Origin of the sequence: Acidaminococcus sp. HCP3S3_H5, from assembly GCF_052122235.1 — a bacterium.
GTDB lineage: Bacteria > Bacillota > Negativicutes > Acidaminococcales > Acidaminococcaceae > Acidaminococcus.
Genome location: NZ_JBQKCS010000008.1, coordinates 1 through 57,671, shown reverse-complemented (window position 1 = coordinate 57,671; position 57,671 = coordinate 1). Strand labels below are relative to the sequence as shown.

At 56.7% G+C, this 57,671-nt stretch carries 48 protein-coding genes, 1 tRNA gene, 3 pseudogenes and 1 riboswitch (1 of these 53 running past the window's edge); of the genes and pseudogenes, 9 read left to right on the top strand and 43 right to left on the bottom strand.

The features are described 5' to 3' along the window. On the bottom strand, positions 1 to 125 hold the 5' portion of the coding sequence (gene cas3, locus ACTQY5_RS10245) for a CRISPR-associated helicase Cas3' (protein WP_441369166.1). Its footprint begins 2,614 nt before the window's first position; only the first 125 of its 2,739 coding nucleotides appear in the window; it begins with the start codon at positions 123 to 125; its stop codon lies beyond the left edge, outside the window. 1,027 nt (positions 126 to 1,152) lie between these two features. On the opposite strand from cas3, the gene ACTQY5_RS10240 reads away from it, so the two are divergent. After that, positions 1,153 to 2,100 (top strand): Abi family protein, encoded by a 948-nt coding sequence (locus ACTQY5_RS10240; RefSeq protein WP_022486610.1) that lies wholly within the window; start codon positions 1,153 to 1,155, stop codon positions 2,098 to 2,100. Between the two features lie 617 nt (positions 2,101 to 2,717). On the opposite strand, the gene ACTQY5_RS10235 is transcribed toward ACTQY5_RS10240, so the two are convergent. From ACTQY5_RS10235 to ACTQY5_RS10225, 3 genes and pseudogenes are all read right to left on the bottom strand, one after another. Continuing rightward, positions 2,718 to 2,915: a hypothetical protein gene (locus ACTQY5_RS10235; protein ID WP_154487304.1), complete on the bottom strand. Its 198-nt coding sequence runs from the start codon at positions 2,913 to 2,915 to the stop codon at positions 2,718 to 2,720. Positions 2,916 to 3,725: 810 nt separating this feature from the next. Then, positions 3,726 to 4,028 (bottom strand): annotated as a pseudogene (locus ACTQY5_RS10230) (sugar phosphate nucleotidyltransferase); the annotation flags it as partial. A 52-nt stretch (positions 4,029 to 4,080) separates the two neighbouring features. Next, positions 4,081 to 4,152 (bottom strand): annotated as a pseudogene (locus ACTQY5_RS10225) (hypothetical protein); the annotation flags it as partial. A 513-nt stretch (positions 4,153 to 4,665) separates the two neighbouring features. Between ACTQY5_RS10225 and ACTQY5_RS10220 the strand changes: the two are divergent. Next, complete coding sequence (locus tag ACTQY5_RS10220) at positions 4,666 to 6,720, top strand: transglycosylase domain-containing protein (protein WP_022488164.1); 2,055 nt, start codon at positions 4,666 to 4,668, stop codon at positions 6,718 to 6,720. A gap of 132 nt (positions 6,721 to 6,852) precedes the next feature. On the opposite strand, the gene ACTQY5_RS10215 is transcribed toward ACTQY5_RS10220, so the two are convergent. The 21 genes from ACTQY5_RS10215 to ACTQY5_RS10115 form a co-directional block, all read right to left on the bottom strand. Continuing rightward, positions 6,853 to 8,229 (bottom strand): pyruvate carboxylase subunit B, encoded by a 1,377-nt coding sequence (locus ACTQY5_RS10215; protein ID WP_022488163.1) that lies wholly within the window; start codon positions 8,227 to 8,229, stop codon positions 6,853 to 6,855. A 120-nt stretch (positions 8,230 to 8,349) separates the two neighbouring features. Beyond that, a complete protein-coding gene (locus ACTQY5_RS10210) occupies positions 8,350 to 9,525 on the bottom strand; it encodes a M20 family metallopeptidase (RefSeq protein WP_022488162.1) in 1,176 nt (391 codons plus the stop codon). Between the two features lie 13 nt (positions 9,526 to 9,538). Next, on the bottom strand, positions 9,539 to 10,081 hold the full coding sequence (locus ACTQY5_RS10205) for a hypothetical protein (protein WP_441369165.1): 543 nt from the start codon (positions 10,079 to 10,081) through the stop codon (positions 9,539 to 9,541). A gap of 31 nt (positions 10,082 to 10,112) precedes the next feature. Further along, positions 10,113 to 11,063, bottom strand: coding sequence for a homocysteine S-methyltransferase (gene mmuM, locus ACTQY5_RS10200; protein ID WP_441369164.1), 951 nt, complete (start codon positions 11,061 to 11,063; stop codon positions 10,113 to 10,115). A gap of 43 nt (positions 11,064 to 11,106) precedes the next feature. Next, a complete protein-coding gene (locus tag ACTQY5_RS10195) occupies positions 11,107 to 12,498 on the bottom strand; it encodes an alanine/glycine:cation symporter family protein (protein ID WP_399508478.1) in 1,392 nt (463 codons plus the stop codon). A 110-nt stretch (positions 12,499 to 12,608) separates the two neighbouring features. Further along, positions 12,609 to 13,799 carry a Zn-dependent hydrolase gene (locus ACTQY5_RS10190; RefSeq protein ID WP_154487306.1) on the bottom strand — a complete coding sequence of 397 codons (1,191 nt, stop codon included), beginning with the start codon at positions 13,797 to 13,799 and terminating at the stop codon, positions 12,609 to 12,611. A 447-nt stretch (positions 13,800 to 14,246) separates the two neighbouring features. Then, positions 14,247 to 17,819: a PolC-type DNA polymerase III gene (locus tag ACTQY5_RS10185; protein WP_441369163.1), complete on the bottom strand. Its 3,573-nt coding sequence runs from the start codon at positions 17,817 to 17,819 to the stop codon at positions 14,247 to 14,249. A gap of 21 nt (positions 17,820 to 17,840) precedes the next feature. Continuing rightward, entirely contained in the window at positions 17,841 to 18,518 is a 678-nt protein-coding gene (locus ACTQY5_RS10180; protein WP_022487003.1) for an MgtC/SapB family protein, read from the bottom strand. Between the two features lie 82 nt (positions 18,519 to 18,600). Then, positions 18,601 to 20,316 (bottom strand): proline--tRNA ligase, encoded by a 1,716-nt coding sequence (locus tag ACTQY5_RS10175; RefSeq protein WP_154487308.1) that lies wholly within the window; start codon positions 20,314 to 20,316, stop codon positions 18,601 to 18,603. Positions 20,317 to 20,318: 2 nt separating this feature from the next. After that, entirely contained in the window at positions 20,319 to 21,386 is a 1,068-nt protein-coding gene (gene ispG, locus ACTQY5_RS10170; protein WP_022487001.1) for a flavodoxin-dependent (E)-4-hydroxy-3-methylbut-2-enyl-diphosphate synthase, read from the bottom strand. A gap of 8 nt (positions 21,387 to 21,394) precedes the next feature. Beyond that, positions 21,395 to 22,411: an RIP metalloprotease RseP gene (rseP, locus tag ACTQY5_RS10165; protein ID WP_022487000.1), complete on the bottom strand. Its 1,017-nt coding sequence runs from the start codon at positions 22,409 to 22,411 to the stop codon at positions 21,395 to 21,397. Positions 22,412 to 22,423: 12 nt separating this feature from the next. Next, a complete protein-coding gene (locus ACTQY5_RS10160) occupies positions 22,424 to 23,578 on the bottom strand; it encodes a 1-deoxy-D-xylulose-5-phosphate reductoisomerase (RefSeq protein WP_022486999.1) in 1,155 nt (384 codons plus the stop codon). 11 nt (positions 23,579 to 23,589) lie between these two features. After that, positions 23,590 to 24,420, bottom strand: a complete 831-nt coding sequence (locus tag ACTQY5_RS10155) for a phosphatidate cytidylyltransferase (protein ID WP_441369162.1) — start codon at positions 24,418 to 24,420, stop codon at positions 23,590 to 23,592. A 12-nt stretch (positions 24,421 to 24,432) separates the two neighbouring features. After that, a complete protein-coding gene (locus ACTQY5_RS10150) occupies positions 24,433 to 25,224 on the bottom strand; it encodes an isoprenyl transferase (RefSeq protein ID WP_012938722.1) in 792 nt (263 codons plus the stop codon). A 66-nt stretch (positions 25,225 to 25,290) separates the two neighbouring features. Then, positions 25,291 to 25,464, bottom strand: a complete 174-nt coding sequence (locus ACTQY5_RS10145) for an indolepyruvate ferredoxin oxidoreductase subunit alpha (protein WP_012938723.1) — start codon at positions 25,462 to 25,464, stop codon at positions 25,291 to 25,293. Between the two features lie 232 nt (positions 25,465 to 25,696). Further along, on the bottom strand, positions 25,697 to 26,260 hold the full coding sequence (frr, locus tag ACTQY5_RS10140) for a ribosome recycling factor (protein ID WP_012938724.1): 564 nt from the start codon (positions 26,258 to 26,260) through the stop codon (positions 25,697 to 25,699). Beyond that, positions 26,261 to 26,986: a UMP kinase gene (pyrH, locus tag ACTQY5_RS10135; protein ID WP_012938725.1), complete on the bottom strand. Its 726-nt coding sequence runs from the start codon at positions 26,984 to 26,986 to the stop codon at positions 26,261 to 26,263. Between the two features lie 201 nt (positions 26,987 to 27,187). Beyond that, a complete protein-coding gene (gene tsf / locus ACTQY5_RS10130; RefSeq protein ID WP_012938726.1) occupies positions 27,188 to 28,069 on the bottom strand; it encodes a translation elongation factor Ts in 882 nt (293 codons plus the stop codon). A gap of 42 nt (positions 28,070 to 28,111) precedes the next feature. Further along, the gene (rpsB, locus tag ACTQY5_RS10125; RefSeq protein ID WP_022486993.1) at positions 28,112 to 28,861 is read right to left on the bottom strand and encodes a 30S ribosomal protein S2; all 750 of its coding nucleotides are present in this window, start codon (positions 28,859 to 28,861) and stop codon (positions 28,112 to 28,114) included. Positions 28,862 to 29,532: 671 nt separating this feature from the next. Further along, positions 29,533 to 30,726 (bottom strand): alanyl-tRNA editing protein, encoded by a 1,194-nt coding sequence (locus tag ACTQY5_RS10120; RefSeq protein ID WP_441369161.1) that lies wholly within the window; start codon positions 30,724 to 30,726, stop codon positions 29,533 to 29,535. Further along, positions 30,707 to 31,705 carry an elongator complex protein 3 gene (locus ACTQY5_RS10115; RefSeq protein ID WP_441369160.1) on the bottom strand — a complete coding sequence of 333 codons (999 nt, stop codon included), beginning with the start codon at positions 31,703 to 31,705 and terminating at the stop codon, positions 30,707 to 30,709. Before ACTQY5_RS10115 ends, ACTQY5_RS10120 begins: the two co-directional genes overlap by 20 nt. A gap of 204 nt (positions 31,706 to 31,909) precedes the next feature. Here ACTQY5_RS10115 and ACTQY5_RS10110 point away from each other — a divergent pair, with 204 nt between their 5' ends. The 3 genes from ACTQY5_RS10110 to ACTQY5_RS10100 all read left to right on the top strand — a co-directional run bounded on the left by ACTQY5_RS10110 (position 31,910) and on the right by ACTQY5_RS10100 (position 36,880). After that, positions 31,910 to 32,935 (top strand): branched-chain amino acid aminotransferase, encoded by a 1,026-nt coding sequence (locus ACTQY5_RS10110; RefSeq protein ID WP_288310628.1) that lies wholly within the window; start codon positions 31,910 to 31,912, stop codon positions 32,933 to 32,935. A gap of 356 nt (positions 32,936 to 33,291) precedes the next feature. After that, positions 33,292 to 34,965: a sensor domain-containing diguanylate cyclase gene (locus ACTQY5_RS10105; protein ID WP_441369159.1), complete on the top strand. Its 1,674-nt coding sequence runs from the start codon at positions 33,292 to 33,294 to the stop codon at positions 34,963 to 34,965. Between the two features lie 70 nt (positions 34,966 to 35,035). Continuing rightward, a riboswitch (cyclic di-GMP riboswitch) is annotated at positions 35,036 to 35,112 on the top strand. Between the two features lie 94 nt (positions 35,113 to 35,206). Next, a complete protein-coding gene (locus tag ACTQY5_RS10100; RefSeq protein ID WP_441369158.1) occupies positions 35,207 to 36,880 on the top strand; it encodes a sensor domain-containing diguanylate cyclase in 1,674 nt (557 codons plus the stop codon). Between the two features lie 35 nt (positions 36,881 to 36,915). Here the strand turns inward: ACTQY5_RS10100 and rnc are convergent, their stop codons facing one another. From rnc to ACTQY5_RS10035, 13 genes are all read right to left on the bottom strand, one after another. Continuing rightward, complete coding sequence (rnc, locus tag ACTQY5_RS10095; RefSeq protein WP_154487314.1) at positions 36,916 to 37,620, bottom strand: ribonuclease III; 705 nt, start codon at positions 37,618 to 37,620, stop codon at positions 36,916 to 36,918. A gap of 15 nt (positions 37,621 to 37,635) precedes the next feature. Then, the gene (gene fabF, locus ACTQY5_RS10090) at positions 37,636 to 38,883 is read right to left on the bottom strand and encodes a beta-ketoacyl-ACP synthase II (RefSeq protein ID WP_317423070.1); all 1,248 of its coding nucleotides are present in this window, start codon (positions 38,881 to 38,883) and stop codon (positions 37,636 to 37,638) included. 11 nt (positions 38,884 to 38,894) lie between these two features. Continuing rightward, complete coding sequence (locus ACTQY5_RS10085; RefSeq protein WP_022487571.1) at positions 38,895 to 39,848, bottom strand: NAD(P)H-dependent flavin oxidoreductase; 954 nt, start codon at positions 39,846 to 39,848, stop codon at positions 38,895 to 38,897. An 87-nt stretch (positions 39,849 to 39,935) separates the two neighbouring features. Next, positions 39,936 to 40,178, bottom strand: a complete 243-nt coding sequence (locus tag ACTQY5_RS10080; RefSeq protein WP_012938736.1) for an acyl carrier protein — start codon at positions 40,176 to 40,178, stop codon at positions 39,936 to 39,938. Between the two features lie 40 nt (positions 40,179 to 40,218). Continuing rightward, the gene (gene fabG, locus ACTQY5_RS10075) at positions 40,219 to 40,962 is read right to left on the bottom strand and encodes a 3-oxoacyl-[acyl-carrier-protein] reductase (protein WP_022487572.1); all 744 of its coding nucleotides are present in this window, start codon (positions 40,960 to 40,962) and stop codon (positions 40,219 to 40,221) included. 1 nt (position 40,963) lies between these two features. After that, entirely contained in the window at positions 40,964 to 41,911 is a 948-nt protein-coding gene (gene fabD, locus ACTQY5_RS10070; RefSeq protein ID WP_302574851.1) for an ACP S-malonyltransferase, read from the bottom strand. Then, positions 41,908 to 42,918, bottom strand: a complete 1,011-nt coding sequence (locus ACTQY5_RS10065; RefSeq protein ID WP_022487574.1) for a beta-ketoacyl-ACP synthase III — start codon at positions 42,916 to 42,918, stop codon at positions 41,908 to 41,910. Before ACTQY5_RS10065 ends, fabD begins: the two co-directional genes overlap by 4 nt. After that, on the bottom strand, positions 42,919 to 43,935 hold the full coding sequence (gene plsX, locus ACTQY5_RS10060) for a phosphate acyltransferase PlsX (protein ID WP_308664206.1): 1,017 nt from the start codon (positions 43,933 to 43,935) through the stop codon (positions 42,919 to 42,921). It abuts the gene before it with no gap. Further along, positions 43,919 to 44,509 (bottom strand): transcription factor FapR, encoded by a 591-nt coding sequence (fapR, locus tag ACTQY5_RS10055; RefSeq protein ID WP_022487576.1) that lies wholly within the window; start codon positions 44,507 to 44,509, stop codon positions 43,919 to 43,921. The genes plsX and fapR overlap by 17 nt, the downstream gene beginning before the upstream one ends. Positions 44,510 to 44,625: 116 nt before the next feature. Next, a complete protein-coding gene (gene fsa, locus ACTQY5_RS10050; RefSeq protein ID WP_022487577.1) occupies positions 44,626 to 45,282 on the bottom strand; it encodes a fructose-6-phosphate aldolase in 657 nt (218 codons plus the stop codon). 142 nt (positions 45,283 to 45,424) lie between these two features. Continuing rightward, a complete protein-coding gene (gene rpmF, locus ACTQY5_RS10045) occupies positions 45,425 to 45,607 on the bottom strand; it encodes a 50S ribosomal protein L32 (RefSeq protein WP_012938743.1) in 183 nt (60 codons plus the stop codon). A 24-nt stretch (positions 45,608 to 45,631) separates the two neighbouring features. Next, entirely contained in the window at positions 45,632 to 46,135 is a 504-nt protein-coding gene (locus tag ACTQY5_RS10040) for a YceD family protein (protein WP_022487578.1), read from the bottom strand. Between the two features lie 62 nt (positions 46,136 to 46,197). Next, positions 46,198 to 47,394, bottom strand: a complete 1,197-nt coding sequence (locus ACTQY5_RS10035; RefSeq protein ID WP_022487579.1) for an acetate/propionate family kinase — start codon at positions 47,392 to 47,394, stop codon at positions 46,198 to 46,200. 115 nt (positions 47,395 to 47,509) lie between these two features. Between ACTQY5_RS10035 and ACTQY5_RS10030 the strand changes: the two genes are divergently transcribed. Then, the gene (locus ACTQY5_RS10030) at positions 47,510 to 48,730 is read left to right on the top strand and encodes a tRNA(Met) cytidine acetate ligase (protein ID WP_308664205.1); all 1,221 of its coding nucleotides are present in this window, start codon (positions 47,510 to 47,512) and stop codon (positions 48,728 to 48,730) included. Between the two features lie 31 nt (positions 48,731 to 48,761). On the opposite strand, the gene ACTQY5_RS10025 is transcribed toward ACTQY5_RS10030, so the two are convergent. From ACTQY5_RS10025 to rsmD, 3 genes are read right to left on the bottom strand one after another with little or no spacing between them, the layout of a single operon-like run. Then, positions 48,762 to 49,322: a hypothetical protein gene (locus ACTQY5_RS10025; RefSeq protein ID WP_022487440.1), complete on the bottom strand. Its 561-nt coding sequence runs from the start codon at positions 49,320 to 49,322 to the stop codon at positions 48,762 to 48,764. 31 nt (positions 49,323 to 49,353) lie between these two features. After that, positions 49,354 to 49,848, bottom strand: coding sequence for a pantetheine-phosphate adenylyltransferase (gene coaD / locus ACTQY5_RS10020; protein ID WP_022487439.1), 495 nt, complete (start codon positions 49,846 to 49,848; stop codon positions 49,354 to 49,356). Positions 49,849 to 49,901: 53 nt separating this feature from the next. Further along, positions 49,902 to 50,456 (bottom strand): 16S rRNA (guanine(966)-N(2))-methyltransferase RsmD, encoded by a 555-nt coding sequence (gene rsmD / locus ACTQY5_RS10015; protein ID WP_022487438.1) that lies wholly within the window; start codon positions 50,454 to 50,456, stop codon positions 49,902 to 49,904. Between the two features lie 60 nt (positions 50,457 to 50,516). Here rsmD and ACTQY5_RS10010 point away from each other — a divergent pair, with 60 nt between their 5' ends. Together ACTQY5_RS10010 and ACTQY5_RS10005 are read left to right on the top strand one after the other, a co-directional pair. After that, complete coding sequence (locus tag ACTQY5_RS10010) at positions 50,517 to 52,172, top strand: DUF4127 family protein (protein ID WP_441369157.1); 1,656 nt, start codon at positions 50,517 to 50,519, stop codon at positions 52,170 to 52,172. Between the two features lie 24 nt (positions 52,173 to 52,196). Then, a tRNA-Pro gene (locus tag ACTQY5_RS10005) sits at positions 52,197 to 52,273 on the top strand. Positions 52,274 to 53,215: 942 nt separating this feature from the next. Here ACTQY5_RS10005 and ACTQY5_RS10000 read toward each other — a convergent pair. Together ACTQY5_RS10000 and ACTQY5_RS09995 are read right to left on the bottom strand one after the other, a co-directional pair. Beyond that, positions 53,216 to 56,974: a zinc-ribbon domain-containing protein gene (locus ACTQY5_RS10000; protein ID WP_441369187.1), complete on the bottom strand. Its 3,759-nt coding sequence runs from the start codon at positions 56,972 to 56,974 to the stop codon at positions 53,216 to 53,218. Positions 56,975 to 56,989: 15 nt separating this feature from the next. Next, a pseudogene (locus ACTQY5_RS09995) lies at positions 56,990 to 57,052 on the bottom strand (zinc-ribbon domain-containing protein); the annotation flags it as partial. A gap of 183 nt (positions 57,053 to 57,235) precedes the next feature. Between ACTQY5_RS09995 and ACTQY5_RS09990 the strand changes: the two are divergent. Then, positions 57,236 to 57,424, top strand: a complete 189-nt coding sequence (locus ACTQY5_RS09990) for a hypothetical protein (RefSeq protein WP_441369156.1) — start codon at positions 57,236 to 57,238, stop codon at positions 57,422 to 57,424. The last annotated feature ends 247 nt before the right edge of the window (positions 57,425 to 57,671 follow it).

Here is a 57,671-nt window from a genome sequence, read left to right as displayed (position 1 = left end):
CATACGGAAATCAGATAATCCATCACAGCAGCTGTATCCCGTAAATGCATCCATAAAGGGAGCCATTCGTCCGGATTTTTCCGATTTGCTTTTGCCGGTAAATCCCATACAGCCCGGATTGTCATGTCATTACCCCTTTCAGTTTATTCATCACTCTTTTATATTATCATATTTATTGTATTTTTATGATAATTTTTTTGCTACTTTTATCAGTCTACTTCCATCCCCTCCTTTTCTCCCTCTACTATACCATAGTACCTATGTAAAAAAACTCCCAGTAAAGAAATTCTTCCAACACAAAAAAACGGAGGCCGGGAAGGGCTCCCCTCCGGGAAGCCCCTACGCCGTCTCCGTCAGACTGATGTTAACAACGCTATTCTCCGCCTGGTGAATGTCACTGCAGGGGCGCGGTCCACACGGGCCGCCCGCCTTTGCCGGTTCAACGACACCCCCGTCCACTCGATCGAACAAACAACATCCGACCCCAACGCTGTAGGGGTGCGCCGCAGGCACGCCCTTCCCGGCCTCCTGGTCAAGCAGACCCAATTATCCTTAAAGTGAAGAACGTTGCAGTCTATCACATCCGTATTCATTCCTGATTCTCCATTCTAATCCATGCCCCCGTATGGGGGCGACAAGGGATGTGTGTCGATTTCTCCATCCATGACGTATTTTCAATCTATGCCCCCTTGCGGGGACGACAGGCCCGGCCGCCCGCATCCGCAAACGCCGTCTCACGCCAAAGGATGCCAGATGCCGGGCATCTGCTTTTGAACATAAAAAACGGAGGCCGGGACGGGCTCCCCTCCGGGAAGCCCCTACGCCGTCTCCGTCAGACTTCGGTAGAATAAACAACATCCGACCCCAACGCCGTAGGGGTGCGCCGCAGGCACGCCCTTCCCGGCCACTTGTTGTTTTCATCCGACTGAAATTGGCGATTTTAACCCGACTCTAACAACGCTTGCATTTTCTCTGTCAATCCTATATGATTATATGAAATAATTTACTGAATTATGCATTAAATAAAATGGTCAATTTTTAGCACGTTGACATTGATATATAAATTCTATATAATGGAGAACAAAGGAGTGCTGAAATCTCTACGGGGATCAGTGCGAATACCTTCTCCATTGTTGGAGAGGGTATTTTTTTATGGGTAAACAAAAAACATTTAAAACAATAGAAGAACAAATTTCATTATTAAAAGCAAGAGGTTTAATCATTTCAGATGAAGCGTATGCTGCAAATTACTTGCTGAGTAACAATTATTACAACATTATAAATGGGTACAGTAAATATTTTATATCCAAAGGAGATACTTATTTACCTGGTGCAAACTTTGATGAAGTCGTCTGTTTATATTCATTTGACCGCGAAATCAAGCAGGCTTTCTTTAACAAAATTCTCAGCGTTGAGGGGCATTTAAAATCCATCTTTGCCTATCATTTTGCCAAAAAATACAGGAATACCCCCTATGCCTACCTGGATACCGCATGCTATGACTCTAGTAAAACACTATCAGTTGTAACAACCATTTACCACCTGTCTGGCATTATAAATCATTATAAAAAACAACCAAACAGCAGTATCGCCCATTATTTAAAAAATTATGGATCTGTTCCTATCTGGGTGCTCATCAACTATATGGATTTTGGCGAACTTCGCCACATGATATCTTCAGTATCTACCCAGCTTCAAAACTCAATAGCCCATGATATGGAAACTTTCATCCAGCAAAACCTTCAGAAATCTGAAATTTTCCCACCTGAAACGATGTTGAGTTTCATCGAAAATATCAATGATGTAAGAAATATCTGTGCCCATAATAACCGTTTGATTGATTTTAAATGCAGAAGGGACTGCAAATACTGGTTTCCTCTTCATTCATCAGCAGGCTTAACCGCAAATGATTATCGTAACACTATTTATTCCGTTTATCTATCCATGCAATGCTTCCTCAACAGTGGAGAGTTTAACGTTTTACACAATTCATTGGATTTTCTAATGCAAACTTTAAACAAAAATTTAAAGACAATCTCTGCCAACACGATTATTCAAACTCTAGGTTTTCCAAAAGACTGGTTCACCCCCACAAGCTAATAACCCCGCATCTGCAAACGCCGTCTCACGCAAAAGGATGCCAGATGCCGGGCATCTGCCTTTGAACATAAAAACCGGAGGCTGAGATGGGCTCCCCTCCGGGAAGCCCCTACGCCGTCTCCGTCGAACTGATGATAACAACGATATTCTCCGCCTGGTCAACGTCACTGCAAGGGCGCGGTCCACACGGGCCGCCCGCCTTTGCCGGTTCAACGACAACCCCGTCCAATTGGTCGAACAAACAACATCCGACCCCAACGCCGTAGGGGCGCGCCGCAGGCGCACCCTTCCCGGCCTCCTGGTCAGGCAGACCCAATTATCCTTAAAGTGTAGAGATGGTCAGCCCGCTTAGGAAATATCCTGTTTGCCTCCGGCAAAATGTCGCCAGAACCACCCATTTATCCGGTTGCCCTGCCAGTGGAGGCACTGGATCAAAGTCAGCGGACCAGTTCCAGCGAAATATTCCCCTTTCCCAATAATATGTCTTTGGATCGATGGAAAAGCAGCCAACCGTTCTTCCATCTCACACAAGGTATCTCACGCTAAAGGGACCCGGCCCCAAGCCATGGTCACTCCATAGCGGCACACATGTCCCCGTACGCACAGGGTACGCCCAATTACTTCTCGGCTGTCTCTTCTGGCTCTTCCAGCCGTTTGTAAAACTTCTCATAACTTTTCCTTGCTTCTTTTGTGGCCTTGTCAGTGAGCTTGTATTTGCCCTCATACACATCATAGGTATACCACTCTGGATTTTCCAGAAACAGCGGCCGATTGTCAAAAATCATTACTTTATCATTCCTTTCTGCTTTAGCCATTTGGTCATGGCCTTGCCCAGATCAGATTCATCCCCGCATGCGCGGGGCCACCCAGTAAAGAAATAATCTCCAAATACAAAAAAACGGAGGCCGGGAAGGGCTCCCCTCCGGGAAGCCCCTACACCGTCTCCGTCGAACTGATGACAACAATGCTATTCTCCGCCATGTGTATATCATACACCTCAAAATCCCCAAAATTTGCGGTCAGAAAATAGGTTAACCTCAAAAATCGTGATTTTCGAGGTTTGGCATTTCTTCTCATGTTTATATTATAAAGGTATCGCCCATAAATAACAATACAGATGCAGGCCGCCCGCATCTGCAAACGCCGTCTCGCGCCAAAGGATACCAGATGCCGGGCATCTGCTTTTGAACATAAAAAACCGGAGGCCGGGATGGGCTTCCCTCCGGGAAGCCCCTACACCGTCGACCTCGGACTTATGACAACAACGATGTTCTCCGTCTGGTGAACGTCACTGCAGGGCGCGGCCCACACGGGCCGCCCTCCTTTGCCGGTTCAACGACATCCCCGTCCGCTCGATCAAACAATCAACATCCGACCCCAACGCCGTAGGGGTGCGCCGCAGGCACGCCCTTCCCGGCCACGGGCTGTTTTAATCCGGCTAGGGTTGGCGTTTTTTAACCGACTCTGACACAGGGAACTGAACTCATAAGCAATTGGCCACTTAATCACTTTACCACTCAGCCACCTAACCATCTTACCGGAACCCTTAGTCTGCTTATTAATCTATGATTACAGTGGCTCACTTTCGATGATATTCACAACTGGGTTTTAATAAGCTCCCTCAACTACTCCCTAAATCCCGGACCCAAATCATCTCTTCTCAATCCAAATTCCACCACAGCCTTCAAATATCCTAATTTATCCCCCGTATCATACCGTTTCCCCTGAAAATTGTACGCATATACATGCCCCATATGAGCCATGACCCGCAGGGCATCTGTCAGCTGGATTTCTCCGCCTTTGCCAGGCCGGGTCTCTTCCAGGATATCGAAAACTTCCGGAGTAATCACATACCACCCCAGAGCCGCAAAACGGCTGGGGGCTTCTTCCATTTTGGGTTTCTCCACCATATCCTGTACTTTCAGCAGGAATATACTGAATGGTAGGCTTATCCACAATAGGCAGCATTTCCTTGGGCATGGCTTTGGTTTCCGGCAGAAACCGGGTACCGAAGCCGGCTGCGGGGATTATGGCCTTACGGATTTTTTGCATGAGGAAGCTCCTTTTCGGCATAAATTTATGACTTTAGACTTCATCTGTTGATTATAACGTATAGTGTTAAATCTAGCTATCATAATTTACACAAAGGTGTGAATACTTTTCTTACTTTGTATTCAACTTCAGAGAGTCGGGAATTATGCTAATAAAACTACTATAAGTACAAATAAAAGCGCCCATAAGTCCAGTTTTAATGCAATGTTAAACATCTTATATTTATTAACAGCAATTCTGCTATTAATAATAATATCTTCAGCTAAATCTTGCACACATTTATTCGCTTTAGATTCTTTACGCCCGTAATTAAGATTTATACATTTTATATATTCTTCAGTAGCTTTAAATAATGCAATGCTTCTATAAAAAATCAAATTCTGAGTATTAGAATTCGATACGTCTAAGGAGAAGAGATAAAAGGGGAACTATACACCTCACAAAGCAAATGTGGTATAATATGCTGTAACTTATGGTCTCAATCTATTTCTATCTGTTATAGGAGCTGACGTGATGACAAGCAATAAAAACAGGAACTGGAGGAACCCCTTCGGTTCGTCTTCCCCCCACAAACGGAAAAAGCTGGGCGGAACAATCTTTTCTGCCCTGATGGCCCTGGTGCTGGTGGGCTTCCTTTCGGTGGCTGCCTTCTTTGCCGTGGCCAAATTCACCACCGCCAAGATCCTTACCAAGGATATGGCTCCCATGGCCTCTTCTCAGTTCTTCGATGCCAAGGGCAACCTGATCACCACGGTGGATTCGGAAGAAGACCGGATCCCGGTGACCATCGACAAGGTGCCCAAGAACCTGCAGAACGCGTTTCTGGCTGCAGAAGACATCCGGTTCTATGAACACGGGGGCATCGACTTCCGGGGCATCGGCCGGGCCATCTACACCTACATCCGGTGGGGCGAGGTCCAGGGGGGCAGTACCATTACCCAGCAGCTGGCCAAGAACTACTTCCTGACCCAGGAACAGACCCTGAGCCGGAAGCTCCATGAAGCCTTCATTGCTCTCCAGATCGAGCAGAAGTACACCAAGAAGGAAATCCTGGAAATGTACATGAACCAGATTTACTTCGGCCAGGGTGCCTACGGGGTGGAAACCGCCGCCAACACCTATTTCGGCAAGCATGTGGAGGATCTGGACCTGGCCCAGAGTGCCATGATTGCCGGGATTCCCAAGAGCCCCAACTACTACTCTCCCCTGTCCAACCCCAAGGCCGCCAAGGCCCGGCAGAAGACGGTGCTGGAGCAGATGGCCAAGTACGGGTTCATTACCAAGGAACAGGCTGACAAAGCCTATGCGGAACCTCTGACCTACAAGAGCCTGAATGAATCCCCCGGCTCCAAGAAATACTTCATTGATTACTGCATCCAGCTGCTGGTGGACAAATTCGGTCCGGATGCCGTATACAAACAGGGTCTGAAGGTGTACACCACCCTGGATCCGGAAATGCAGAAGGCGGCGGAAAAGGCGGCAGCCCTGACCCCCACCTATTACACTGACAGCAACAAGCTGAAGCAGCCTCAGAGTGCCATTGTGGCAGTGGATCCCAAGACCGGGTACATCAAGGCCATGATCGGAGGCCGGGGCACGGACCAGTTCAACCGTGCCGTCATGGCGGAACGGCAGCCTGGTTCTTCCTTTAAGCCTTTCGTTTACATGAACGCCATGGAACAGGGTGCCACTCCCAGCGATACCGTCCAGGACTCCCCCATCCCGGGAGACTGGAACCCCCAGAACTATGACCGGAGCTTCCATGGCACCGTGTCCTACCGGACGGCACTCACCTATTCCTACAACGTGCCTGCCGTCAAGGTGGCCATGAAGTACGGAACGGAAAAGACCCTGAAACTGGCCAAACGGCTGGGGATCACCACCCTGGTGGATGATGACGACAACGCGGCCATGGCCCTAGGGGGCCTGACCCACGGGGTGACGCCTCTGGAAATGGCCGGTGCCTATGCGGGCATCGCCAATATGGGGAAATTCAACAAACCCACTCCCATTGTAAAGATCCTGGACCGGAACGGCAAAGTGCTCTATGAACACAAAACCAATCCCACCCAGGCTGTGAAACCGGAAACTGCCTACATGATGATTTCCATGATGGAAGACGTTATGACCCGGGGTACTGGCCGGGGGGCCGCCATCAACCGTCCCTGCGCCGGGAAATCCGGGACCACTGACACTTACCATGATGCCTGGTTCGTGGGCTTTACGCCCAACCTGGCCTGTGCCGTATGGATCGGGGATGACAACAACGAATCCCTGGGCGGCATGACCGGTGGCGGTGAGCCGGCCACTCTGTGGCGGACCTTCATGAGCAACGCTCTGGAAGGGGTGCCGTCGGAAGACTTCGAGACTCCGGACGGGTTCAAGATGCCTGCTCCCAAGTATGAAGCTCCCAAGGCCCAGCCCAAGAAGGAAACCACCAAGAAGAAGGATACCAAGAAACAGAGCAGCAAAAAAGAAGACAGTCTGCCGGGAGACGGAAACGTTCCCCAGCCGCCCCGGTCCGGGAAGAGCTCCACACCCCCGCCCGTACGGCCGCCAAAGCAGTGATAATGAAAAAATCCCCGTCGCAAATGCGGCGGGGATTTTTTTGTCAATGGTCAGCGGAGGGCCGAGAACAACAAAGAACCCGTCCCCAAAAGGGGCGGGTTCTTTTCTTCGGCTGTTGCCGCGGCAGCAGCCTTACCGATTGTTCTTGAAGAAGGCCAGGGCCACTTCGGGGAACAGTGCATAGGACAGCACGTCTTCCACAGAGGCGTTGGGATAGCCTTTGGCGGCCAGGTCGGCTTTCATCTTGTCCATTTGCGGCGGAATGTCGTCGGCCGGTCTGTGGGTGATGGGAGCGATCGTGGTCTTGCCGGTCTTCTTGACGATCCAGCGGCGCACCACTTTCTTCAGATCTTCGCTGATAGGCCCCGGAGTCTTGCCGTATTTGCCCAAAACAATGTCCTGGATTTCTTTGGGGATCATTTTGTACCGTCCCATCATTACGTTCATGGTAGCCATGGTGCCAACGATCTGGCTGGAAGGAGTAACCAGCGGAGGATACCCCAGGTCGGCCCGGACTCTGGGCACTTCCTTCAGCACTTCTTCGTACTTGTCAGCCATACCCATCTGGGTCAGCTGGTTCAGCATGTTGGACAGCATACCGCCGGGGATCTGGAAGCTCAGGACCTTGGGGTTGATGCTGATGTTGCTGGGCAGGTTGAAGGTCTTCACCAGGTCAGCACGGACTTTCTTGAAGTGGTCCGCAATGGGCCCCAGTTTATCCATGTCGATGCCCGTATCTCTGGGAGTCCCTTTCAGGGTGTATACCAGGGATTCAGTGCAGGGATGGCTGGTGGTTTCCGCAAAGGGAGACAGAGCCGTATCCACAATGTCCGCACCGGCTTCGATGCCCTTCAGCAGAGCCATGGAAGCCATGCCGCTGGTGCAGTGGGAATGTACATCGATAGGAATATTGATTTCTTTCTTCAGGGCTTCCACCAGGGAAGAGCAGGCATAGGGAGCCAGCAGGCCGGACATGTCTTTGATGCAGATGGAGTCAGCCCCCATTTCCACCAGTTCCTTGGCCAGCTTCAGATAGTCGCTGTCCTTGTGGTACGGGCTGATGGTGTACACCAGGGTGCCCTGGGCATGAGCGCCGGCAGCCTTGGTGGCTTTCATGGCAGTTTCCAGGTTCCGGGTATCGTTGAAGGCATCGAAGATACGGATGATGTCGATACCGTTGTCCACGCTGCGTTTTACGAATTCGGTGACCACATCGTCTGCATAGTGGTTATAACCCAGGATGTTCTGGCCACGGAGCAGCATCTGCAGCTTGGTCTTTTTCACATGTTTCCGGATGGTGCGCAGCCGTTCCCAGGGATCTTCATTCAGGAACCGCAGGCAGGAGTCAAAAGTGGCGCCGCCCCAGGCTTCCAGGGCATAAAAGCCGCAGTCATCCAGTGCTTCCAGTACGGGCAGCATGTCGCTGGTGCGCATACGGGTGGCACAGAGGGACTGATGGCCGTCTCTGAGAACCGTTTCCACGATTTTAACGGGCTTCGGATTGTTCATTGCTCAACCTCCTATAGGTAAAGAACCGACTAATGGTTTTATACAATATCCATTATATCATACAACTGTCCTGGGGGGTAATACATTGTACTTTATTTTAATTATTAGAATGTTCTTATCTCAGTGTGAAGCTTTTCGTTTCCGGAATTCTTCCCACATGGCAGTAAGCCGGGCCGGATCATCCAGGATGGCGCCGCAGGCACCGGCCAGGATCCGGCTGCCGTACCCGATGGCTTCATGGGCGGCTTCCGTCTTCCCGGCTTTCAGATAGGCTTCGGAATGGGCCGGAGTTCCTTCAGGCACAAAGGCCACCCGGATGCAGGTGCCGGGCATATGGTACAGGATGATGCCGAAATCCGTGGAACCGGTTTTCTGCCGGGGTTCGGACAGCTGGGGCGCCCCGAAGGCCCGGGCCTGTTCCATCACCAGGTCGTTGAGGGTAAGGCAGGGAATCTTGGCGTAGAATTCGTGGGTTTCGGTGATGGTGTGGGTGGTGCCGGTCATAAGGCAGGCCCCTTTCAGGATGTCCAGGAACCGGGGTTCCAGACTCCGGAGATAGCCGGTGTCATAGGACCGGAGTTCATACTGGGCCAGGGTCCGGTCAGGGACCACATTGGCCGGTCCCCCGGCATCCCGGACGGTGTAGTGCATCCGGGTGTCGTCCTTCACATGTTCCCGGAGAAATTCCATGGCGTTGAAACTGAGGATCGCGGCATCAAAGGCGCTGCGCCCCTGTTCCGGACTCATGGCCGCATGGGCCCGGACCCCGTGGAATTCCACAGTGTAGCTTTTGTTGGCCATGCTCTTTATATCCACACAGGTATTGGGGGCGGCGTGCATCATCAGGGCAATGTCCATGTCCTGGAAGCAGCCGTTTTCCATCATCACGGTCTTGCCCCCGATGGTCTCTTCCGCCGGGGTCCCGTAGATTACCAGGGAGAAGGGCACCCCGGTGCCCTCATACTGGTCCCGGACCGCCAGGGCCGCCCCGATCACGGACGGGCCCTGGAGATGGTGGCCGCAGCCGTGGCCCATGCCTTCCAGGGCATCGTATTCACAGAGGAAGCCCAGCCGGGGTCCTCCCTCCCCCTGTTTCCAGGTGGCCCGGAAGGCGGTGGGCAGGGTCCCCACTCCCTTTTCAACAGTAAACCCCTGTTTTTCCAGGTAGTCTTCCAGCAGGGCGGAGGATTTCACTTCTTCCAGGCCCACTTCCGCCCAATCGTAGATACTGTCCGCCAGGCCGCACAGTTCTGCCCGGCGTTTCTCCCAGCTTTCGGTGATTTTCTTTTGATCCATGGTTTTCTCCTTTTTATCGGCTGTACCGGCGGTACCAGTCCAGATATTCCCGTTCCACGTCGGCAAAGGGCCGCACCTGGTAATCCACAGTCAGGTGCAGGGTCCCCTCCTGTTCCCGGTTTTCCGGATGGTCCATCAGATGATGGAGATCGCTGAACATAAGCGCCCGGTCGATCTGCTCCACTTCCGCCGCCTCTTCCCGGGTAAGGGGCCCTCCCAGGAACCGGTCCAACACCGCCTGGAGCAGGGTGTTTTCCAGTTCCCGGTACCGGGGCATGTTTACCTTGTAGGGATGGGGCACATCGGACAGGTAACATTCCGTGGCGTCGTGGAGCAGGGCCGCCAGGATCACCCGGCGGCTGTCTTCCCGGGCGGCCGCTTCTTTGGCCGCCGCCAGACAGTGATGACCCACGGAATAAAAGGTCCGCACGTGGCCGTTGCCCCGGCACAACAGGCTCAGGGCATGGGCAATGTCTTCGATCCGGATCTTCTCCGGGTCCGGATGGAGGGGATCGAACTGGATCCCGGTATAGGTGGTGATTTCCCCGTCACTCATGGAGTGAGGCCTCCTTTGCTTGTTTTCCGTTTCACCGCTTCAGGAACTGGTCCCGTGCCGCCGCCACCTGGCGGATATGGTCCGCCACCGTGGTGCAGCAGCCTCCTACAGCCACTGCCCCGGCCTTCATGTAATCCAGGGCGTAGTCACCGAATTTCCGGTCCGTCCCCACCCCATGCCAGGTCTTGGTCACCGGGTCGTATTCTTCTCCACTGTTGGGGTAGACGAAGATGGGACGGTCGGAAGCGGCTTTCAGTTCTCCGATCAGGCTCACCAGGTATTCCGGTTTGGTGCAGTTCACCCCCAGGGCCTCCACTTCCGGGAACTGGCGGACCACTTCTGCCGCAGCTTCCCGAAGGGGCGTCCCTTCGCAGATGTGGTGCCCGTCCCGGCAGGAGAAGCTCACCCAGAAGGCAGCTCCCAGGTCCCGGGCAATGGCGGCTTCCACCAGGGCTTCTTCCAGGGAGGGCTGGGTCTCGAACAGCAGTACATCGGCCCCGGCCTGCCACAGAAGCTCTGCCCGGCGGCGATGGAATTTTTCCAGATCACCCTGGGAAACCCCATAATGGCCCCGATATTCGGACCCGTCTGCCAGATAAGCCCCGTAAGGCCCTACCCCGGCCAGGCACAAAGGCCAGGCCCGGCCGGCGGCTTTCCCTTCCTGGTCCCACCATTCCTGCCGGGCTTCCTGGAAAATGGTTACAGACCGGGTGATCAGATTTTCCGCTTCCTGCTCTGTAAAGCCGTTGGCCGCAAGACCGGGAATGGACGCCTGGTAGCTGCAGGTGATCCCGGCATCAGCCCCAGCCCGGAAGTAGTCCAGATGGACCTGCTTCACCAGTTCCGGCCGGTCCGCCAATACCCGGGCGGTCCACAGGCTGTTGTTCAGGTCGGCTCCCAGATTTTCCAGGGCTGTGCCCATGGAGCCGTCAATGACCAGGATCCGGTTCCGGTCCAGGATATTCTGCAATGTCTGTCTCATACTTTCTCTCCTTCTCCCCTCTTCACTCTTCTCTTTGTACTCTTCACTCTTCACTCTGCACTCTTCCCTCATCTTCCAGGGTCCCATAGGACACCACCGGAGGATTTTCTCCCTGTTCTTTGGCCGGCAGGAACCGGAACCAGAAATCGTTGAACAGCCGGAAAATCTCCTTCTGCTGGGTCACAATGAACAGGATGGTGATCATCACATAAATGGCGGACAAAATGTCCGTCATGGCCCATAGGGCGTCAGCCCGGGCATGGTAGAGCACCACACAGGGCACCATGTAGTAGAACATATAGAGCCGGGTGCCGATTTTGTTCCGCTGGGTATCTCCAAAGGCGTAGTTGACGGATTTTTCACAGCTGTAGTACATGCCGATGATGGTGGTCCAGGCAAAGACCGTAATGGCCAGGGCCAGGAACCAGGCCCCCGGCTCCCCGAAAGACACCCGGAAGGCGGCGGTGGTGAGCCGGGCGCTGTCCAGGCCGGGGAAATCCGTATAGGCGTGGGTCAGGATCAGGGAAAGGGCCGTCACGGAACACACCACAATGGTATCCAGGAACACTTCTCCCCACCCCCAGGAGGCCTGACGCACCGGGTGATCCGTCCGGGCCGACGCATGGGCAATGATTCCATAACCGGTGCCTGCATCGTTGGAATACAGCCCCCGGGCGATGCCATAGCGCATGGCGTCCTTCATGGTGGCTCCGGCAAAGCCTCCGGCAGCAGCCGTGGGACTGAAGGCACTGCGGAAGATCAGGGCCAGGGCACCGGGGACTTCCTGCCAGTTCTGGATCAGGATGGCCAGGCCCCCCAGGATGTACAGCAGGGCCATGACCGGCACCACCCGTTCCATCACCCGGGAGATCCGCTGGAGTCCCCCGAAAATGGTGGCAAAGCAGGTGATCCCCAGAAAAGCCGCCGCATATTCCGGAGGGATCCCGAAAGCTTCCTTCAGGGCCCCCACCACAGATTCGGTCTGGACGCTGCAGGTCCAGGGACCCAGGGTAAAGCAGGCCACGGACAGGAGCAGCGCCCCCCGTTTCCACCCCAGGGCGTTTTTCATCACAAAGGACCGGTCGCACATGTATTCGTCCATGGATTGGGAATATTTCACCCGGAACCGCTGGCCCAGGATGATTTCACAGGCCTTGGTGGACATGCCCAGGCAGCCGGACACCCACATCCAGAACACGGCCCCCGGTCCCCCGGACACAATGGCCGTGGCCACCCCGCCGATGTTCCCCACCCCGATGGTGTTGGCCATGGCGGTACAGGCAGCGGCAAAGCCGGAAACCGTGCCGTGGCCTTCTCCCTTCTGGAACATTTTGCCGAAGGTATTCCGGAAATGGAACCCCCAATGGCGGAAATTGTAATAGAAATGGAACCGGAAACTCAGATACAGCCCCATGCCCACCAGGATCACCGTCATTGGTGTCCCCCACAAAGCATCTGCAGCCCCCTGCAGCAAAGAAAGCAGCAATCCCTTCAACTCCTTACAAGTAATTTACATTCTATAATATCAGTTGGAACAGACCCTCTTCACTGGATTTCCTCGTCCAGCTCCAGGAGGGTCCGGTAAAGCACTTCTCCGCCCCGTTCCACGTCTTCGGCCGGAGTGTATTCCTGACCGCTGTGGCTGATGCCTTTGTGGCTGGGGATGAACAGCATGGCTACCGGGATCCGGTGGGCGATGGAATCGGCGTCGTGGCCGGCGCCGCTGGGCATCACCTGCCAGGTGGCTCCCAGGCTGTCCGCCGCTTTTTCAAAGGCTTCCATCAGCTTGGGGTCGCAGACGGCGCTGTCCTTGTAAATCAGCTGTTGGATGGTGAACCGGCCGTCCGGAATCAGTTCGGTGGCCGCCTGGATCTCCCGGATCAGTTCGTCGGTGTACTGCCGGTCCACATTCCGCATTTCAAAGGTGCAGGTGACCTTCCCAGGGACCACATTGGCCGCATTGGGCCAGCACTGGATCTTCCCGGCGGTGAACACCAGGCTGTGGCCGATTTTCCGGCAGGCGGCGTCGGCAAAGACAATAAGCTTGGCCATGGCCACCATGGCATCCTGCCGGTCCTCCATGGGAGTGGTCCCCCCGTGGTTGCTCTGGCCTTCTGCAGTCACCAGGTACCGGACGATATTGGAAATACCGCTGACGATACCCAGCTGGACACCGTCCTTTTCCAGTTTGCCTCCCTGCTCGATGTGGGTTTCCAGGTAGCAGGCCGCATCGGAAAAGTCCCGACGGCAGGCCAGGATTTCCTCCACCCTGCGGCCGAACCCTTCCAGAGTTTCCTTGAGAAGGGGCTGGTCCGGGTCCGTAAGCCCCGCCAGGGCCCGGCTGCCGAAGGTGCCTCCCAGGGGGCTGGCTTCTTCCCCGTTGAAGGCGTACACCTCCACCGTGTGCCGGAGCCGCCGGCCTTCTTCCTGCAGACGCTGGACACAGCCGATAGCCGCCGCCACCCCGTAGGCCCCGTCGTAGAGGCCCCCGGAAGGCACCGTATCCAGATGGGACCCCATAAGGATGTGCCTGGCGTCCGGGTCCGTCCCGGGCAGCACGGCCCGCAGGTTCCCGGCAGCATCCCGGCTGGTGGAAAGCCCCGCCTTTTGCAGCAGATTTTCCGCCGCCTCCAGGGCCTGGAAGAATTCCGGGCTGTACAGCCGGCGGGTATAGGACCCATCGGGATTTTTCCCGAAATGGGCAATGGTTTCAAGGATGTCCATGATCCGTGGCATGGTGTGATTCCCTCCTTTTTTGTCAATGGTCAAGGGCAGTCGGAAGCCAACCGCCCCAGGCGTTTGGCCTGAAGAGAAACGCAGCTGACGCTGCTAACCCACCACCATTGCGCAGGCGCAATGGTCCCCCGCCCTTGAAAAGGGGCGGATAAATTGCACAGCAGGCTGAACGCCCTTGTGCATAAAGCAGCGGGCGCAGCCCCAAACGGTATATCCGTCCTTTCTAATGGCAGGAATACGCTTCGTCAGGCCGACGCCCTGGTGCATAAACCAACGGGGCGCAGCCCCGAACGTATATCCGCCCTTTTCAAGGGCGGGGGACCGGCCGCTAGGCCGGTGGTGGGTTAGCAGCCTACGGCTGCGTTTTCCTTCAAAGGAACCTGCCCCCCCGCAGGTTCCTTCCTGCTTCCAGTGACAGGGGCTGTTGCCCCTGCAACAGCCCCTCTTTTAAAACAGCTCGATCTGGTCCGTCTTGGGCATCCCTTCCAGGACACCCAGGTCTTCCAGGATCTCCACGTTGCTGGTACTGATCTTGGCCCGGTTCCGCAGGTCTTCCTGGGAAATGAAGGGGCCTTTTTTCCGGGCCTCCACGATCCCTTCCGCGGCCACGCCCCCGATGCCTCCAATGGCACCCAGAGGCGGCAGCAGCCCGTGTTCCGTCACCAGGAACTTGTGGGCGTCGGATTTGTACAGGTCCACATCATCAAAGGTGAAGCCCCGTTCCAGCATCTCCACACACAGTTCCATGTAGGTGGCCGTATCCTTGTCGTTCACCGAGGCCTTGGTGCCCTGGGCGTTCACGTTCTGAATGAACCGCTTCATGTAGTCCAGGCCCTTGTGGACCAGGGTGAAGTCGAAATGGGGAGCCCGGACCGTAAAGTAGGCGGCGTAGAACTCCTTGGGATGGTGCACCTTGCAGTAGGCAATCCGGTAGGCGCTGAGCACGTAGGCCACGGCATGGGCCTTGGGGAACAGGTACTGAAGGGTGGTACAGGCCTTGATGTAGAAATCCGGGATGTGGGCCTTTTCGAAGGCTTCCAGCTGGTCCGGTTTGAACCCTTTCTTGTGGGCCTTCCCTTTCCGGCTCCATTCCATGATCCCGAAGGCCATGCTGGGCTCCATGCCCTTGTTGATCAGCCAGTTCATGATGTCGTCCCGGGTGGAAATGGTGTCTTCCGTGGGGGTCCCGCTTTTGATCAGGTCCTGGGCATTGTTCAGCCACACATCGGTGCCGTGGGAATACCCGGAAATACGCAGCAGGTCGGAAAAGTTCTTGGGCTTTACGTCGGAAATCATCTGGCGTACGAACCGGGTGCCGCATTCAGGCACCCCGTAGGTGGCCACGTCCGTACCGATCTGCTCCGGGGTCACCCCCAGGGATTTGGTGGACAGGAACAGTTCCATGGTGTCCGGATCCCCGATGGGGATGTTCCGGCAGTAGTCCTCTCCCAGCATCCGGTCCAGCATCTTGATCACCGTAGGATCATCGTGGCCCAGGATATCCAGCTTGACGATCCGTTCGTCAATGGAGTGGAAATCGTAATGGGTGGTGATGGTGCCGCAGCTGGGATCATCCGCCGGATAGGACACGGGGGTGATGTAGTGGACATCCAGGTTCCGGGGGATAACCACAATGCCCCCGGGATGCTGTCCGGTGGTCCGTTTCACCCCGGCCAGTTTGGGGATCAGCCCTTCGATGAAAGCGGTCCGTTTGGGCTCCCCGCGGGTTTCGTAGTACTTCTTGATGTACCCGTAGGCGGTCTTGTCCTTGATGGTGCCCAGGGTACCCGCCCGGAACACATTGTCCCGGCCGAACAGTTCTTCGGTGTATTTGTGGGCCCGGGGCTGGTATTCCCCGGAGAAGTTCAGATCGATATCCGGCACCTTGTCCCCGTGGAACCCCAGGAATACGGCAAAGGGGATGTTGTGCCCGTCCCGGATCATGGGAGTCCCGCATTCGGGACAGTTCTTTTCCGGCAGGTCGAACCCGGACCCTACGGACCCGTCCGTAAAGAATTCCGTATGGTAGCAGTGAGGACACCGGTAATGGGGCACCAGAGGATTCACTTCCGTAATGTTCAGCATGGTGGCCACAAAGGAGGACCCTACGGAACCCCGGGACCCTACCATGTACCCGTCGTCGTTGGATTTTTTCACCAGCAGATGGGCGATGTAGTACAGCACCGAGAACCCGTTGCCGATAATGGAAGACAGTTCCTGCTTCAGCCGGTCCTCCACGATTTTGGGCAGCTTGGGCCCGTACCATTCGTGGGCCTTGGCATAGCTGAGGGATTCCACTTTTTCCTTGGCACCGGGGATGGTGGGCGAATACAGCTGGTCCCGGTCGGGCACCGGTTTGAAGTGCTCCACCTGGCCGCTGATTTTGTTGGAGTTCTCCACCACCACTTCATAGGCCCGGTCCCCCAGGTAGGAGAATTCCTCCAGCATCTCTTCGGTGGTCCGCAGATACAGGGGCGGCTGTTCCTCGTCGGGATAGCCCATCCCCGCCTGGAGGATCTTCCGGGCCAGGGCGTCTTCCGGATTCAGGAAATGGACGTCGCAGGTGGCCACGGTCAGTTTCCCCAGTTCGTCCCCCAGGGCCAGGATCTTTTTGTTGATGGCCTGGAGGTCTTCCACGGTCTTGATCTCCGGGAACCGGGGATCCCGGATCAGATAGTTGTTGTTGCCGATGGGCTGGATTTCCAGGTAATCGTAGTAGGAGGCGATTTCCCGGAGTTCGTCTTCCGGCACCCCTGCCAGAATGGCCCGGTACACTTCCCCGGCAGCACAGGCGGAGCCGATGATCAGACCGTCCCGGTACTGGTCCAGGAGCCCTTTGGTAAGCCGGGGCCGCTTGGGTTTGCCCCCGAAATACTGCAAATGGGACAGGGACACCAGCCGGTACAGGTTCCGGAGACCTTCCACATTTTTGGCCAGGAGGATGATGTGGTAGTTCTTCTTGTCTTCCCGGCTGTGGCACAGGTACCCTTCCACCCCGTAGATCAGCTTCAGTTCCCAGCCATTCTTTTCCTTCAGGGCTTTGGCTTCGTCATAGGCAAAGGGGAAGGCCTGGACCACCCCATGGTCCGTCAGGGCCAGGGATTTGTGGCCCCAGCGCACGGCGGTGTCCACCAGTTCCTTGATGGGGGTGAGCCCGTCCATCTTGCTCATTTTGGTGTGGCAGTGGAGCTCCACCCGTTTCACGTCCGCCTTGTCTTCCCGGCGTTCCACCGGTTCCTGCATAATGCCTTTGACCCCCACCATCACCAGTTCCGAGTTGGCGTACTTGTCCACGGTGATGTTCCCCTGGATCTTCACCAGGGATCCTTCCGGGATCTTTTTCTGGAGATCGGCACATTCCTTCATGTTCTTTTTCGGGTCGTTCCCCTCGTTCCGTTCCCCAAACCGGATCTTGGCAAAAAGCCCTTCGGTGTCGTCACTGAGCTTGATGGTGAGCATGACGGCTCCCGTCCGGAGTTCCCGTACATCGAACCCCACCACGGTGCCTTCCACCACCACATTGTTCTCTTCTTCCACCACTTCCGCCATGGTCCGGGCCTTTTTGGTGATTTTCCGGCCGTAGACCACTCCGTCGGTCCGGTTCCCGCCGCCCCGGCTGGCTTCCACCGCTTCCAGGGCCTTCAGGTATTCCTCGCTCTGGAAGAAGTCGTCCTCCTGGGGCTCCTCTTCCGGCTCTTCCGGTTCCGGAGGCAGGGGGATTTCCTCATCCTCCAGACAGGGAGCCGCCACCTGGTCCGCATTCACGTTCACGAAGGTCACCTGGGCAACAGAACAGGCAGCGGCCAGCTTTTTCGCCACCGCTGCCAGTTCCTGCTGTTCCAGAGCCGTCGCTGCCGCATCGTAGGAGATCTTCCAGGTATTCCTGGCTTCATCCACTTCCACGTACCGGATGGGAAAGGTTTCCACACAGTGCCGCTGTTCCGGGCTCAGGTCCAGAGTGACCATAAAGTCCAGGAACACGTGTCTGTTGGGTACGATCTTATAGCAACTTGCGCTCATTCCAACCTCTTTGTTCCTTTGTCAGTCATCCACCAGGACGACCTTTTTCACCGCTTCGGCGTTTTCCAGTCCGCTGATGATGGCATTGGCATTGTAATATTTGCCGATTTTCACCAACAGATCCACTTCGATCACACTCCGCTGGGGATCATTCCGGATCCCCAGGATCCGGGTCTTGATGTTCCGTTTCTGGAGATACTCCATAACGTCCATCATGCTATCCGGATTTTTGCTCAGGATCACATGGAGCTTGCACCGGGTGGGTTTCCCCGCCGGAAGCACCTTCTTTTCCAGCCCCCGGATCAGGATCAGGGTGATCAGGGCGATCCCAGTGGCAAAGATGCCCAGAGCCATCATGCCGCAGCCCACTGTAAGGCCGATGGCCGATACGATCCACAGACTGGCGGCGGTGGTAAGCCCCTTGACGGTGAGCCCTTCGTGGAGAATGGTCCCGGCCCCTAAAAAGCCGATGCCGCTGACCACCTGGGAGGCGATCCGGGAAGGATCCCGGGCCTGGGGATGGCCGTCGATGCCGTAAATGGACACCACCATCAAAAGGGCGGAACCGGTGGCCACCAGCACATGGGTCCGCAGCCCCGCCGGCCGGTCCCCGCTGCTCCGTTCCAGACCGATGAGCCCGCCCAGGAACGCAGCCATCAGGATCCGCAGGGTAAGCTGGGCCAGCATTCCGTTATCCATGCCTTTGTCTCCCTTCCTGGATTGTTACCGGTCAACGGTCAGCAGGCCTCCACAGACCATTGACCGTTGACAAAATCAGTGATTACAGCGCCTTGTCCAAAATGTCCCGGATGGCCTGGATCCAGTCTCCTTCGAAGGACACGTCGGCCATTTCGCCGCTGCACCGGAGCTTGGTTTCCATAGCGCCCCGTTTCATGGTCTTGGGTCCGATGACGATCCGCAGAGGGCAGCCGATAAGGTCCGCATCCTTGAACTTCACCCCGGCCCGTTCGTCCCGGTCATCCAGCAGGGTGTCGATGCCGGCGGCGTTCAGGGCATCGTGGACTTCCACAGCCTTCTGCCAGCTTTCTTCATCCTTCACGTTCATGGCCAGTACCATCACCTGGTAGGGGGCGATGTTTTTGGGCATGATGATCCCGTCTTTGTCGTGGTGCTGTTCGATGGCAGCCGCCAGGGTCCGGCCCACGCCGATGCCGTAGCAGCCCATGACCAGGGGATGTTCCTTTCCGTCCACGTCCAGATAGGTGGCATGGAGGGCTTCGCTGTATTTGGTGTTCAGTTTGAACACCTGGCCCACTTCGATACCCCGGGCTTCCTTCAGATGGCCGTCACAGTGGGGGCATTTGTCCCCGGCCACGGCGGTGCTGATGTCCGCCACCTGGGTGTACACGAAATCCCGGGAGGGTTCCGCATTCACATAGTGGACGTCCTTTTCGTTGGCCCCGCAGCACACATTGTGCATGTTCATCACGGAATGGTCGATGAGGATGATGGCCTTGTCCTTGTCAAGGCCGATGGGTCCCATGAATCCGGGCACCGTGCCGGCTTCCCGGATCAGGTTGTCGGGAGCCATGTCCACTTCGTTGCAGCCTACGGCGTTCACCACTTTGGTGTCGTTGACTTCCTTGTCCCCCCGGACAAAGCACAGCACCAGTTTCCCTTCGTCGGTGACAAAGGCCACGGCCTTCACGCTTTTTTCCACAGGAGCCTTCAGGAAGCTGCACACGGCTTCAATGGTATTGCACCCAGGGGTTTCCTTCTTTTCCAGTGCTTTGGGTTCTTCCGCAGGAGCTGCGATGGCGGCACATTCGGCCTTTTCCACGTCGGCGGCATAGTCGCAGGTGTCGCAGTACACGATCCCCGCTTCCCCGCTGTCTGCCAGGGCCATGAATTCATGGCTGCCCTTGCCGCCGATGGCCCCGCTGTCCGCTTCCACCGGCCGGTAATCCAGGCCGCACCGGGTGAAGATCCGGGAGTAGGCATCGTATTCGTCCTGGTAGGATTTGTCCAGGCCTTCCATATCCTTGTCAAAGGAATAGGCGTCCTTCATGATGAATTCCCGGCTGCGCATCAGCCCGAACCGGGGGCGCTTTTCGTCCCGGAACTTGCTCTGGATCTGGTACAGGGTCACAGGCAGCTGCCGGTAGCTCCGCAGGTCGTCCCGTACCAGGGTGGTCACCAGTTCTTCGTGGGTGGGCCCCAGGCAGAAGTCCCGGCCGTGCCGGTCTTTCAGTTTGAACATTTCCGCCCCGTAAGCCGGCCACCGGCCGCTTTCCTGCCAGATTTCAGAAGGCTGGACAATGGGCATCATGATTTCCTGGGCGCCGGTGGGGACCATTTCCTCCCGGATGATCTCTTCGATCTTCCGCAGGCTCCGCCAGGCCAGGGGCAGATAGCTGTACAGGCCGCCGGCCACCTTCCGGATGTATCCGGCCCGGAGCATCAGCTTGTGGCTTTCAATGACGGCTTCTGCCGGTACCTCTCTGAGAGTGGGTGCATACAATTGGGAAACGCGCATGTTTACAACTTCCTTTCGTCTATGATCTTGTGGATTTCTTCAAACAGCTCTTCAACCAGCCGGTCTTCCGGCACTTTCCGGAGGATCTCTCCTTTCCGGAACAGCAGGCCTTCGCCTTTGCCCCCGGCAATGCCCACATCGGCTTCCCGGGCTTCTCCCGGCCCGTTCACCACGCAGCCCATGACGGCTACGGTAATGGGATCCGGGATCTCTTCCAGACGGGCTTCCACTTCATGGGCCACTTTTTCCAGGCTCCAGCAGGTGCGCCCGCAGGTGGGGCAGGATACCAGGGTAGGTCCATGCTGGCGCAGGCCCAGGGATTTCAAAATCTCGAACCCGGCATCGATTTCCGCCAGGGGATCCCCGGTAAGGGAAACCCGGATGGTGTCCCCGATGCCTTCCGCCAGGAGGGTACCGATGCCCACGGCACTTTTAATAAGACCGCTGTGGATGGTCCCGGCTTCGGTGATCCCCACATGGAGGGGATAGTCACACTCTTTGGCCATGAGCCGGTAGGCCGCCAGGGTCAGGGGCACATCGTGGGCCTTGAGAGAAATGACGATATTATTATAATCCATCTCTTCCAAAATATGAATATGGCGCCAGGCGGCTTCCACCAGAGCTTCCGCCACAGGGTGCCCGTATTTTTCCAGCAGGTCCCTGGGCAGGGAACCGGCATTCACCCCGATCCGGATGGGCACCTGCCGCTCCCGGGCAGCAGCCACCACTTTTTCCACCCGGTCCCGTCCGCCGATGTTCCCCGGGTTCAGCCGCAGGGCGTCCACCCCGCTGCGGAGGGCCTCCAGGGCCAGCCGGTAGTCGAAATGGATATCCGCCACCAGGGGGATGGCGATCTGTTTCCGGATTTCTTTCAGGGCCTGGGCCGCTTCCAGCGTGGGCACGGCGCACCGGATGATTTCACAGCCCCGTTCCGTCAGCCGGTGGATCTGGTCCACGGTGGCGGCAATGTTTTCCGTCTTGGTATTGGTCATGGACTGGACGGCCACCGGATGGTTCCCTCCAATGGTGACGCTGCCAATGGTTACTTCACGGCTTTTTCTTCTTTCCATATTCCCTCCTACTGCAGCAGATCATGCATGGTGGCGAAAATGGTCAGGGCCACGATGCAGGCCACCCCGATCATCTGGATGATTTCCTTGGCTTTGGGCGCCAGGGCATGGCCCAGGAGCCCTTCCACCACCAGCACCAGGAACTGGCCTCCGTCCAGGGCCGGGATGGGCACCAGGTTCAGTACCGCCAGGTTCAGGCTCAGGAAGGCCATGAACTCCAGATAGGGCACCGCCCCCTGGGCCGCCACGTCTCCTGCCATATGGGCCACACCGATGGGCCCGGCGATATCCGCCCGGACCTTCCCGGTGATCATCTTCCGCAGCCCGTCCACCATGGCCACGGTGGTCTTCCCTACGGCCAGGCCGGCAGTCTTCAGGCTTTCCCAAAGAGACAGCTGCCGGTGTTCCAGGGGAGGCCGGACCCCGATCAGGAACCGCTTGGATTCCCCGTCGAACCGGGGCTGGAGAGTCAGGGTCATTTCCCGGCCGTCCCGCCTGATCACCACTTTCCCTGGTTTGGGGCCGTTCTCCTGGACCAGGCTGTTGATGTCATTCCATTTCTCCAGTTTCCGGCCGTTGATGCTCACCAGCCGGTCCCCAGCCTGGAGCCCGGCAGCGGCTCCCGGGTATCCTTCCATCAGGGACCCTACCACCGGCTTGTTCACCGGCAGGGTCAGGCCGCTGACCGCAAAGATCCCGAAAAACAGCAGGAAGGGCAGCAGGAAATTCATGAAGGGCCCGGCCAGGATCACCAGCATCCGGGCCCACAGGGGCCGTCCGTTGAACCCCCGGGGAGTCACTGCTTCTCCCGGCTCCATGCCGGCGATCCGGTTGTACCCTCCCAAAGGGCACAGCCGGAGAGAATACAGGGTCTCCCCCACTTTTTTCTGGATCAGCTTGGGCCCGAAGCCGATGGAAAACTCCGTCACCAGCATACCGGTGCCCTTGGCCGCCAGAAAATGGCCCAGTTCATGGACCGTAATCAGCACACCGAACAGTACGATGGCTGCCAGTATCGTTGTCAAAACACAATCCTCCTACACTCCCTGGGCAACCAGGGCTTCTGCCTTCTGCCGGGCCAGACGGTCCGCTTCCACAATGGTTTCGTACCCGTCCACTTTGGCCGGCACCGTTGCATCCAGCACCTTTTCGATGAGATCAGCAATGTCCAAAAAGGACAGCCGGCCTTTCAGGAATGATGCCACCGCCACCTCATTGGCGGCGTTGAAGGTACAGGGCAGGGTGCCTCCCTGTTTCCCGGCGGCAATGGCCAGGGCCAGGGCCCGGAACACTTTGGTGTCCGGTTCATAAAAAGTCAGAGGCCCGGCCTTCACCAGGTCCAGCTGGTCAAAGGCCACCGGCCACCGGTCCGGCCAGCTGAGGGCGTACTGGATGGGCAGCTTCATGTCCGCCACCCCCAGTTGGGCCATCACGGCCCCGTCACTGTATTCCACCAGGCTGTGGACGATGCTCTGGGGATGGATCACCGGCACGATCTTTTCGTATGGGGCGTCAAACAGCCAGTGGGCTTCGATCACTTCCAGCCCCTTGTTGGCCAGGGTGGAGGAATCGATGGTCACCTTGGTGCCCATGGTCCAGGTGGGATGATGGAGGCACTGCTCCACCGTCACGTTCTGGAGCTCTTCCCGGGTCTTTCCCCGGAAGGGGCCCCCGGAGGCGGTCAAAAGGATCCGTTTCAGGTCCTTGTGGGCGTTCCCCTGGAGGCACTGGAAAATGGCACTGTGTTCGCTGTCCACGGGAGTCAGCCGGACCCCGGCCTTCTTCACCGCTTCCATCACCAGGCTGCCGGCGGCCACCAGGGTCTCCTTGTTGGCCAGGGCGATGTCCTTCCCGGCCCGGATGGCCGCCAGGGTGGGCTGCAGGCCTGCGTATCCCACCATGGCTCCCAGTACCGTATCCGCCTGGCTGCAGGTGGCTGCGGCCATGATCCCTTCAGGACCGGCGAGGATTTCCGTAGGGCCCTCATACCGTTCTTTCAGCCTGCGGGCCGCTTCCGGATCGGACAGGGCTGCCAGGGCCGGATGGAATTTCCGGATCTGGGCTTCCAGCAGCTGGTCATTTTTATGGGCCGCCAGGGCCACCACCCGGATCCGTTCCGGATTGGCCGCGGCCACTTCCAGGGTCTGGGTACCGATGGACCCGGTGGACCCCAATACTGCAATGTTCTTCATGGCAACCTCCTTCAGCCCAACAGGACCAGGGTGATGAAATAATAGGCAAAAGGCACCGAGAAAATCAGACTGTCGCACCGGTCCAGCACGCCCCCATGGCCGGGGAAGAAGTTGCCGGAATCCTTGATGTCACAGGACCGTTTCAGGATGCTTTCCACCAGGTCCCCCAGAGGGGCAAAGAACCCGATGCCCACCCCCAGGAGCAGCACCGGCACCAGAGGATACTGGAGCCACAGGCTGCCCAGGAGCCAAACGGTGGCCACACAGCCCAGGAACCCGCACAGGGCTCCTTCCCGGGTCTTTTTGGGACTGACTTTGGGCAGCAACTTGGTCTTCCCGAAGGCCCGTCCCCCGAAATAGGCAAAGGTGTCACTGGCCCAGGTGGCGAACATCACCGTCCACAGCAGGGCTTCCCCCAGGCTCACCGTCCCCCATCCGGGGATGGTGTGGAAGGGACCGGAAAGTTCCCGGAGCAGGATGAAATGGGCAAAGGGCAGCCCCAGGTACACCAGAGCCATGCAGGTCAGGCCGGTGTTTTCCGGAAAATGGCCCTGGGCATAAAAATAGAGCCCTTCCAGCAGCACCAAAAGGGAAAACAGGGTCACCAGGGGCAGCAGCCAGTCCGGTCTCCCCAGCCCGGTCGCCCCGATGAGAAGAGCCGTACCCACAAGTCCCGTGGCCCGGTACACCTGGATCCCGTCCCGGGTCAGCATGTTCCGGTATTCCCGGAAGCCCACCAGCCCCAGGATCAGTACTCCCAGAGCAAACAGCAGGCCCCCCATCTTGATCAAAAACAATGCAATGGGGATGGCGACAATCGCCGTCCGTATTCTCTGTCCCATAGTCAGCGCCTCTTATTTCTGATTCAGGCCGCCGAACCGGCGGTCCCGTTTCTGATAACTGAACACCGCTTCCGTCAGCAGTTCCTCGGAAAAGTCCGGCCAGAAAACAGGCGTGGTCCAGAATTCCGAATAGGCGATCTGCCAGAGCATGAAATTGCTCACCCGCAGGTCACCCCCGGTGCGGATCAAAAGATCCGGTGCCGGCAGGCCCCGGGTATACAGATGTTCTTCGATGGTCTTTTCATTTATGGCATCCGGGGTCAGGGTCCCCTGCTGGACGGAGCCGGCGATTTCCCGCACGGCCTCCACCAGCTCCCGCTGGCCGCCGTAATTGATTGCGATATTCAGGATGATTCCCGTATTGTCCTTGGTCACGTCCAGGGCATGGTCCATCTTTTCCTGGACAATGGCGGGCAGTCCCTCCCGGGAGCCCATGAAACGGATACGGACATTGTACTGATTGAATTCTTCCAGTTCACTGGTCAGATACTGGCACAGAAGATCCATGATGAAACGGACTTCCGTAACGGGCCGTTTCCAGTTTTCCGTGGAAAAGGCGTAGACGCTCAGGGCCTTGATGCCCAGATGGTCTGCAAACTTCACGATCCGCCGCAGGGTGCGGGCACCGGCTGCATGGCCGAAGGTCCGGGGTTTTCCCTGGGCTCTGGCCCACCGGCCGTTGCCGTCCATGATGATGGCCACGTGGCAGGGGATCAGATCGGGCTGAAGCATGGAAGTATCCACCCCGTCGGTTTCCGGGATGGGTTCCGGTTTGGAAGTGAGGCCTAAGAGTTTTTTCAGCATTGGCATACCCCTATAAAAAAATTTGCGCAGCCTGCTTACGCGGGCTGCGCAACAACGCCAGAAAGCTTATTCAGCTTTGATAGCGCCAACCGGGCAAGCGCCGGTGCAAGCATCGCAATCGATGCAGCTGGCTTCGTCAACCTTGTACTTGCCGTTGTCTTCAGCGATTGCACCTACCGGGCAGGTCCCAGCGCAGGAACCACAGCCGATGCATTCGTCTTGGTTAATTTTGTGTGCCATTGGTCAGTACACCTCCCTTCGAATTTGCAACCAACAATAATTTGTAATGTATGGTCAGACACAACGGTCTGCTTAAGAATATAAGCAGAGTCATCATGCCAGACTAGCGCAGGATGGTGAAGATAAGGTTCTGCCCGGACGATTTCAGCCTGCCAGCCGGCCTGCTCCAGTTTTTCCAGAGCCAGGGCCAGGGGCCGGGCCAGTACATCGGGGGCCTTGGGAGCTGCCGTACTCACACCGACATGACTTCCTTTTCTTTCTGGGCCAGGACATCATCGATTTTCTTCATGAATTTGTCCGTCAGCTTCTGGGAAAAATCCGTTGCATCTTTGGCATCATCTTCGGTGATTTCTTTGGCTTTCACCTGTTTTTTCACAGCGTCATTGAAATCCCGGCGGATGTTCCGGATTTCCACCCGGCTGGCTTCGCCCTTTTTGTTGACCACCTTTACCAGTTCCTTCCGGCGTTCTTCCGTCAGGAGGGGCAGATTCAGGCGGATCACAGTCCCGTCATTGTTGGGGTTCAGGCCCAGATCGGAAGTCATGATGGCCTTTTCAATGACCTTCAGCAGGCTCCGGTCCCAGGGCTGGATCACGATCATACGGGGTTCCGGCACGGACACATTGGCCACCTGGGTCACCGGAGTGGGAGCCCCATAGTAGTCCACTTTCACCTGGTCCAGCAGGGACGGGGTAGCCCGCCCGGTGCGGATGTTGGTCAGTTCGTTCCGGAGCGCATGGAGCGCTTTATCCATCTTTTCTTGGGTTTTGGTTTGCAGTTCTTCAATCGTTGCCATTTAGAATCCTCCTACCAGGGTTCCGATTTCTTCACCGGCAGCGGCCTTCAGGATGTTCCCTTCCTCATCGATGTTGAACACGACGATGGGAATGTGGTTGTCCATGCACAGGCTGATGGCGGTGGAGTCCATGACACCCAGATTTCTCTGGATCACTTCGATATATTCCAGATGGTCGAACTTCACGGCGTTGGGATTCACGGCAGGATCGCTGTCATAGACCCCGTCCACGCCCTTCTTGGCCATCAGGATGGCGTCGGCTTCGATTTCCGCCGCACGCAGGGCTGCCGTGGTGTCCGTGGAGAAATACGGATTGCCGGTGCCGGCTGCGAAGATCACCACACGGCCCTTTTCCAGGTGCCGCACCGCTCTCCGGCGGATATAGGGTTCCGCAATGGCTCTCATTTCAATGGCCGTCTGCACCCGGGTGGGCACCCCACGGTTTTCCAGAGCATCCTGCAGCGCCAGGGAGTTGATGACCGTGGCCAGCATCCCCATGTAGTCCGCCGTTGCCCGGTCCATGCCTTTGGAAGCACCGGCCAGGCCTCTCCAGATGTTCCCGCCGCCGTTGACCACAGCCACGTCCAGTCCGCTTTCCCGGACTGCCTGGATCTGGGCCGCAATGGCGTCCACCGTTTTGGGATCGATGCCGTAGCCTTTCTCACCGGCCAGGGCTTCCCCACTGAGTTTCAGAATCACGCGTTTGAACTTTCTATTACCCGACACTGACAGTACCTCCTACAGAGTTCCGCAGATCTTGAACAAGAAGTCATCCACAGTTCTACAATGCTTTTGAAAGGTCCGGACCAGCCGTCCCCTTCCGTTCTTTATCATTATAGGTGAAAATGGTCTTTCCTGCAAGACTGAATCTAGAATGTCTCAAAAAACAAGGGGCTGCCGCACAAGCGAGAGCCCCTTGCAAGAGTGTTATTTTACGAAGCTGGCAACTTCAGCAGCGAAGTCTTCCTTCTTCTTTTCAATGCCTTCGCCCAGCTGGAAGCGGACGAATCTCTTTGCCTTGGCATTGTGTTCCTTCAGCAGGGTGCTGATGGATTTATCCGGATCTTTGATGAATTCCTGATCCACCAGGCAGATTTCCTTATAGAATTTCTGGATACGGCCCATAACCATCTTTTCGATGATTTTTTCCGGTTTTCCTTCGTTCTTGGCCTGTTCAGCCAGGACTTCTTTTTCGTGATCCAGTTCGCTGGCAGGAACCTGAGTCCGGTCCAGATAGGACGGGTTGGCAGCAGCGATGTGCATGGCCACGTCTTTGGCCACTTCCGCATCCCCGCCTTCCAGTTCAACCAGGACGCCGATCTTGCCGGCCCCATGGATGTAATGGCCCAGGGTATCGTTGCCGTATTCATACACAGCGAAGCGGCGGACATCGATCTTTTCGCCGATCTTGGCGATGGCTTCGGTGATCACTTCGCTGACTTTCTTGTCCGTACCTTCGAAGGTCTGGTCGTTCAGTTCAGCCACATCAGCCGGTTTGTGGGCGGCAATGTGTTTGGCCACGCTCAGCACCAGGTTCTTGTATTCGTCGGTGTTGGCCACAAAGTCGGTTTCGCAGTTGACTTCCACCAGGACAGCCACTTTATTGGCTTCGTCCACATATGCTTCCACCAGGCCTTCAGCAGCCACACGGCTGGCCTTTTTGGCAGCCTTGGACAGGCCTTTTTCTCTCAGGTAGTCGATTGCCTGATCCATATCGCCGTTGGTGGCGGTCAGGGCCTTTTTGCAGTCCATCATGCCGGCGCCGGTACGTTCACGCAGTTCTTTAACCATGCTAGCAGTAATTGCCATCAGTATTCCTCCTGTAACTTTATGGAATTTGGGAAAGGAAGCTTATTCAGCGTCCTTGGCTTCTTCTTCAGCAGCAGCTTCGTCAGCGGCGGCAGCTTCTTCATCCACAGCGCTGGCTTTGCCTTCCAGGACAGCGTCAGCCATTTTGCTGGTCAGCAGACGGACAGCACGGATGGCGTCGTCGTTGGCGGGCATCAGGTAATCCACTTCATCGGGATCGCAGTTGGTGTCAACGGTGGCCACGATGGGGATGTGCAGTTTCCGGGCTTCCAGGATGGCGTTGTGTTCCTTCCGGGGATCGATGACGAACAGAGCGCTGGGCAGCTTCTTCATGTCTTTGATACCGCCCAGGTATTTTTCCAGTTTGGCCATTTCATGGCGCAGAACGATAACTTCTTTCTTCGGCAGCAGGTCGAAGGTGCCTTCTTCTTCCATCTTTTCCAGGTCATGCAGTCTCTTGATCCGGGTCTGGATGGTCTTGAAGTTGGTCAGCATACCGCCCAGCCATCTTTCGTTCACATAGAACATGCCGCAGCGTTCAGCTTCTTCTTTGATGGCAGCCTGAGCCTGCTTTTTGGTGCCTACGAACAGCACGGTGCCGCCCTGGGCAGCCAGTTCACGCAGGAAGCTGTAGCATTCTTCCACCTTTTTCACGGTCTTCTGCAGATCGATGATGTAGATCCCGTTCCGTTCGGTGAAGATGTAGGGAGCCATCTTGGGGTTCCAGCGGCGGGTCTGATGACCGAAGTGTACGCCTGCTTCCAAAAGTTGTTTCATGGATACAATTGCCATTTTTGTTTCCTCCTGTTTTTTCCTCCGCAGATCATTTTTCGCTTAACCTTGCCGGCAGCCAGCAAGGACAGCCGCGTCCTGACTCTGCGTGTGTGGTATAGTGGGCTGTGCAATCACAGCTGATAGAGATTATATCATATTTGTTACAAAAGTTGCAAGGGGTTGCTGCACGAAAGGTGCAGCAACCCGTCAATTGTCAATTGTCAATGGCCGGTGGAGGGAACCTGCAGCCGCAGGTTCCTATGAAGGGAAACGCATTCCCGGGGGAATGCTAACCCACCACCATTGCGCAGGCGCAACGGTCCCCCGCCCTTGTAAAGGGCGGATATGTGCATCTTGGGTTGGCGCACTGGTGCATAAGCCATGGGCCGCTGGTCCCGGCGTATTCCCTCCCTTTTCGAGGGTGGATATGTGCACCTTGGGCTGGCGCACTGGTGCATAAGCCATGGGCCGCTGGTCCCGGCGTATTCCCTCCCTTTTCGAGGGCGGATATGTGCATCTTGGGCTGACGTCCTGCTGCACTGGCCATGGGCCGCTGGTCCCAACGTATATCCGCCCTTTTCAAGGGCGGGGGACCAGCCGTCAGGCTGGTGGTGGGTTAGCAGCCAGCGCTGCGTTTCCATCAGGAGGGCTGCTGCCCAGGCAGCAGCCCCTCTTTTCCCCTGCTATTTTTATCCCCTGATTCCTTCCACCAGTTCCTTTACCTTTTCCTCCCAGTCCGCTCCGGCGGTGCCGCCGCCCTGGGCGCTCTGGGGACGGCCTCCCCCCCGGCCTCCAAACAGTTCATTGGCTTTGGCGCAGCAGGCCCTGCAGTCCCCTTCCGCTCCTTCGCTTAAGGCGAACTGGTACATAAGCCGGTCCCCCTCTTTGGTGAACACCGCCGCCAGCACCCCGGGCTGGGCACTGGCCAGCTTCATGGCGCTTTTTCCGTCCGCCGCCGTGCCTTCCAGGGTGAGCACCAGGAGTTTGGTGCCGTTGGGCAGCACCGGTGCCTGGGCCATTTTTTCCGGCAGCTGGAGCCGGATCAGTTCCTGGGTCTTTTCCCGTACCTTCCCCCGGAGATCCAGGATCTCCTGGTGGAGTTTTTCCACCGCTGGCAGCACGTCTTCCGCCTTCACCGACAGGAAATTGCTGGTGTCTTCCAAAATCCGGTTCCGTTCATGCATGGCCCTGAGGGCCCGGTTGCCGCAGAGGAATTCGATCCGGCTGCCTCCCTTGTGCCGGACGAACCGGATGATCTGGATGGACCCTACCATGCCCGTATAGGGGGGATGGGTGCCGCAGCAGGTGCAGATGTCTCCGTTTTTGATATCCACCAGCCGGACGGTGCCTTTGAGCTTTTCGTTCTTTTTCCGCAGGGGATAGTTCCCCAGTTCTGAAGCATCTACATAATGAAGGGAAATGGGTTCATTGGCCCAGAGGCATTCGTTGGCCATCCATTCCGCCTTTTTGGCCTTTTCCTCGTCGATTTCCTGGTCCAGGTCGATGAACACGCTGTCCTCATTCATATGGAAGCCCACATTGTTGGCCCCGCAGGTTTTCCAGAAGGCATAGGACAGGATGTGTTCCCCGCAGTGCTGCTGCATCCGGTCCAGTCGCACCGGCCAGTCCAGTTTCACTGCCACGGTCTTCCCCGGTTCCAGGGGTTCCCGGGTCCAGTGGCGCACGTCCTGACCCTCTTCGCTGGCGTAGAATACGGGCACTTTGTCCAGCCAGCCCTGGTCGGACAATTGGCCGCCCCCTTCCGGGAAGAGTACTGTCCGGTCCAGGATCACTTCATAATGGTCCTCCTTTTTCTCGCAGCTGACCACTGTGGCCTGGCAGCTTTGCAGGAGAGAATCGTTTTCATAGAGTTTTTCTGTCATGGAACATCACCTCAAAGGTTTTTCCCGTCTGGAAAATGACCCGGACCTTTCCCGTCTGTTCCCACAGACGGACATTGCTCCGGTGCTGGCCCCGTACCACCGAGGCCATCCTGTCCGGACAGGTGATAACCATATTATAATCCCCACCGGGAAGCTCTGCAATCTCCTCCAGCACCTGGCGGCCGATGCCCCGGCTTTTCACCACTTCCCCGAAAGCGGGATGGAAGGGACCGGCCAGGATGTGGCCCGGGGCGCACAGTTCCCGGTCCGGCTGGAGGCCCAGGCGGATCACCTGGATCCCGGCGGCGGTAAAGTCCCGGTACAGGGTCCAGCAGGCATCCGCCGCCTGTTCCACGGTCTGGGGCGCATAATCCCCCCGGCGCCACTGGTCCGCCAGAGGAGTACCTTCGATCACCAGCACCGGATAGATCCGCACCAGGTCCGGATGGATGGCAAGGACCTGCAGTTTGGTGTCTTCCAGGCTGGCTGCGTCCTGGCCCGGGAGCCCGGTCATCAGCTGGAGCCCCAGACGGAAGCCGCAGGCCCGGATCAGCCGTGAGGCAGCATGGACCTGGGCGGCTGTATGCCCCCGGCGGGCCTGGGCCAGTACCCGGTCATCCAGGGACTGGGCCCCCAGTTCGATGGTTTCCACCCCATGATTCTGGAGACGGTCCAAGATGGGGGGAGTAATGGCATCAGGCCGGGTGGACAGCCGGAGGGGGCCGAAAAATCCCCGGGCCCGCCAGGTTTCCGCCAGATCCAGCAAAGCCTCCTGGATGGAATCAGGGAGCGCCGTAAAAGATCCCCCGTAAAAAGCCAGTTCATTGGAAGGGGAGGGCCGGACCCAGGCGGACAGTTTCTCCATCTGCCGCCGGGCCCCGGCCAGGCCCCCCTCCCCTTCACCGCTGATGGTCCGCTGGTTGCAGAAGGAACACTGGTGGGGGCACCCGGCGTGGGGAATGAAAATGGGAAGGATCATGGAATCGGGCTCCTTTCAAATTACGGATTTTACAGCCATCTGTTTCTATTGTACCAAATGGTTCAACTTTCGTGTGCAGGTCAGCGGAATTTTTACTATTTCATTGACAAACCCATTGCAAGTGAGTAATATATTGAGGTATACAAAATTCATTTTTGTAACATAATCTATAGCAGATCTATAGGAAAGAAATGAGGGGTTTGTATGTCTAATGTAAACATCGATTGGTCCAAACTGGGATTCGCTTATCAGCCCATTGCCCAGCGGTATGTTGCCAACTACAAGGATGGCAAATGGGGCAAAGGCGGCCTGACCGGTGACGCCAACGTGGTTCTCAATGAATGTGCCGGCATCCTGCAATACTGTCAGGAAGTATTCGAAGGGCTGAAAGCCTACAAGACCAAAGACGGCCGTACGGTTACCTTCCGTCCTGACCAGAATGCAAAACGGATGATTGATTCCGCCAAACGGCTGGAAATGCCTCCTGTATCTGAAGAAATGTTTATGGAAGCCGTGGACGAAGTGGTCCGGGCCAACAAAGACTACATTCCTCCTTTTGAAAGCGGCGGCGCTCTGTACCTGCGTCCCTACCTGTTTGCCACCGGCCCGGTGATCGGGGTGAAACCCTCCGATGAATACCAGTTCCGTCTGTTCGGGACTCCTGTGGGCAACTACTTCAAAAACGGCGTAAAGCCCATCACCATCTGCGTGTCCGACTTTGACCGTGCGGCACCCCGAGGCACCGGCCACATCAAGGCTGGCCTGAACTACGCCATGAGCCTCCATGCTTACATCACCGCCCACAACAACGGCTTTGATGAAAACATGTACCTGGATCCGGCAACCCGGACCTACGTGGAAGAAACCGGCGGCGCCAACTTCCTGTTCGTCAAGAAAGACGGCACCCTGGTCACCCCGAAATCCGACTCCATCCTGCCCTCCATTACCCGCCGTTCTCTGATCACCATCGCAACGGATATGCTGGGTATGAAAGTGGAACACCGTCCAGTGAAATTCGCTGAAGTGGCTGATTTTGCCGAAGCCGGCCTGTGCGGCACCGCTGCCGTTATCTGCCCGGTGGGCAAGGTTGTGGACCACGGCAAGGAAATCTGCATCCCCAGCGGGATGGAAAAAATGGGCCCTGTGCTGACCAAGCTGTACAAGACCCTGAGAGGCATCCAGATGGGCGAAATCGAAGGTCCGGAAGGCTGGATCCACGAAGTGAAATAATTGCTGGCAAGAAAAAAGACTGTCGCTTCCGCGGCAGTCTTTTTTTGTCGGCGGTCAACGGTCAGCAGCCGATGGAAATCATTTTTTGCAAATTGATTTTGAAACAGAATACACCGTTTTTTCCGTTCAAGAGTATATGGCGGGGAGCCGGGCCTGCGCTCCCTACGGTCCCGTACTCGTCACTTTGCTGCATAACCATACTGCGATGAAGGTTTCGCCAGGAACTTGTTGACCCCCACCAGGAAAATACCCGAGTGGACAAATCTCCCTTCTTTTCTTATAATGAATAAACAGGTAACTTTATGCAACGCTTCTCCTGGCTGAGGGGAGTATACTTTTTTCGAGGTGTATCCGTCATGGCTAAAATCCGCAGTCTCCGTCTTCAACTCACCATCGTCATTGTGGCCATCACCGTTGTGCTGACCCTGATCATGGGGATGATGAACATCCGGAGCATCAACATCTATTCCACGGAAGTGGCCAATACCGGACTCAACTGGCAGACCCAGAAAACCGCCGGCAGCCTGAACCGTATGCTGATCAAGACCCAGGATGCGGTGGATTTCATTGCAGGCACGGTCCAGCAGGATTTTACCACCATTTCCCAGGTCCAGGACCCGGACTTCCGGGAAGACCGAAAGGAACGGATCCGCCGCCGGTTTGAAGCAGCGGCGGACACCATTCCCATTATCGATGGGTTCTACATCCATTTCAATGAAGACCTGATCCAGGCGTCTGACGGGTTCTGGTACAAACGGAAAAACGACCAGCCAGTTTTTGAAGAGCAGCCTTTTTCCCATCCCCGAAAATCTTCCAACCCAATGCTGGAGGAAATGTACCGTTGGTATTATGGCCCTCTGGAAAGTCTTTCTCCCCAGTGGATCCCACCCTATCGGAACCGGGAAGGCGGCCCATTGCTGATTTCCTATGTAAAGCCGGTTTTCGTCAACCGGCGATGTGTGGCTTTGGTGGGCATCGATATCCGGATGGTCAACCTGGTGGATCAGGTGAAAAATGTGCGGATCTATGACAGCGGATATGCCCTGTTGTTTTCCGACACTGGAGTCCTGTACTATCACCCCAACTATGCAAAAGGGACCCAGATCACCACCCTGAAGGATTTTGGCCTGGACCACTCGCCGGATGTGTTCCGCCAGCATGATACTGGTTCCCGCACCATTCCGGTGTCTTATCAGGGGAAAAAGAAACAGCTGGCCTTTACCACCCTGGCCAATGGCATGAAACTGGGGGTGGTGGCTCCGGGAAACGAGATTTACGCCTTCCAGAAGGAGGCCATTTACCGGGCCTTTTTCCTGCTGCTGCTGTTTGCCATCATCACCTCCGCCATCGCCATCTACCTGGCCAACCGGATCCTACGGCCCCTGGAGGAGATCAACGAAGCGGCCTCCCGGATGGGCCGGGGAAATTATGACGTCCCCATCAAGGAATCTTCCCGGGACGAAATCGGCATCCTGGCCAAGAACATGAACCGGACCATGGACCTGATGAAAATCATGGTCCGGGATCTGAAGACGGAAGCCTTCCAGGACAAACTCACCGGAGTGAAGAATGTATCCGCCTTTGAAAAGCAGGTACTGGAACTGAACCGGGAAATTTCCGATCCCCTGAACCAGCTGGCCTTCGGGGTGGTGATGGTGGACCTGAACGGACTGAAAGGGGTCAATGACACCTACGGCCACGAAAAAGGCAATGTGGTGATCCAGCTGACTTCCAAAACCATCTGCCAGCTGTACCAGCACAGTCCGGTGTACCGGATCGGCGGAGACGAATTCCTGGTGCTGCTCCGGCATGGGGATTATGCCAACCGGGAAGCCCTGTGGCAGCAGCTCCTCCCCTATCTCCGAAAACGGGACTATACCCTGGAAAAGCCCTGGGAACAGATTTCTTTCTCTGCCGGCCATGCGGAATATCTGGCAGGGACGGATACGTCTTTCGAAGAAGTGTTCCGCCGGGCGGATGAGGCCATGTACCAGCTGAAACGGTCCATTGAAGGAGACGCAGCCCGCTGACCCTGTTCAACATGGGTATGGACAAATGAGCATTCATCCTTTATAATAATAATTAATATCAAAAAACAAGAAAAACATTTGGCAAACCTGGAGAAATCCAGCGACGCAAAGCTATAAGGGCCTGTAAAATGGCAGCCAGCTGCAGAGAACTGCTCTCTTTTTTAGGATTCCCCAGCCGGCTGTCACGGAAACAGCCGGCTTTTGCTTTTAATAATTCTGTATAAAGGAGCGTATTTGTACTGTGTGGATCAAATTCCGCAGTCTCCGGTCCCAGTTCCTGCTGATCATCCTGGGGATTACCGTGTCCCTGGTGCTGATCATGGGGTTCCTGGACCTGCAGACTGTCACTACTACTTCCACCCGGATCGCCACCATGAGCCTGAACTGGCAGGCCCAGCGGACTTCGGCCCCCATCCAGAGCACCCTGACGGAGGCCAAGGACATGACCGATGCCCTGGCCCGTTCCCTGGAAGCGGATATTGACGATTCCGGAGCCCTGAGGGACCCGGCTGTCCAGCAGCAGATCCTGGATTATCTGGAAAAACAGTTCCATCTGTCGGCGGAAAGTTCTTCCACCATTTTTGGGTATTATCTCCAGTTCAACAGTGAATATACCGGCCACCCCAACGGATTCTGGTACACCTGGGATCCGGAACGGAAAGCCTATGTACCCCACACCCCTGAGGAAATGGGACAGTATTTCTACAAGGACCGGCATTTCCGGAAGTTCTTCCAGGATCTGCGGAAAGACGGCCAGCCTGTATGGCGCCCGCCTTACAATGACCACAATTTCGCAGTCCGGCGGATCTCCTATGTAGTACCGGTTTACAAGAACCAGCAGTTTGTGGGTTTTGTGGGCCTGAGCATCCGGATGGACACCCTGATTTCCATGATCCGGGATACCAGGATCTACGAAAGCGGCTATGCCGTGCTGTTCTCTAATGAGGGAGAGCTGTACTACCATCCGGATTATCCGGAGGGAGCTCCCACCACCCTGAAAGATTTCGGCCTGGAACCCTATGCGGAAGTGCTGAAAGGCCGGGACTCCGACGACCAGCTGCTGAGCTACCACTACAAGGGCCAGGAGAAGGAACTGGCCTTTATTACCCTGCGGAACAGCATGAATCTGGGGATCATCGCTCCGGATGAGGAGATTTATGAGGAACGGCGGATTTCCTACGGACGGAACCTGTTCCTGATGGTGTTCTTCGGGCTCATTACCTCCGGCATGGCCATTGCCGGAGCCAACCGGATCATCCAGCCTTTGAAGGAAATCGACGAAGCCGCCCGGCGGATGGGCCAGGGGAAATATGACACCCTGCTCCACAGCACCCAGAAGGATGAGGTGGGAGATCTGGCCCGGAACATGGACCAGACCATGCTGCGAATGAAGGAAATGGTGGACCGGCTGGAAAACCAGGCCCTGGAAGACAACCTGACCCAGGTGAAGAACACCCGGGCTTACCAGCTAAAGGTCCAGGAACTGGACCGGCTGATCCGGAAGGATCCGGCCCAGGTTCCTCCCTTTGGAGTGCTGATGGTGGATGTGAACGACCTGAAAGGAGTCAATGACCGATACGGTCACGCCCGGGGTAACGATCTGCTCCTGCGGACGGTGAAATACATCTGCGACCTGTTCAAGCACAGCCCGGTGTACCGGGTAGGCGGGGACGAATTCGTGGTAATCCTCCAGAACCAGGACTACAGCAACCGGGAGGCCATCCTGTCCCAGCTGAAGCCCTGGAACCGGAAACGGAACTATGAGGATGACCGGCCCTGGGACCAGCTGGCCTTTGCCTCCGGATTCAGCGCCTACGATCCGGAAAACGACATCAACTTTCTCCATGTATTTCTCCGGGCCGATGCGGTCATGTATGAAAACAAGAAGAAGGCGGAAGGAAACAGAATGAGATAAAAAAATACCGCGCATCTGCGCGGTATTTTTTTATCTCATTTGCAAGCCTTCAGGGCCTCTCTGGCAGCCCGCTGTTCGGCTTCTTTTTTGGTTCTTCCCCGGCCTCTGCCCCGCTCTTCCTGGTTCACCAGGACGCGCATGACGAAGGTCCGGTTGTGGCTGGGGCCTTCTGCGGAAACCTGCTCATAGTCGATTTCCACCGGGCCGTCTTTCTGCACCACTTCCTGGAGCCGGGTCTTGTAATCCCGGTCAATACCGTCGGCAGTCAGCTCCGGGATCCGGTTGATCAGCAGCCGTCCCAAAAGCTCCGTCACCTTGGCAAAACCCTGGTCCAGGTAATAGGCTCCCAGGACGCTTTCAAAGGCATCGGCCAGGATGGAGGGATTCTCCTCCCCATCCAGATTGATTTCCCCCTTGCCCAGGAGCAGATGGTCTCCCAGATGGTTTTCCGTGGCCAGCTGGGCCAGGGTCTCCTCGCATACCAGGAAGGCCCGGAGCTTGGACAGCTCCCCTTCGTCCATCTGGGGACAGGTTTTGTAGATATGGGTGCTGACCACCAGGCTCAGCACCGAATCCCCCAAAAACTCCAGCCGCTGATTGTGCTGGGGCCGGGGATTCTTCTTGGACTCATAGGCATAGGACGTATGGGTCAGTGCCATATCCAGCAGGTGCAGGTCTTTCATGACCATGCCCAGCTGGCGGCAGAGCCCTTCCAGCTCTTTCTGACGCTGTTCCTCCATGGTACCGGGAGCCCCTTAGTCTTCGTACTTTTTGAAGCACAGGATGGCGTTGTGACCGCCGAAACCGAAGTTGTTGGACAGAGCCACCTTCACATCGGCTTTCCGGGCCACATTGGGCACGTAGTCCAGATCCAGGCCTTCTTCCGTATCCACATCCTCATAGTTGATGGTGGGAGGGATCATGCCGTTTTTGATGGTCAGTACCGTAGCCACGGCTTCCACGCCGCCGGCACCGCCCAGGAGATGGCCGGTCATGGATTTGATGGAGCTGATGGGCACATCCTTGGCCCGGTCTCCGAACACCCGCTTGCAGCAGTTGGTTTCGTTCAGATCGTTCCGGTGGGTGCTGGTGCCGTGGGCATTCACATAGTCAATGTCAGCCGGAGTCAGGCCGGCGTCTTTGATGGCCATTTCCATGCATTTCACCTGCATATCCCCTTCCGGATCCGGAGCGGTGATATGGTAGGCATCACTGTTGTGGCCGTAGCCCACCAGTTCTGCATAGATCTGAGCCCCACGGGCCTTGGCATGTTCCAGTTCTTCCAGGACGATGATCCCTGCGCCTTCGCCCATGACAAAGCCGCTCCGCTTCTTGTCGAAGGGGCAGGAGGCCTTTTCCGGAGCTTCGTTGTTCCGGGACAGGGCTTTCATGTTGTCGAACCCGGCCACGGCAATGGGAGAAATGGCCGCTTCGGTACCCCCGGCCAGCATCACGTCCGCATCTCCGTACTGGATAGTCCGGAGGGCGTCCCCGATGCAGTCAGAACCGGTGGAGCAGGCGGTGACAATGGCCGTGTTGGGGCCTTTCACCTTCAGATCGATGGCGATCTGAGCTGCCGGCATGTTGGGGATTTCCATGGGAATGAAGAAGGGGCTGATCCGGCCAGGTCCCTTGGAGACCAGCTTGGTGGCCGCATCCAGGAAGGTATGGATGCCGCCGATGCCGGTGCCTACGCACACGCCGATCCGGTCTGCATCTTCCTTATCCAGGTCCAGGGCAGAATCTTTCACTGCCATTTTGGCACAGGCCACGGCGAACTGGGTCACCCGGTCCATCCGTTTGCCTTCTTTTTTGTCGCCGTAATCCGCAAAGTCAAAATCCTTTACTTCCCCGGCGATTTTGCAGTTAAAATCAGTAGTATCGAACTGGGTAATCAGACCGATACCGGATTTGCCTTCCATCAGGCTGTTCCAGAATGCTTCTTTACCGATGCCAATGGGCGTAATCGCACTGAGGCCGGTCACAACCACTCTTCGTTTCAAAAGGATCACCTCTACTCAATATTGTCCCAGTCTTCCCGGATCCGTCTGAAGATTTCATGGACGGGAAGGATTTCTTTAATTTTCCACATGTTGGCTCCGGTAAACACCAGACCTGTTTCCAGATCTCCCTGTTGGGCCCGGGTCAGAGCCCGGATGATACAGAAGCTGCGGGAGCAGTGCTTCAGGCAGCTGTCGCAGGTGGTGGGTTTCAGAGGATGGCCTTCCAGCACAGCCTTGGAAAAAGGCGTCAGCACGGCACGGCCCTTGAATCCTACCGGACTATCTATTTGAACCACGTCATCTTGGGTCATTTTCAAATAAAATTGTTTTAAGAAAGGAGACCCGTTGGACTCCTCACTGGCAGCAAACCGGCTGCCCATCTGGACGCCACTGGCACCCATTTTCAGCAATTCCGCCGCATCTTTGCCGGTGACAGCGCCACCAGCCGCAATGACCGGAATCTTCACCACCGAAAGGATTTCCGGCAGGATATCTTTGATGGAACGCTGGGTCCCCAAATGGCCCCCTGCTTCAGTCCCTTCCACCACAACGGCGGAAGCACCGAGCCGTTCCGCAATCTTTGCCAGTTTGGCATAGGATACAATCGGCACAATGGGAACATTATATTCCTTGCCGACAGAAAACATATCTCTGGAAAAGCCAGCCCCGGCCACAATCAGATCGACTTTCTCCTGGGCCGCAGTTGTAATGAGACCCTTAAACTCCCGGGCGGCTACCATGGCATTGATGCCAATCATTCCCTTGCCATTGGATAATTTCCGGGCAAGACGGATTTCCTTGCGCAGCTCATCGAAGGGCAGACCAGAAGCAGCGATCAGACCCACACCGCCTTCATTGGCCACTGAAGCTGCCAAACGCGCCGTGGACAAGCGTATGGCCATACCGCCTTGGACGATAGGCATAGTTGCTACTTTTTCACCAATCTTCAGCACTGGCACTTTCAACAAAAATCCCCCATTTCAGATCATAAGATCATGGATAAAGTTCGGAAAGCCCCTGTTGCAGGGCCTTCCGAAAATAATGGGATGCTATTATTTGCCTTCTTTATCCAACAGTTCGACTGCGTCTCTTACGGTGCGGATCTTTTCGGCCACATCGTCGGGGATTTCAGTGTTGAATTCCTCTTCGAAAGCCATGATCAGTTCCACAATGTCCAGAGAATCAGCTCCCAAGTCATCGATAAAAGTAGAGTCCATTTTTACGTCTTCAGGAGCAACGCTCAGCTGATCAACGGTGATGGCCTTTACTTTTTCAAAAGTGCTCTGTTCGCTCATTCCAGTTCACCTCCTTCCAATCCTCTAACATATAATGATACTACATTACCATGCCACCGTCCACATTTAAAACCTGGCCGGTTATATAAGCAGCCCCCTCGGAGACGAGGAAAAGGACTGCATTGGCAACATCTTCAGGCTGGCCGGCCCGTCCCAAAGGGATGGTCCGTGCCATTTCGGCCTTCTGGTCGTCGGTGAGCACACTGGTCATATCCGTGGCAATGAAGCCAGGAGCAATGGCATTGACCGTAATGCCCCGGGAAGCCACTTCCTTGGCCAGGCTCTTGGTGAAGCCGATGACCCCGGCTTTGGCAGCCGCATAGTTGGTCTGACCGGCGTTCCCCATTTCCCCCACTACGGAGGCCATGTTCACGATCCGGCCGCTTCTCTGCTTCATCATGGTGCGCAGGACGGCCTTGGAGCAATTGTACACCCCTTTCAGGTTGGTGTGCATCACATCGTCCCAGTCCGCTTCCTTCATGCGCATCAGGAGCCCGTCCCGGGTGATCCCCGCGTTGTTGATCAGGATGTCCAGACGGCCCAGTTCCTTCACCACCGTGTTCACGATGGTCTGGACACCGTCGGTATCGGCTACGCTGCCCTGGACCAGGAGAGCCTTCCGGCCCATCTGTTCGATGGCCGTCTTGACTTCTTCTGCTGCAGCGGTATTGCCGGCATAGTTGATGGCTACGTCAGCTCCGTTTTCCGCCAGCTTCAGGGCAATGGCACGGCCGATGCCCCGGGAGCCGCCGGTAACCAGCGCCACTTTCCCGACTAAAGTCATTTTATCTGACCTCCTTTAAATAAGCAAGGGTTTTTTCCAAACTGGCCAGGTCTTCCACGTTCTGGCCGGTGTAGGAACGGTCGATTTTCTTGACGAAACCGGTGAGCACCTTGCCAGGTCCCACTTCGATGAAGGTATCCACGCCGTTTTCCATCATGTACCGGACACTGTCTTCCCAGAGTACCGGGCTGGCAGCCTGTTTCACCAGTACCTGACGGATTTCGTCCCCTTTCTGTTCGGGACGGGCGGTGACGTTGGCGATCACCGGGATCTTGGCGTCAGCCACTTCGATGCCGTCCAGCACTTCCTTCAGACGGTCTGCAGCCGGCTGCATCAGGGTGCTGTGGAAAGGAGCGCTTACCGGCAGCATGATGGCCCGTTTGGCACCGGCGGCCTTTAAGGCTTCGCAAGCCTCTTTTACAGCTTCCGTGGCCCCGGCGATGACCACCTGACCCGGGCAGTTGAAGTTCACCGGCTGTACTGCTTCGTTCCGTTTTTCCTGGATGTCAGCGCAGATCTCCCGGATCTTGGCGGTATCCAGGGCAATGATGGCGGCCATGGCCCCCTGGCCCACAGGAACTGCTTCCTGCATGAACTGGCCCCGTTTCCGCACCGTGCGCACTGCATCGGCGAATTTCAGGGAACCGGCGCACACCAGAGCGGAATATTCACCCAGGCTGTGACCGGCGGCCACAGCCGGGAACACCCCGTTTTCGTTCAGCACCTTCATGGCTGCAATGCTGCAGGTCAGGATGGCAGGCTGGGTGTTGTAGGTGAGCCGCAGCTGGTCTTCCGGCCCTTTGAAGCACAGATCCGTCATGGAAAAGCCCAGTGCTTCATCGGCTTCCTTGAATACTTCACGGACGCAGGCGTAGTTGTCGTACAGTTCCTTCATCATGCCTACGGTCTGGGACCCCTGTCCCGGGAACACAAAAGCAATTTTACTCATGCTCTGGCCTCCTCATCTTTTTGCCATTTCACTACCAGAGAACCATAGGTGAGGCCGGCGCCAAAGCCCACCATCACCACGTTCTCTCCTTTATGGATCCGTCCTGCATCCCGTGCCTGGCAAAGGGCAATGGGAATGGATGCAGCGGATGTATTGGCGTATTTTTCCAGGTTTACGAAAATCTTGTCCGTGGACAGCTTCAGCCGTTTGGCAGCAGAATCGATGATCCGCTGGTTGGCCTGGTGGGGAATCAAAAGATCGATGTCCTCCTTGCCCATGCCGGCCTTTTCCAAAGCGGCCAGGGCGCTGTGGCCCATGACCTTCACGGCAAACTTGAACACTTCCTTGCCCACCATGTGGATGCAGTGTTCGTGGTTGGCCACGGTTTCCTCGCTGGCCGGCTTCCGGGATCCCCCGGCAGGCATGGTCAGGTACTGGCCCCCGGCCCCGTTGGCCCCCAGGTCAACGGACAGGATGCCGTAGCCTTCTTCCACCGGTCCCAGAACTGCGGCACCGGCCCCATCCCCGAAGAGGATGCAGGTGTTCCGGTCCTGCCAGTTGAGGATCCGGGAAAGGGTTTCCGCTCCTACCACCAGCACGTGTTTGTACATGCCGCTGGCGATGGTCTGGCTGGCAATGCCGCAGGCGTACACAAAGCCGGAGCAGCCGGCAGCCAAGTCAAAAGCCGCCGCATGGGAGGCTCCCAGTTTGTTCTGAAGGATGCAGGCTACGGAAGGGAACTTCATGTCCGGAGATTCCGTGCCCACCACGATCAGGTCCAGCTGGTCGGCGGTGATCCCGGCGTCTTCCAGAGCCCGCTGGGCCGCGATAAAGGCCAGATCAGAGGTTGCCTGGTCCGGAGCGGCAATGTGCCGTTCCCGGATCCCGGTCCGTTCCACGATCCACTGATCGCTGGTATCCACCATTTTTTCCAGATCAAAGTTGGTCAGGACTTTTTCCGGCACATAGTACCCCATGCCCAAAAAGCCCACTGCAGGTTTCGTCATTTATAATTCACCACTTTCTTCGTCGTGCATGATTTCCTGGCGGATCCGTCCCACCACGTCTTTCTGGGTCAGCTCAATGGCCACCCGTACGGCGTTCTTGATGGCTTTGGCCTTGGAACTGCCGTGGCAGATGATGAAGGGAGCCCGGACACCCATAAGCAGGGCGCCGCCGTATTCCGATGCATCCATCTGTTTTTTCATCCGCAGGAGCGCCGGCTTCATAAGCAGGGCTCCCAGTTTGGCAAAGATGCCGCTTTCCATCAGGGTCTTTTTCAGGATCTCCATAACGGCGCTGGCCAGGCCTTCCATGGTCTTTAACACCACGTTGCCCACAAAGCCGTCGCAGACTACCACGTCCACAGTGCCTTTGTTGATGTCCCGGCCTTCCACATTGCCGATGAAATGGATGTGAGAGTCCTGTTTCAGCAAAGGATAGGTGGCCAGGCACTGTTCATTGCCCTTGGTCTCTTCTTCCCCGATGTTCAGAAGGCCCACCCGGGGCTGGGGGATCCCCAGCTGGAGTTCCGCATAAATGGACCCCATGATGGCGTTCTGGACCAGCTGTTCCGGTTTGGCATCCACCTTGGCGCCGGAATCCACCAGTACCGTGGCCCCCTTCACATTGGGGATCACCGTGGCAATGGCCGGCCGTTCGATGCCCCGGATCCGTCCCAGGCCGAACAGGGCGGAAGCCACTGCGGCACCGGTACTGCCGGAGGACACCAAGGCGTCACATTCCTTTTCGTGGAGGAGATGGGTAGCCACCACAATGGAGGCATCCCGTTTCTTCTTTACGCTGATTCCCGGATGGTCCTTCATTTCGATGACCTGGCTGGCATGATGGATGGTTACCCGGGGATTGTTTTCCTGATGTTCCCGGGCCAGTTCCTGGCGGATCACTTCCTGATCCCCCACCAGCACCACGTCGCAGCCATATTCGTCAACCGCCTGAAGCACCCCTTTGATGATCTCGGCAGGGCCATAGTCAGTGCCCATTACGTCAACTGCGATTTTCATCTTCTTGGCTCCTTTGTTCCGGAATGGCGACAATCAGGAACTTGGCACGGAACACTTCCTTGTGGTTGTTCCTGATCTTCACCCATATGGTATATTTGTCTTCCTGTTTCCGGACCACTTCGGCTCTTGCCACCAGAATGGCTCCCACGGTCACAGGGATTTTGTACTTTACATTGGCCACCCCGGTGAGGGCCGCAGGGGCATCGATCACCGCCAGAGCCAGGGAATTGGCCTGGGCGAACATGTACTGTCCCCGGCAGACACCGGTTTTCTGCAGCACCATTTCCCGGTCCACCGTCATCATGGAGATGCCGCTGACCCCGATTTCCAGGTCGATCAGTTCCCCGACGATGTCCTCGCTGGTAATGGCTTTCAGTTTTTCCTGGGCGTCCTCCGCCATATGACGGGTACGCTCCCGGAGTTCCGGGATCCCCAGGGCCAGCCGGTCCAGCCGGATGGTCTGGATGCTCACCTGAAAGGTTTCGGCCAGATGCTCGTCGGTCAGGAACGGATTCCTGGCCAGCAGCTGCTGCAGACGCTGCTGTCTTGCCTTTTTCTGTCCCACAGAACCCATTCTACCACCTACTTTTAGTACCTAGTCATAACACTTACACCTATTATACCAGAGCAGGGGCAAAATACAAGTCTTGACCGGGTGGTCTGTTACAGAATTTACAGGTTGTTCATAGTTTACCGGCCGAACACCGCTTCGAAATCCTGACAGAACTTCTCGATGCCCGTCCGGGTGAGAGGATGCTGGACCATCTGCATCAGCACCTTGTAGGGCACCGTGGCAATGTCCGCTCCCGTTTTGGCACATTCCACCACATGCATGGGATGCCGGATGGAGGCGCAGATCACCTTGGTGGTAATGTCCGGGTAGAGACGGAAGATCTCCATCACTTCCTTGATCAGCCGGGTGCCGTCGGTGGAAATGTCGTCCAGCCGCCCCAGGAAAGGAGATACGTAGGTGGCACCGGCCCGGGCAGCCAGGATGGCCTGGGTGGCGGAAAAGACCAGGGTCACGTTGGTTTTGATCCCTTCGGAAGCCAGGATCTTCACGGCTTTCAGGCCTTCCCGGGTCATGGGGATCTTCACCACCATATTGGGATGGATCCGGGAGATCACCCGGCCCTCCATCACCATGTCCCGGGCCAGGGTGGTGCTGGCCTTCACTTCCCCGGAAATGGGGCCGTCCACAATCTGGGCGATTTCCCGGAGGGTTTCCTCATAGTCCCGGCCTTCCTTGGCAATCAGGGAAGGATTGGTGGTGACCCCGCTGATGATCCCCATGGCCTCCGCTTCCCGGATCTCGTCCAGGTTGGCCGTATCGATAAAGAATTTCATATATAGCTGCTCTCCTCGCATCGATTTAATCATTTCTATTCTATCATTATAAGCCAGTTTGGAGGATTTAGGAAGGGGAAGAAAAAAGGACGCCGCCCCTTTCGGGACGGCGTCCTTTTCAAGGTCCGGCGGACCGGGTTCCTTATTCTTCGTCTTCTTTCACGACTTCCTTGCCATCGTAGTAGCCGCATTCAGTGCATACGTGGTGCGGGCGCTTCAGTTCGTGGCACTGAGGGCATTCAACCAGGCCAGGAGCAGCCAGTTTCCAGTTGGCACGGCGGGAATCCCGACGGGCTTTGGACATTTTTCTCTTCGGTACTGCCATATCGTTACACCTCCTAATCTCAGGCTATTTCTCTAACAACGCCTTGAGAGCCTCCAACCTGGGGTCGATGGAATGGGTATCGCAGTGACATTCCGTCACATTGCGGTCCGCTCCACAGACCGGACAGATCCCCTTGCAGTCCGGTTTGCACAGGACTCTGGCCGGGATGGCCAGGAGCAGGGACTCTCTCAAAGCATCCGTAACATCAACCATATCGAACTGATAGGTGAAGGCATCTTCTTCCAGTCCTTCCGTGCCTTCGGGATAATACCGTTCTTCCACCTGGGCCGTAAGCTCCAGCCGCACATCTTTCAGACAGCGGGCGCAGGTGCCGTGGCAGACGAACTTTTCCCTAGCGGTGAGAAGGAGCACGTCTCCCCCGTTGGAAATCTCCCCTTCCACCAGGATGTGCCCTTCCAAGCTGGCATCTTCCGGCGTCAGGTTCAACTGGGACGGGGCAAGGTCGTACTGGAAAGATTCTGACCCTGTCAGTCTTTTTTTGATTTCTGCTACATTGATTTTAATCATATTATCAACCGTTACATTATATCGATGAAACCGGCCTTTGTCAAGCAAAAGCCCAAATCATCTTATTTGCTGCACAGTCTCAGGGTATCCTGGGCAATGGCCAGTTCTTCGTTGGTGGGGATCAGGAATACTTTCACCTTGGAATCAGCGGCGCTGATTTCGGTGACTTTGCCCCGTACGTTGTTCCGGTCAGCATCCAGTTTCACACCCAGGAATTCCAGGCCTGCGCAAACCTGCTGACGGGTATGGATGTCGTTTTCGCCTACGCCGGCGGTGAACACGATGGCGTCAACGCCGCCCATGGCAGCTGCATAAGCGCCGATGTACCGTTTCACCTGGTAGCAGAACATATCCAGGGCCAGCTGGGCTCTTTCGTTGCCTTTGGCGGCAGCATCTTCCAGGTCACGGAAGTCGCTGGAAACGCCGGAAACGCCCAGGACGCCGCATTCCTTGTTCATGTACTTGTCAACGCCGGCAGCATCCAGGCCCTTCTTCTGCATCAGCACGGGAACCACAGCCGGGTCGATGGAACCGGTACGGGTGCCCATCAGCACGCCGTCCAGAGGAGTAAAGCCCATGGAAGTATCCACGGATTTGCCCCCGTCCACAGCGGTGATGCTGGAACCGTTGCCCAGATGGCAGGTGATGATCTTGGTGTCTTTGATGTCCTTCTTCAGCAGCTGAGCAGCCACCCCGGACACGTATTTGTGGGAAGTCCCATGGAAGCCGTATTTCCGGATGCCATAGTCCTTGTATTCTTCGTATTTCACGCCGAACATATATGCCACAGGAGGCATGGTCTGATGGAATGCAGTATCGAATACGGCAACCTGCGGGGTGTTGGGCATCAGTTTCTGGCAGGCACGGATACCGGAAACGTTGGCCGGCTGATGCAGGGGAGCCATATCGCTGAGATCTTCGATCTGTTTCAGCACTTCATCGGTAATCACAACGGATTCATTGAAGATTTCACCGCCGTGCACCACACGGTGGCCAACAGCATCGATTTCGTCCATGGATTTGATGACGCCGTGGTTGGGGTCAACCAGAGCAGCCAGGACCTTCTTGATGCCGTCCACATGGTCGGGGATGGCGCTTTCCAGTCTTACCTTGTCCTTGCCGGCGGGAGTGTGGGTCAGAACGGAGCCTTCGATGCCGATACGTTCTACCAGACCTTTAGCGATGACAGATTCATCCTTCATATCAATCAGCTGATATTTGATGGAAGAGCTGCCGCAGTTTACAACAAAAATCTTCATTACATTGCCTCCTGATCGACTACTGATTTTAAACCAGTATTATGCTTATGCTATAATACTAATATATGTTAGCAAAGTTTTACGGATTTGTAAAATAAAAATTTGGAGATCTGCTATGGAACAACCTTCTGTCATCGGCCTGGTGGCCGAATACAATCCCTTTCACCGGGGCCACGGCCATCATCTGGAGGCCGCCCGGGCGCTGCTGGGCCCGGTGCCCGTCATTGCCGTGATGAGCGGCAGCCTGACCCAGCGGGGAGAACTGCCCCTGTGGGACAAATGGCGCAGGACCCGGCTGGCTCTCCTGGGCGGGGTGGACCTGGTGCTGGAACTGCCGGCGGCCGGGAGCCTCCAGAGTGCCCAGGGGTTCGCCTTCTTTGGGGTGGAAAGCCTGGCCGCCACCGGCCTTGTGACCCACCTGTCCTTTGGCTGCGAAGCCCGGGACCCGAAGCTGCTGCTCCAGCTGGCCCGGGAGGACTTTTCTCCGGGTGAATGGGCAGCAGCCCTTTCCGGGGGCCTTTCCTATGCCGGGGCGGCGGAGCAGCTGGCCTGCCGGCGGAACCTGGCCTATCAGGGACTTTTTTCCGGGTCCAACAACCTGCTGGCCCTGGAATACCTGAAGGCCCTGAAGGGCCACCCGGAGATCCAGCCCCTGCCCATCCGCCGGGAAGGGACCCTTTACGGCAGCGCCGCCCTGGAAAAAGGCACCTGGCCCAGTGCCACCGCCTTCCGGAAGGAAGTGGCGGAACGGGGGTTCACCCGGGCTGCAGAAGAAGCCCTGCCCACGTCCCTCCGTTCCCCGTGCCGGGACTGGTGCCAGGCAGGGCTGGACCTGGGAGCCCGGGAGGACCGGCTGGATACCCTGCTGGCCTTTGCTCTGGAAAAAGGGTCCCCGGCGGACCTGGCCGCCTTCACCCAGGTGTCCGAAGGGCTGGAAGACCGGATCTGGAAATGCCGGCGGGCGGTCAGCTTTGACGGGCTGGTGGACCAGGTGCGCACCCGGCGGTATTCCCCTTCCCGGATCCGGCGGATCCTGTGGCAGTTCCTGCTGTCCGGCCCGGACTGTCCTTTCCGCCAGGGGGCCCAGGAAGGGCCGCAGTACCTGCGGGTGCTGGGGTTCACGGACCGGGGACGGCAGCTGCTCCGGGCCATGAAGCATACCGCCCGTCTCCCCCTTCTCACCGCCATCCAGAAGGACACCCTGGCCAAGGCCCCCTCCCCCGCCTTCCGCCGCCAGCTCCAGCTGGACCTGAGGGCCCAGGACCTGTACCAGCTGGTGACCGAAGGAAAGATCACGGACCGGGATTACAAAGAAAAGCCTGTTATGCTGCCTTGAGCAGCACAACAGGCTTTTTCCGTTGCGTCCCTTATTTCTCTTCTTCCCCTTTGTCCCCGGCGTTCAGCTGGTGGTCGGCGTCGTAGCTGGATTTCAGGGCGTTCCCGTTGTCCCGTACGGCACTGAGGGTCTTGGTGAGGTTTTCTTCCAGATAGTTGAACACGTCCATGGCGTACTGCATGGATTCGCTGTGGAGCTTTTCCGCATAGGCATCTGCAGCCGCCCGCATATCCCGGTCGTACTGCTGGGTGGTGGCGATGATCCCGTTGGCTTTTTCTTCCGCAGCCTTCACCACTTCTTCCTGGCGCACCAGACGGTCCGCTTCCGCCTTGGCCAGATCCACAATCCGTCCCCCTTCTGCATGGGCCTGTTCCACAATGTGGTCGGCTTCCGCCCGGGACTTGTCGATGATGTTCTTCTGTTCTTCCAGCAGGTCATGGGCCCGTTTCACTTCCAGAGGCACCGCCGCTCTCAGCTTGTCCATCACCATGGTGATTTCGTTTTCGTCGATCATCACCTTGTTGACAAGAGGGATCCTCCAGCCATCTGACAGAATGCTTTCCATTTCGTCCAAGATTTTATCCAATTCCATGACCATCGTTCCTTCCTTTTTGTATTCGATCCTACCGTTTGAGAGATTGTTTCCCCCGGGCCATCACTTGCTCCCGGATGCAGTCCGGTACAAAACCGGAAATATCGCCGCCGAAATAGACCATTTCCCGCACTCCGGAAGAGCTGAGATAGGAATATTTGGCGTTGGTCATGATGAACACCGTTTCCAGCTGTTCATCGATTTCCTTCATGAGCAGCGCCCGCTGGAATTCGTATTCGAAATCCGTAAACGCCCGGAGACCCCGGACAATGAACCGGGCCCCTTTCTTTTCGCAGAATTCGTTGAGCAGGCCGGAAAAACATGTCACCCGCACATTGGGGATGTGGGCCGTTGCCTGACGGATCATGGAGACCCGTTCCTCCATGGAGAACATGGCCTTGTCCTTGGCCGGGTTCACGAACACGCTGATGATCAGTTCATCAAACATCTTGCTGGCCCGTTCAAAAATATCCAGATGTCCCATGGTCACCGGGTCGAAACTGCCCGGACATACCGCTTTACGCACGTTGAACCTCCAAGAGAAGCAGATTTGCTACGTACCATTATAACAAAAACGGTTCAGCTTTTCCACACTATTAGGGAGATTTTCGTATCTCCGTACTTTTCCTGCCGGAATTCTGTGCCCTGGGGCAGATAGTCTGCCGGATCCTCCTCCAGGGAGTGTTCCAGCACCAGGAGACCGCCCTCCTTCAGCACCGGCCATTTTTCCAGGGCCTCCACCACTTTCCGGTTCAGACCCTTGTCATAGGGCGGATCCGAAAAAATCACATCGAAGGCCTTTCCCTGCTGGGCCATCATGGCAAGACCGTTCACCGCGTCGGTGTGGATCAGGGTCACCTGTTCCCCGGCCCGGGCCTTTTCCACATTGGCCTTCACCAGCTTCAGGCTCTCCCGGCTTTTGTCGAAATAGACGATCTGTTCCGCTCCCCGGCTCCAGGCTTCCAGCCCCAGGTTCCCGGTGCCTGCAAAGGCGTCCAGCACGGTGCTGCCGGGGATCCGGCTCTGGATGATGTTGAACAGGGCTTCCTTCACCCGGTCCGCTGTAGGCCGCACCAGATAGTTCTTCGGGGTCACCAGTTTCAGTCCCCTGGCCTTTCCCGTAATGATTCGCATACACAAAACCTCTTCCGTACGTTATAATAGATTATTATACTGTGAAAGGAGCATCCCCCCGTGAAGCTGAAGAAACCCCTTCTGGCTCTTGCCGCTGCAGCCATGGCCGCAGGTGTATTGTATCATACTCTGGCACCCAGAGGGGCTGTTTTTTCTCCCGGAGAGGTGCCGGCTGCGGAAAACTGGGCCCTTTTGCCTCTGGACAACCGGCCTCCCTGCCGGGATTTCACCGAAGAACTGGGGGCCCTGGGGGGCATCCGCTTCACCGCTCCGCCCAATGAGATCATGGACTGGTACGACGAACCGGCCAAGGTCCCGGCGCTCAAAACCTGGCTCACCGGCATCATACCCGGCCAGCAGGGGGCCCTCCTTTCTTCGGACCTTCTGATCTTCGGAGGCCTGCTCCATTCCCGGATGGAGCCCCTGACAGACCGGAAAGCCGGGGATTTCTTCACCTATCTGGAGGACCTGAAGGAAGACAACCCGGACAAGCAGTTCTACCTGTATTCCATCATCCCCCGTCTGCTGATCAGCGACCATGTGCTGCCGGACCGGTGGTACCAGTGGCATCTTATGACCTGGACCATCAACATGGACAAGAAAATCCGGGGGCTGCCCTACGACAAGGAGAAATACGAAGAAGTCAAGGCCCTGATCCCTATGGACCTGAAGTGGAAGTACATCACCCTGTACCGGGACAACGACCGGTTCAATGAGGAGCTGGTCCAGTTCGTCACCGAAGAGAACCTGACGGACCTGGTGATCGGCCAGGACGATGCCCATCCCTACGGCCTGCCCAACTACAACCGGCTGAACGCGGGGGCCTATCCCAACGCCTACGACCTGCATCCCCCCATCTACACCTCCCAGGGGGCGGATGAACTGGGCACCCTGGCCGCTGCCAGGATCTACAGCCGGCGCACCGGATACCGGCCCAGGATCAAAGTGCTCTACGGGGACCCGGCCATGAAGGATTACACCCTCCATTTCGTCCCCCTGACCCTGGGGCAGATTGCGGAGGAAAAGATCAAACTGGCCAACGGGGTGGAAACCGGTTCCCTGGAAGGGGCGGATTTCGTCCTGTACATCCACTGCGGCGGGGAAAAGGACGAAGACTATACCAGGATCGCCGGAGACATCAAAAGCCTGATGGAACGGAAACCGGTGGCTCTGGTGGACCTGTCCACCCGGTTCGCCGCCGGAGACTGCATCCTGCCCCATCTCATGGCCAACGGGACGCCCCTGCCCCGGCTGCTGTCCTATTCCGGCTGGAACACCGCCTCCAACGCCATCGGTACCGCCGTGGCCCAGGGGACCATTGTGTCCGGCCAGGCAAAACGGCTGCCCAAGGACCAGCTTCCTGCCCTGTACAGCGCCAATTTCCGGTTCAACTACGCCCGGTTCCTGGACGACTGGGCCTACCAGAAGCTGATCCGTCCCCATATGGCGGAGCTCCAGGACTTCAACGGCGTGGACCCGGAAAAAGGCGGGGATTATCCCAACGCCGCCACCTGCTACCTGTCCCGGGAGCTGGGGATCTACCACCAGGTGCTCCTGTGGTACTGCCGCCAGTTCCCCTACTATGAAGAGGTCGGGACCCGGTACTGGTTCCGGGACGCCCAGTTTGCCGTAAACCTGCCCTGGGAGCGGCCTTTCGAGATCCGGCTGAAAATTTTTCCGGAATTTGGCAAAGAACAGTTGACAAATGGCCGCTGACCCTCTATAATTTATTTGTGTTGTCGGGGCGTAGCGCAGTTTGGTAGCGCGCTTGGTTCGGGACTAAGAGGCCGCAGGTTCGAATCCTGTCGCCCCGACCAACTTTTAAAAAGGACAGCCGTCACCTTCGGGTGGCGGCTTTTTTCGGGTTCATCGTTTGTCGTTTTGGAGGCCAGATGCCGGGCATCTGGCTTTGAATGTATTGCCCTCTGGGCGGCTGGGATGGGTTTGCCTTTGGCAAACCCCTACAACCTCGTTGTCCATGGACCGATAACAATGTAATACTCCGGAGGTTCCTGGTTTTTGCAGGGTGCGGCCAATCGATGAAATACGTTGTTATCGGTTTGCCAGACCCTGACGCTGCAGGGGCGGGCCCCAGGCACGCCCTTCCCGGCCTGCGGGTTTCGGATATTCCCAGGAACCCGCCCTGCGGGTTCCTTCCATCGGCTGGAGACTAGTGACCAGAGACTGTAAGCTCATGTCCATTTGCCCCGGCAAATGGTTTCCTTTTGGCGCGAGACTGAAAAGCGGCTGGCCGCTTTTCGTTCTCCGTTCTCCTTGCAATCCTATGGATCTGTGTTATAATGAAAATACAAAAGGTGCTGTCTGGTGACGGTCAGCCCCATAGCAGTGTATGGAAAGAAATCCGCCTACTGTTGGAAGCTGGAGGCGGATTTCTTTATGCCCGAATTGCAACGATAATCACGAAGAGGATTACCAAAAAGGTAAAAAAATCGTATTTCGTCATAGGGCTCCACCCCATCTCTGGGGCAAGATTTGACCGCCTACCGTATAGACAACACCGTGTACAGTATAACATATCGTGATATAGGAAGCCAGATGCCGGGCATCTGGCTTTGAACGTTTTGGCCCCTTGGGCGGCCGGGATGGGTTTGCCTTCGGCGAACCCCTACGCCGCCGTTGTCCATGGACCGATAACAACGCAATACTCCGGAGGGTCCTGGTCTTTGCAGGGTGCGGCCAATCGATGAAATACGTTTTCATCAGTTTGCCAAGCCCTGACGCTCTGCTCTCTGCCCTCTTTACTTGCTCTTCAGCAGCTTGTTCAGCCCTTCACAGAACGCTGTCAGTTCGTCATCCCGGGCTATGTTCAGGAATTTCCGGTTCCCGGGCTGGAGGATTATTTTGCCGCTCCACATGCTGGTGGGCGGTTCTATCCGGCCGATTTCTTTGAGGGGAACGGCTCCCGTTTCAGAGGAAATGAGGGTATCCCAGGTCAGGAGAAAGCCGTCCCGGGCGGTTCCCCTTACGGTTTTGTCGCAAAGGACAAGGACATCCTTCGGATCCAGCCCATAGCTTTGGGCATAGCTGGACAGGGCATTGGCCATCTTCTTGGGCGGGATATCAGGGGCACAGTACAGATAGGTATTGGTTTTATTGGCCATGGGAGCCAGCTGCTGTACAAAGGCCAGGAGGGCTGCCCGGTCAGTTCCTTCTGAAGAGGTCTCTTTTTCCGCAGACCGCACTACTGCCAGAGGAGCACCGCAATGGGAACAGAACCGGGCCCCCGGTTTGGCCGGTGCTCCGCATTGGGAACAGAAACCTGCGGCCGGGTGGTCAGCGGAGGCAGCGGGCGCCTCCTGAGCGGCAGGCCGGGCTTTCTCCGCCGCCTGGCTGCCGGAGGGTTCTGTTCTGTCTTCCTCTTCGTCTTTCTCTTCCTCATTGGCAAAAACACCGTGGGCTTCGGCAAGATCGTATTCTTCCTTGGACAGGATCACATCTTCTGACAGCCAGGAGGCAAAATTGGCATCCAGACTGCTGCAGTCACTTTCTTCAAAGGTACAAAGGACAAAACCCGTGTCACTCTGGAGCGCACGATCCTGGTTCAGGAAGACCCGGCAGAAATCATCCACGAAGGTTTTTCCGCCCTGGGAGGTGAAGATATCCCCTTCCTCTGTCAGAAGGAACCCTTTCTTTCCCTTTCCCCAGAGCAGGGCGTTGGAGGCATCACAAAGCAGCAGGACTTCAGAGCGGTCCACACCCAGCCGGCTGCCGTAGGCCTTCATGGCGTTGTCCAGAAGAGCTCCGGGGATATTGTCCCCCAGATAGTAATGGCTGCCTTCAAGCTGAGCCCCATACTTGCTTTCCAGATAGGCCAGAAGTTCCGAGTATTCACCGGCCGCCTTCAGACAGATCCGGGCGGTTTTCGTTTCCTCCGTTTCCGGCTGGAGAGCGGCCGCCCGTTCATACCAGCTCATGGCTTTCCCATAATCGTAACAGTCTTCCAGATCCTGGTTGCCCCGGATACCCGCAGCCTTCACCATGGCTTCGGCGTTTTCTCCTGCTGCGGCCTCTTCATAACAGGCCAGAGCCTCCTCAACGCGTCCTGCCGCCTGGAATGCGTCCCCCAGGGCCAGGTCCACCTGCTGCAGAGGGGCCAGGGCTTCTGCCAGATTTCCGGCCAGGGCTGTGCGCAGCAGGTCCCGGGCTTTTTCCAGGTCCTTTTCACAGCCTGTTCCCTTTTCCCGGCACAGACCTGCCTGGAGACATGCCTGGGGATCCTTCGCCTCAGCCCCTTTCTGATACCACTGGAAGGCGGCCTCCTTATGACCGGCTTTGGCTTCCTCCAGGCCCATCCGGGCACAGGCCGGCCCAACGCCCTTTTCAGCCGCCTGGCGGATCAAGCTGGCTGCCCCTGCCAGATCCACAGCCGTCCCTTTCCCGCTTTCTTTCAAAAGGGCCAGTTCCCAACAACCTTCCGGACTGCCACAGTCCGCCGCTTCCTGGTACAGGGCACAGACTTCCGGCCAGTCCGTTTCTTCTTCCTGCCGGAACCGGGCCCCCTGTTCCAGATCCCAGGCAGCAAGGACTTCCCGGGCCTTCCCGTATCCCAGTTTCGCGCTGCGCCGAAGGTAGTCCAGGGCCCTTTCTTCGTTACTGTCCTTGTATTTTTGGTAGTTCTTGAAAAGGGCCTCCTGGAAGGCTGGGGTATGGCGTGCCTTGTTGGTCCGTTCCAGGGCTTCTGCGGCCCCTTCTACGCCCAGTTCCGCAGCCTTCCCATAATACTTTGCGGCCTTGTCAAAGTCCTGGCCGTCTTCCATTTCCGTCCCGGTTTCATAGAGTTCGCCCTCTTTCATATTGGCTTCCCCATGGCCCCATTTGGCCGCCGCGGACAGGTAGTCGTATTCCGGAGATCCGTTTTGGACACTCTGCCGGTAGAATTCCCAGGCCGCATTGGGATCCCCCAGTTCTGCCGCCGTCTTCAGCCATCGGGCCGCTTCTTCCGGGTCCCCCAGATCCCGGCACACAAGTCCCAACCGGCACATGGCTTCCCTGTCCCCCATGTCCGCAGCCGCCTGATAAGAGGCCGCCGCCTGCTGCCGGTCTCCCTTGTCCAGGGCCTTCCGGGCGTCCTTTTTGAAATTTTCCACCTGGGCCGCGGCCACTGCCTCATAAGGCGGGGCAAACCGGATATTATAGAAGCGGATCTTTTTGGCTGCAAAATCCAGGGGCTCCGTCCCTTCATAGGCAAACTGGAGATGGTCACCGAACCCGTAATAAGAAACATGTTCCAGTTCCGGATAGAAGGGAAGGGTCTGGTCGCTGGCATTGACCAGCACAACCCGTTCTTCCTCATACCCTTCCGGATACTCCCGCATCAGATACTGGAGAGCCGCCATTTCCCCCGGGGTCCTGATGGCCTGGCCTTTTTCAATGCCCAGGCAGTCCACCCAATAGGGAAAAGGGATGTTCCCTTTCTGATGGAGGCCGCTCCATAAATCCCCGGCCAGAGAAAGCCCCTCTCCTTCCGCATCCGCCACTTTCAGGATATCCGGAATGGCCTCCGGGGCCAGTTTCGCCATGGCCCGGTAAACGGAAAGACTGTCCGCAGTCTGGGTCAGGCAGTCACAAAGGGTCTCCATAGCCGTTTCTTTGCTGCAGCGGCCTTTTTCCATCATCACCTCGATGTTGTCCAGCCGGCTCTCCACTTCTTTGTTCCGGAAGCTGAAGGGAGGGAGCTTGTGATGCTCTGTCAGGGTCACCATCAGGTAGTTGACCAGCCAGACGGAAATCACGTTGTCCGCCAGATTCCCCCCCAGGTTCCCGTAATTCCGGCGGTCCAGACGCTGCCGGATGAACCGTTTGGCCCTGTCTGAATAGGAATTGCCCGTAACAGCCCGTCCCAGGGCGCTCAGTCCGTCAGAAGCCATGTTGAGCATGCCGGCTTTCACCGCACCGGTAATGGCTCCGGTGATGCCGAAGCCGCCTCCCTGCCAATGGGCCTTGTTCATCTCTTTTTCTTCCCCCAGCTGCTCCAGGTAGCGGGCAATCACCGCCTGGTCTTCGGCCAGCCCGGTAACCAGTTCTGTTTTCTTGTACTGCTCAAAAAGTCTGTCTTCCAGATCTTTTTTGCTTATAAAATCAATGCCGTGATTGAGCAGGACTTCCACCGCCGCCTCTATGGAAGGATCGCAGGCATTAAAGATGATCCTGGTCAGGTCCCCCACCAGGGAAGCCGGGTCCGTGTATTCCTCCACCGCAACGTGTTCCCGGATATACCGGCCCACAAGCCGTCTCTGCCGTGCCCCTTCCCGGTTGAAGGAGGCCCACAGCTGCCGCCGCAGGGCCAGAGGCCGGGGGAAATCGATGTGATATTTGGAAAGGATGACGCACTGGCTGCCCGGCACATCGGGCAGGGTTTCCTCCACAGGTGCAGGGGCCGTCTCTGCAACGGGCTGTCCGGATGTGGCGGGAGCCTCTGGGGCGGCCGTGCTGCCTGCCGAGGCCCCTGCCTCTTTGTCTGCCGCCGGGGCACTTTCCGGCACCGTACCGTTTGGCATTTCCGGCATCCTGGCCCCGCAGTTAAAGCAGAATTTGGCCCCATCCGGCAGTTTCGTACCACAATTTATGCAAAACATTTTCAGTCCTCCTCTGAAAAGATTTTCCTTATGTCAGTACTACTCTACCATACCTGGCCGGAGAAAAAAAGTATGAAAGAGGGCGGCCGGGCCCCTGGGGCCGTTTCTGACTTCTTGCCATGCCCTCCGGGCGGCCGGGACGGGTTTGCCTTCGGCGAACCCCTACGCCGTTGGGGTCAACGTATGGTACAAATGGCGGGCCGCCGGTTGGGCGGCTTCCTGGTGCCCAACCCCAACCGGAAGGTGCCGGGGCTGGTCCGGACTGCCCGGGAAAGCCATCTGGCACCGGCCAAGGGCAAGCAGGGCTGGGGGTTCATGGATGCCCAGGGCAGCTGGCTGGTCCAGGGATTGAAAGAGGTACATAGTCTGTAAAAAAGGGGCTGCTGCCTGGGCAGCAGCCCCTTAGTCGGAAGTCCGGAGTCTGAAGTCGGAAGCCTCAGGACAGGATCCGCCTGGCTGGACGGATCCTTTTGATTATGTAAAACCAGAATCGAAATCAATCTGAGCCATCATTTCGTCCAAAGGTTCTACATATTCAAAAATTTGCATGCAAATTTAACATTCGGCTCCAGACTTCAGACTCCAGACTTGAGCCGCTACGCGGCTCTACAGCTAGGGG

Coding starts and splice junctions, on each gene's coding strand:
- ACTQY5_RS10155 (WP_441369162.1), bottom strand. CDS start 24,420: ATGGGACAGAGAATACGGACGGCGATTGTCGCCATCCCCATTGCATTG.
- mmuM (WP_441369164.1), bottom strand. CDS start 11,063: ATGAGACAGACATTGCAGAATATCCTGGACCGGAACCGGATCCTGGTC.
- ACTQY5_RS10110 (WP_288310628.1), top strand. CDS start 31,910: ATGTCTAATGTAAACATCGATTGGTCCAAACTGGGATTCGCTTATCAG.
- fabG (WP_022487572.1), bottom strand. CDS start 40,962: ATGACTTTAGTCGGGAAAGTGGCGCTGGTTACCGGCGGCTCCCGGGGC.
- fabD (WP_302574851.1), bottom strand. CDS start 41,911: ATGAGTAAAATTGCTTTTGTGTTCCCGGGACAGGGGTCCCAGACCGTA.
- ACTQY5_RS10175 (WP_154487308.1), bottom strand. CDS start 20,316: ATGCGCGTTTCCCAATTGTATGCACCCACTCTCAGAGAGGTACCGGCA.
- ACTQY5_RS10240 (WP_022486610.1), top strand. CDS start 1,153: ATGGGTAAACAAAAAACATTTAAAACAATAGAAGAACAAATTTCATTA.
- ACTQY5_RS10190 (WP_154487306.1), bottom strand. CDS start 13,799: ATGCCACGGATCATGGACATCCTTGAAACCATTGCCCATTTCGGGAAA.
- ACTQY5_RS10185 (WP_441369163.1), bottom strand. CDS start 17,819: ATGAGCGCAAGTTGCTATAAGATCGTACCCAACAGACACGTGTTCCTG.
- ACTQY5_RS10150 (WP_012938722.1), bottom strand. CDS start 25,224: ATGCTGAAAAAACTCTTAGGCCTCACTTCCAAACCGGAACCCATCCCG.
- ACTQY5_RS10180 (WP_022487003.1), bottom strand. CDS start 18,518: ATGGATAACGGAATGCTGGCCCAGCTTACCCTGCGGATCCTGATGGCT.
- ACTQY5_RS10105 (WP_441369159.1), top strand. CDS start 33,292: ATGGCTAAAATCCGCAGTCTCCGTCTTCAACTCACCATCGTCATTGTG.
- ACTQY5_RS10205 (WP_441369165.1), bottom strand. CDS start 10,081: ATGAGTGACGGGGAAATCACCACCTATACCGGGATCCAGTTCGATCCC.
- ACTQY5_RS10115 (WP_441369160.1), bottom strand. CDS start 31,705: ATGATCCTTCCCATTTTCATTCCCCACGCCGGGTGCCCCCACCAGTGT.
- ACTQY5_RS10030 (WP_308664205.1), top strand. CDS start 47,510: ATGGAACAACCTTCTGTCATCGGCCTGGTGGCCGAATACAATCCCTTT.
- ACTQY5_RS10025 (WP_022487440.1), bottom strand. CDS start 49,322: ATGGAATTGGATAAAATCTTGGACGAAATGGAAAGCATTCTGTCAGAT.
- ACTQY5_RS10065 (WP_022487574.1), bottom strand. CDS start 42,918: ATGACGAAACCTGCAGTGGGCTTTTTGGGCATGGGGTACTATGTGCCG.
- tsf (WP_012938726.1), bottom strand. CDS start 28,069: ATGGCAATTACTGCTAGCATGGTTAAAGAACTGCGTGAACGTACCGGC.
- plsX (WP_308664206.1), bottom strand. CDS start 43,935: ATGAAAATCGCAGTTGACGTAATGGGCACTGACTATGGCCCTGCCGAG.
- rsmD (WP_022487438.1), bottom strand. CDS start 50,456: ATGCGAATCATTACGGGAAAGGCCAGGGGACTGAAACTGGTGACCCCG.
- ACTQY5_RS10040 (WP_022487578.1), bottom strand. CDS start 46,135: ATGATTAAAATCAATGTAGCAGAAATCAAAAAAAGACTGACAGGGTCA.
- rnc (WP_154487314.1), bottom strand. CDS start 37,620: ATGGAGGAACAGCGTCAGAAAGAGCTGGAAGGGCTCTGCCGCCAGCTG.
- fsa (WP_022487577.1), bottom strand. CDS start 45,282: ATGAAATTCTTTATCGATACGGCCAACCTGGACGAGATCCGGGAAGCG.
- ACTQY5_RS10145 (WP_012938723.1), bottom strand. CDS start 25,464: ATGGCACACAAAATTAACCAAGACGAATGCATCGGCTGTGGTTCCTGC.
- rpmF (WP_012938743.1), bottom strand. CDS start 45,607: ATGGCAGTACCGAAGAGAAAAATGTCCAAAGCCCGTCGGGATTCCCGC.
- ACTQY5_RS10210 (WP_022488162.1), bottom strand. CDS start 9,525: ATGGATCAAAAGAAAATCACCGAAAGCTGGGAGAAACGCCGGGCAGAA.
- ACTQY5_RS10000 (WP_441369187.1), bottom strand. CDS start 56,974: ATGCCAAACGGTACGGTGCCGGAAAGTGCCCCGGCGGCAGACAAAGAG.
- ACTQY5_RS10195 (WP_399508478.1), bottom strand. CDS start 12,498: ATGACGGTGATCCTGGTGGGCATGGGGCTGTATCTGAGTTTCCGGTTC.
- ACTQY5_RS10220 (WP_022488164.1), top strand. CDS start 4,666: ATGACAAGCAATAAAAACAGGAACTGGAGGAACCCCTTCGGTTCGTCT.
- ACTQY5_RS10235 (WP_154487304.1), bottom strand. CDS start 2,915: ATGGCTAAAGCAGAAAGGAATGATAAAGTAATGATTTTTGACAATCGG.
- ACTQY5_RS10120 (WP_441369161.1), bottom strand. CDS start 30,726: ATGACAGAAAAACTCTATGAAAACGATTCTCTCCTGCAAAGCTGCCAG.
- ACTQY5_RS10160 (WP_022486999.1), bottom strand. CDS start 23,578: ATGAAGAACATTGCAGTATTGGGGTCCACCGGGTCCATCGGTACCCAG.
- fapR (WP_022487576.1), bottom strand. CDS start 44,509: ATGGGTTCTGTGGGACAGAAAAAGGCAAGACAGCAGCGTCTGCAGCAG.
- frr (WP_012938724.1), bottom strand. CDS start 26,260: ATGGCAACGATTGAAGAACTGCAAACCAAAACCCAAGAAAAGATGGAT.
- ACTQY5_RS10035 (WP_022487579.1), bottom strand. CDS start 47,394: ATGAAGATTTTTGTTGTAAACTGCGGCAGCTCTTCCATCAAATATCAG.
- ACTQY5_RS10080 (WP_012938736.1), bottom strand. CDS start 40,178: ATGAGCGAACAGAGCACTTTTGAAAAAGTAAAGGCCATCACCGTTGAT.
- rpsB (WP_022486993.1), bottom strand. CDS start 28,861: ATGGCAATTGTATCCATGAAACAACTTTTGGAAGCAGGCGTACACTTC.
- ACTQY5_RS09990 (WP_441369156.1), top strand. CDS start 57,236: ATGGTACAAATGGCGGGCCGCCGGTTGGGCGGCTTCCTGGTGCCCAAC.
- ispG (WP_022487001.1), bottom strand. CDS start 21,386: ATGGAAAGAAGAAAAAGCCGTGAAGTAACCATTGGCAGCGTCACCATT.
- ACTQY5_RS10215 (WP_022488163.1), bottom strand. CDS start 8,229: ATGAACAATCCGAAGCCCGTTAAAATCGTGGAAACGGTTCTCAGAGAC.